The sequence below is a fragment of the Streptomyces sp. CNB091 genome (assembly GCF_000377965.1).
Genome location: NZ_KB898998.1, coordinates 1 through 57671 on the forward strand (window position 1 = coordinate 1; position 57671 = coordinate 57671).

The window sequence follows — 57671 nt, forward strand, 5'->3', positions numbered from 1 at the left end:
TGACTGGTACTAATAGGCCGAGGGCTTGTCCTCAGTTGCTCGCGTCCACTGTGTTAGTTCTGAAATAACGAACGGCCGTGTTTTCATCCGGTGTTGGTTAATTTCATAGTGTTTCGGTGGTCATTGCGTTAGGGAAACGCCCGGTTACATTCCGAACCCGGAAGCTAAGCCTTTCAGCGCCGATGGTACTGCAGGGGGGACCCTGTGGGAGAGTAGGACGCCGCCGAACAATTTTTCCGGGAAAGCCCCGCACCTTTTGGTGCGGGGCTTTTCTGCGTTCCAGAACCGACCGGCACCGGCGCCGAGGAGAATCAGGGGAACGCGGGCTGGAGCAAGCAGTTCCCCGGGTACTCCTCGACCGCAGAGCCGGCAGGGCAGGACGCTGGGCTCTCTGTCAGAGACGCCCTGCGGCCTTCAGGGCCAAGTACGTATCGGCAAGCGTGGGAGCCAGATTCTCCGGAGTGGCGTCCACGACGACAACGCCGTGGCGGCGGAGCCTGTCGGCCGTGCGGCCGCGGTCGGCCTGGGCCTGCGCGGCGGCTGCCGCGTCGTACACGGAGTCCACGGTCCCCCGCGCATGGGCCATTCCTTCAATCCGAGGGTCGGAGACCGCGGCCAGCAGAACGGTGTGGCGCTGGGTGAGTTGAGGCAGCACCGGGAGAAGCCCCTCCTCGATGGGGGCGGCCTCCAACGTCGTGAGAAGAACGATCAGCGAACCGCGAGGGGCGTCGGTGAGGGCGGCGTTGCTCAGGCCTCGGGCGTCCGTCTCGATGAGCTCGGGTTCCAGCGTGGCCAGGGTGTTGATGACGGTGGCCAGCACATTGCCCGTGGCCGTCCGGCCTTGGACCCGGGCTCGGACCTGGCGGTCGTAGGCGAGGAGGCTTACGCGGTCGCCCGCCCGGGTGGCGAGCGCGGTGAGAAGGAGTGTGGCGTCCATCGAGGCGTCCAGGCGGGGGACGTCACCTACCCGGCCCGCTGACGTGCGACCGGTGTCGAGGACGATCAGGATGTGCCGGTCACGCTCGGGACGCCATGTCCGGACCGCTACGGCGGACTGGCGTGCGGTGGCCCGCCAGTCGATGGAGCGGGTGTCGTCCCCGGGCACGTAGGCCCGCAGACTGTCGAACTCCGTGCCTTCACCGCGTGTCAGAACGCTGGTGCGGCCGTCGAGTTCCCGCAGCCGGGCGAGCCGGGAAGGCAGATGTTTGCGGCTGGTGAACGGTGGCAGGACTCGTACGGTCCACGGTGCCCGGTGCTGTCCTTGGCGTGCGGCAAGGCCCAGCGGGCCGTACGAGCGGATGGTGATGCGGTCGGCCTGCCGGTCGCCGCGCCGGCTCGGGCGCAGAACAGTGACCAGACGTCGCCGTTCCCCGGCGGGAATCGCCAATGTGTGGCGGGAAGCGCGACGTTCGGAGCCCGAGGTCCAGCTGCTGGGGGGCCAGGCGTCCCGCAGCTGGGCGCGCAGACGCCGACGCGAGGTGTTGGTCACCGTCAGTTGCACTTCGGCCACGTCACCGAGTCGAGCAGATGTGTCGCCGGATCGAGTGAATCGGAGCGTGCGCACTGGCGCGGCCAGCGCATAGTCGCACAGAATTGCCAGTGAGAGCGGAGCGTTGACCGCAAGCATCCCGGTCCAGCTGGGAGCGAGGATGCCTACGGGGAGTGATCCCAGGGCGGCCAGCAACGCGGTACGTCCGGTGAGGGCCATGGTCACCGCCTCATCGGGGTACGGGGACGTGGGCGAGCACTGAGGCGATGACGGAGTCGGGGGTGACTCCTTCCATTTCCGCCTCGGGCCGCAGGTGGATGCGATGACGGAGCGTGGGGAGCGCCAGGGCCTTCACATCGTCCGGGGTGACATAGTCCCGGCCGGTCAGCCAGGCCCAGGCACGGGCGGTCGACAGCAGTGCGGTGGTGCCTCGGGGGGAGACGCCGAGGGAGAGCGAGGGGGAATCGCGCGTGGCACGGCAGATATCCACGACATAGCCGGCGATCTCGGGGGAGACGGTCGTCTTCGCGACGGCTTCGCGTGCTGCTTCCAGATCGGCGGGCCCGGCGACGGGCCGTATCCCTGCGGCCTGGAGGTCGCGTGGGTTGAAGCCGTCGGCGTGACGGGTGAGGACGTCTATCTCGTCCTGCCGTGAAGGGAGCGGAACCGTCAGTTTGAGCAGGAAGCGGTCGAGTTGGGCTTCGGGGAGGGGATAGGTGCCTTCGTACTCGACGGGGTTCTGGGTCGCGGCGACGAGGAAGGGGTCAGGCAGTGGCCGTGGCGTCCCGTCCACGGTGACCTGCCTTTCCTCCATCGCTTCGAGGAGGGAGGACTGGGTCTTGGGAGGAGTGCGGTTGATCTCGTCGGCGATCAGCAGGTTGGTGAAGACGGGGCCGGGCTGGAACGAGAACTCGGCTGTGCGCGCGTCGTAGACCAGTGAACCCGTGACGTCGCTGGGCATGAGGTCGGGGGTGAACTGGACGCGCTTGGTGTCGAGTTCGAGTGATGCGGCAAGTGCACGGACCAGCAGCGTCTTGGCCACGCCGGGTACGCCTTCGAGGAGTACGTGTCCCCGGCAGAGCAGCGCGACGACGAGTCCGGTGACGGCGGGGTCCTGGCCGACGACGGCCTTGGCGATCTCGGAGCGCAGGGCCTCCAAGGACGCGCGGGCGCTGTCGGACGGCTCCGGTTCCGCGGGCCTCACGGGGGCCGCTGCGGGCACCGTGGGCTCGGCCGGCTCGGGGGTCGGGGCGCTCATGAAGTGCGTACCTCTCTTTCGAGGGCGTCGAGTTGATCAGCGAGGAGGACCAGGGCGGCATCGGTGGAGGGAGCCGTACCGAAGAGGAGGGTGCGGAGGTCGTGGTCCGGGGTGGTGATGCGGGCGGACACGGCGGCGAGAAGGGCATCAGGGGTGTGCGCATCACGGGCGGGCACTCCGGCGAGGGGGGCGATACGTGTGCGGGTGGCGGCTCGGAGTGCGTCGGCGGCACGGTCGCGGGCGTTGGCCTTGCGGTAGAGGAGCGAGCGGCCTTCGGCCGATTCGGATGCGCGGATGGCCACTGGTAGCCGTTCCTTCACCAGGGGACCGAGTCGGCGGGCCCGCCAGACGGCGGCAAGGCCTGCTGCAAGGGCGAGTTGGAGCGTTCCCCACAGCCAGCCGGAGGGGATGAGGTCGAGGAAGCCGCTCTCGTCGGACGCGTCGTCCCTCGCGCCGTCTTCTGAGGGGGCTCCGTTTCCGTCGCCGGGGGAGCCGTCGCGGGTTGTCGCGGATGGATCTGTGAGAGAGGGGAGGTACCAGACGAGATGAGGGCGGGAGCCGAGGAGTTGCAGGGCGAGCGAGGCGTTGCCCTGCTTGCCGAGACGCTCGTTGTGGAGGAGGTCGGGGGAGCCGAGGATGACGGTGTCGCCGCCTTCTCCGGTCGGGAGGACGACCAGACTGGGGAGGCCTGCGGCCGGGTAGCAGGTGACGGCGCCGGCGTCCTGTGTCGTGTACCGGGTGCCGCCCATGTCCGCTGTGCCGGCCAGCTGGGCGGCGGGGAGCTCGCACGACGGGGCGAGAGCACTGACGGCCTGGTGCGGCGCGGCGTGGACGCCGGGGGCGAGTCGAGGCGTGGCTCCCGGTCCCGGGGCGATCAGCAGGGTGCGCCCTGCGGAGGCGGAGGCCGCCGCGTCCAGTCGGAGCTGCTGCGACCGGGTCAGGAGATTGGGGCCGGCGACGAGGAGTGTGGTGTCGGGGCCGGTCGCGGCGGTGACTTCGTCGAGAGTGGTGGCGACGGTGACGGTGACGCCGCGAGCCTTGAGGAGTTCGGCCACGGCGCGGCTTCCCTTGGGGTCCGTCGAGCGGGGGTCGAGCTGTCCGTGGTTCGTTCCGGAACGTACGACGGCGAACGTGATGCCGGCGACGACGAGGATGAGGACGACGGCCAGGACGCCTCGGGCACGGGTCCAGACCTGGCCGGGGGTGGGCGCTGTCGAGGTGGGGGAAGCGGTGCTCGCCGTGGTCATCCGGCGGCTCCTCGGGAGGCCCCGGGCAGCAGCGGCTTTGCCTCGTCGAGTTCGAGGTCGAGGGTGCGCAGGGACAGGTATGTCGGCTGGTCCGCGGTGCGGCCCCCGTACGTCACGTCGTCGAAGGCCCGGGCGGCGGCGCGTAGCCGGGCCCTGTGCTCGGGCAGGGCCCGGCCGGCTTCGGCTGCGGCTTCGTCCGCTGTGCGGCTGGGGCGTGGGTCGAGCAGGGCACGTTCCTCAAGGGACCGGACGATGGCACGCATGCGTTCCTGGAGGGCCTCGGTCCAGCGCAGAGCCGTGGCGTGTGTCTCGGCGGTGGCGCGGTGCTGGGCCGCGCTGCGGGGGCCGTCGTTGTCGAAGAGGGCGTCCGGGCTCCGGGAGGAGCGTTGCGGGGTGCCGAGCCGCCACCAGAGGGCGGCGGCAAGGCCGATGACGAGGACGACCAGGACCACGAGTCCGGCCGGGCCGCCGGGGGCGGCGCCCGCGGCGGCGTCGAACACCCCGGCGACCCAGTCCCAGAACTGGTTCAGGGCGCGCTGGAGGAAGTTCGGGTCGTTCTCGTGGTACATCGGCTTGGACAGCTCGCTCTCCGCCGCCTCCCGTGCGGGGAGACGGGGAGTGTCCACGGGTATGTCGCCCGCTGCCGTGTCCCGCCGTGCTGTGGTGATGCCCCCCGCCCCCGACATCGCATCAGCTCCTGGGGGTGTCGGCGCCGTAGCCGGGCAGACCCGCGGCTCGTGCGAGGTCGAGGTCCAGTGCTTCGCGGCGGATGCGCTGGTCCACGTAGAGGAGGGCCATCACACCGGCGACGAAGGGGTAGATCAGTGTCGAGACGATCACTTCGCCGATGCCGGTGACGATCAGGAACGGCCAGCCGAGGGAAGGGGCGGTGCCGCTGAAGAATTCGTTGACGTCGGTTCCGTCGGCGATCACCGCGATGACGCCGAACGGGATGGAGACGAGGAACGTCAGCAGGAAGGTCAGCAGCCAGGTCAGGGCGAGGATCCCGAAGGTACGCCACCAGGCGCCGCGGACCAGCTTCGCCGACCTGCGCAGCGCGGCGACGACGCTCTGTCGTTCCAGCATCAGGGCGGGGGCGGCGAGTGCGAAGCTGACGTTCAGCCAGAGCAGCACGACGCAGGCGGCGGCGAAGCCGAGGAAGGCGAGTGCCGCTCCCGCCTCGGAGCCCAGCAGCAGGCCGGGGCCGATGCCCACGGTCATGATCGCGGCCATGATCAGGGCCACCAGCAAGGTCAGCCCGAGCAGCGGGAGGACCCGGGGGCGGGCCTCTGCCCAGGTGTCGGAGAGCGTGGTGGGACGGCCCAGGACCGAGCGGCTGATGACCACCGTGATGATCGACGCGGTGAAGAGCGTGGCGATCATCGTGACGAGGGAGGCCGGGGCCAGGGAGATCAGTGTCGACCTGGCGGAGTCGGTGGCCTGGCGGAGGGCCTCGGCGCCGGTGGCGTTCGGGTCGACGGAGGTCGGTTTCGGCAGCAGATAGCGCTGCATGAGGATGACGGCGATCTGGGTGACGACCGAGACCGCGAGGCTGAAACCGAGTGCGGTACGCCAGTGGGCGCGCAGGGCGGAGACGGAGCCGTCGAGGATTTCGCCGAGGCTCAGGGGGCGCAGCGGGATGACGCCGGGCTTCGCGGCCGGCGGCGGTCCTGCCCAGCCCTGGCGCTGCGGGCCACCGCCCCAGCCGGGGGCGGGTGGCCGGGCTCCGGGGCGGCTGTCGGGGTTGCTCGGTGGAGACCACTGCCCGGGGGGCGGCTGCTCGGGGGACCACTGTCCCGTCGGGCCGCTTCCGTCCTGAGGGTCGGAGGGGCGGGGAATCGCCGTCTCCTTGCCGTCGGAGGGGGCAGATCCGGGCGACGCCCAGCCCGGAGAGTCGTTCATTCTCGCTCCTTCACCGTCCTGACCGCTCATCGGGGCGGCAGGTTGGCAGCCATCGTGCCACGCGTGGGTCCGGGGTGGACCAGCCGCTCTGTCTCCATGGTGCCTTCAGATACGGGACGCTCAGCGGGCAGACTGGACGGATGGCTGATCAGGACGCGCAATCGACAGTGGGCTTCGAGCCTCCCGCGCTTTCCGTACTCCGCTGGGACGAGCTCCCGGAGGGTCCCGTGCTGGTGCTTCTCGACCAGACGCGGCTGCCCGCCGAGGAGGTCGAGCTGGTGTGCACGGATGTGCCCGCGCTGGTGCGGGCGATCCAGACTCTGGCGGTGCGAGGGGCCCCGCTGCTCGGGATCGCCGGGGGATATGGGGTGGCGCTCGCGGCGGCGCGGGGCTATGACGTGGCGGAGGCGGCCGGTCTGCTGGAGCGGGCGCGGCCCACCGCGGTGAACCTCGGCTACGGGGTGCGGCGGGTGGCGGCCGCCTACGGGGAAGCCGTGGGCAAGGGGGCGGGCGACGAGGCGGCCGCCGCGGCGGCGCTGGCCGCGGCGCGGGCCCTGCACCGGGAGGACGCCCAGGCCAGCAGGCGTATGGCGGAGTACGGCGAGGCGTTGCTGGAGGAGCTGATCCAGGGCGGCGGGTATCGGCTGCTGACCCACTGCAATACCGGGGCGCTGGTCTCCGGGGGCGAGGGGACGGCGCTGGCCGTGGCGTTGCGGGTGCACCGGAAGGGCCGGTTGCGACGGCTGTGGGTGGACGAGACACGGCCGCTGCTCCAGGGGGCCCGGCTGACCGCGTACGAGGCTGAGCGCAACGGTCTGGCGTACAGCCTGCTCACGGACAATGCGGCGGGCTCCCTGTTCGCGGCCGGGGAGGTCGACGCGGTGCTCATAGGGGCGGACCGCATCGCCGCCGACGGTTCGGTGGCGAACAAGGTGGGGAGCTATCCGCTGGCCGTGCTCGCGAAGTATCACCACGTGCCCTTCATCGTGGTGGCACCGACGACGACCGTGGATCTGGAGACCCCGGACGGCACATCGATCATCGTCGAGCAGCGCCCCGGGCGAGAAGTGACGGAGCTCACATCGTGGCGGGGTGTATCGGCCGACGGTGGAGGAGGGATGGTCGTCGCACCCCTCGGGGCCCCGGCGTACAACCCGGCCTTCGACGTCACACCCCCGGAACTGATCACGGCGATCGTCACCGAGGAGGGCGCTGTTTCGCCGGTCACGGGGGCCGGACTGGCAGAGCTGTGTGCCAGGTCATCGCAGGTAACGATTAGCTAATGGGATGATGTCGATTATGAAGGGACGCGTCCTTGTCGTCGACGACGACACCGCACTGGCCGAGATGCTCGGGATTGTGCTGCGTGGAGAAGGTTTCGAGCCGTCGTTCGTAGCGGACGGCGACAGGGCACTGGCTGCATTTCGTGAGGCCAAGCCGGACCTGGTGCTGCTCGACCTCATGCTGCCCGGAAGGGACGGCATCGAGGTGTGCAGGCTGATCAGGGCCGAGTCCGGTGTGCCGATCGTCATGCTCACTGCCAAGAGCGACACCGTCGATGTGGTGGTGGGCCTGGAATCAGGGGCCGACGACTACATCGTCAAGCCGTTCAAACCTAAGGAGTTGGTTGCCCGGATCAGGGCACGTCTGCGGCGGTCCGAAGAGCCCGCGCCCGAACAGCTGACCATCGGTGACCTGGTCATCGATGTGGCAGGCCACTCCGTGAAGCGGGAGGGGCAGTCCATCGCCCTGACCCCGCTGGAGTTCGACCTGCTGGTCGCGCTCGCCCGCAAGCCGTGGCAGGTCTTCACCCGTGAGGTCCTGCTGGAACAGGTGTGGGGTTACCGCCACGCGGCCGACACCCGCCTGGTGAATGTGCATGTCCAGCGTCTGCGTTCCAAGGTCGAGAAGGACCCGGAACGGCCGGAGATCGTCGTGACGGTCCGAGGCGTCGGCTACAAGGCCGGACCGAGCTGAGGTGCCCCGAGGCAGCGTCGCTCCGGGGCCCGGCGAGCCGGGAGTCCGTACGGAGCGGGCTGCCGGCCCGGGACGGAAGGCGTCACGTATGAGCCGTTTTCTGCAGGGCGGCCGGCTGTTCGAGGACCGGACGCCCGGCGGGCCCGTACCGCGGTTGCTGATGCGGTGGGTACGCCGCCCGTTGCTGCCCGCCGTCCGGTTGTGGCGGCGCAATCTGCAGCTTCGCGTCGTCGCGGGCACCCTGCTGATGTCGATCGGCGTCGTGCTGCTGCTCGGCTTCGTCGTCATCGGCCAGGTGCGCAACGGCCTGCTCGACGCCAAGGGCAAGGCCGCCCAGACCCAGGCCGTCGGCGGCTTCGCCGCGGCCCAGGAAAAGGCCAACGTCCCCCTCGCCCCCGACGGTCAGGGGAGCGAGCGCACCGACGGCATGACCGGCAGCACCTCCTGGCGCACCGAGCTCGTCGACCAACTCGCCAGCGGTGGCAAGAACGCCTTCAACGTGGTGGCGCTCAGCGTCGACTCGGTGGCGGAGGGCGCGAGCAGCCGTGCCGCGCGCGGTTCCGGCAGCGTCGAGGCGTCCAGCGTCCCTGAGCGCCTGCGGCAGAGGGTGAGCGAGGGGCAGGGCGCGTTCCAGACGTACTCCCGGATCCGGTACTCCTACGGCAGTGAGGCGCAGCCCGGCCTCGTCGTCGGCAAGCGGCTCTACGACATCGACCAGCAGCCCTACGAGCTGTACTACCTCTTCCCGCTCACGCAGGAGGAGAAGTCCCTGACACTGGTCAAGACGACCCTGGCGACCGCCGGACTCTTCGTCGTCGTGCTGCTCGGGGCCATCGCCTGGTTCGTGGTGCGGCAGGTCGTCACGCCGGTGCGGATGGCCGCCGGCATCGCCGAGCGACTCTCCGCCGGCAAGCTCCAGGAACGGATGAAGGTCACCGGTGAGGACGACATCGCCCGGCTCGGCGAGGCCTTCAACAAGATGGCCCAGAACCTCCAGCTGAAGATCCAGCAGCTGGAGGAGCTCTCCCGGATGCAGCGGCGCTTCGTCTCCGACGTATCGCACGAGCTGCGGACCCCCCTCACGACCGTCAGGATGGCCGCCGACGTCATCCACGAGGCGCGTGCCGACTTCGACCCCGTCACCGCGCGCTCCGCCGAGCTGCTCGGCGACCAGCTCGACCGGTTCGAGTCGCTGCTCGCCGATCTGCTGGAGATCAGCCGGTTCGACGCGGGCGCCGCGGCCCTGGAGGCCGAGCCCATAGACCTGCGGACCGTGGTGCACCGGGTGATCGGTGGCGCCGAACCGCTCGCCGAGCGCAAGGGCACCCGGATCCTGGTCGTCGGCGACGACCAGCCGGTGATAGCCGAGGCCGACGCACGCCGTGTCGAACGCGTCCTGCGCAACCTCGTGGTCAACGCCGTCGAGCATGGTGAGGGCCGGGACGTCGTGGTGCGGATGGGCGTGGCGCAGGGCGCGGTCGCCGTGGCCGTCCGGGACTACGGGGTCGGGCTCAAGCCCGGCGAGGCGACCCGGGTCTTCAACCGGTTCTGGCGTGCGGACCCGGCGCGGGCCCGGACGACCGGCGGGACGGGTCTCGGTCTGTCGATCGCCGTGGAGGACGCCCGGCTGCACGGCGGCTGGCTGCAGGCCTGGGGTGAGCCGGGCGGCGGCTCCCAGTTCAGGCTGACCCTGCCGCGTACGGCGGACGAGCCCCTGCGCGGTTCGCCGATACCGCTGGAGCCCGAGGACTCGCGGCGCAACCGTGGCAACCGGGAACGCGACGAGGCCGGAGCGGGCGCGTCGGACGACCACCGGCTGATGTCCGTGCCGCCCCAGCCCGGGGCCGGCGAGCGTTCGCCGCTGCCCGTGCCCGGTCGCGACCCCGTCGTCCGCAACGGCGCCCCCTCGTCGGTGCACCCCGCCGCGCTGCCCGGCAACGGGGCACGTGTCGTGGCGCGCCCGGCCCAGGAGCGCCCCGGTGGGCGTTCGGGCAACGGCGTACTCGATTCCGACCAGGAGGACACCACTCGTGGGTACTGACCGCGGTCCGGGCGGCCGAGGGCGGGCGGTGCGGATGGTCGCGCTGCTGGGCTGCGGCGTCGTCGTGCTGGCCGGGTGCGGCTCGATGCCGGTGACCGGGGACGTCAAGGCGGTCGACGCCTCACAGCCCGGGGACTCCCAGGTGCAGGTGTACGCGGTGGCACCCCGGGAAGGCGCGGCGCCCAGCGAGATCGTCGACGGCTTCCTGGAGTCGATGACCAGTGACGATCCCGCGTTCGCGACCACCCGGAAGTACCTGAGCGCCGACGCCCGGCGCACCTGGCAGCCGGGCGGGGGCATCACGGTGCTCGCCCAGGCCCCCAACCGCAGTGGCCCGCTGCTCCACGACGAGGCCGACCGGGCCACCCGGGACAAGGCGACGACCTACACGCTGACCGGCGAGAAGGTGGCGGCGGTCGACGCCCAGAGTTCCTACCGTCCCCTCGCGCCCAGCGACTACGCCCAGACCCTGCACCTGGTGCGGGAGAAGGGGCCGGACGGGAAGCAGGAGTGGCGCATCGACACCGTGCCGGACGGCCTGGTCCTCGGGCAGTCCGACTTCAAGCGCCTCTACCGCTCCGTGAACAAGTACTTCTTCGCCACCGGGCGTACGAGCGGCCGGTCGACACTCGTCGCTGACCCCGTCTACGTACGCAACCGTGCGGATCCGGTCACGCGCATGGACACCGCCACGCAGGCCGTCAGGACGCTGCTCGCCGGTCCGACGAACTGGCTTCGGCCCGTGGTCGACTCCCGGTTCCCGACGGGCACTGCCCTGCGCAAGGGCATCATCGCGCTGCCGTCGGACGATCAGAACGTCCTGAAGGTGCCGCTCAACCACAAGGCCGACAAGGCGAGCCCCAGCGCCTGCCGGATGATGGCCGCGCAGGTGCTGTTCACGCTGGGGGACCTGACCCCGGCACGGGTCGAGCGGGTGGAGCTGGAGGGCGGCGAGGGCGCCCAGCTCTGCGGACTGGACGCCGACGACGCGCCGGATTTCTCCGCCGACAACGGCTCCGACGAGGCCGACAGCCAGTACTTCATCAACGACAAGGGCCAGGTGGAGCGGATCCCCGGCGCCACCGACGGCACCGGAACGCCCGAGCCCGTGACCGGCCCGCTCGGCGCGGGCGTCGTGCCGATGAGCGCCGTCGGGGTGGCCCGGGACGAACGGCGGGCCGCCGCGGTCTCCTCCCACGGGCAGGACCTCTACGTGTCCTCCCTGGAGACGGAGAGCAGTGAACTGACCGACCCCCTCGTCAGCAGCAAGGCGAAGAAGGCCGCCGACCGGCTGTCGTCGCCGAGCTGGGACGGCCGCGGCGACCTGTGGGTCGCCGACCGCGATCCGGCCGGTCCCAGGCTGCTGCGGCTGACCGGGGGCGCGGGCGATCCGCAGGAGGTCCGGGTGCCGGGTCTCGACGGCGCCCGCATCGAGGAGCTGCGGATGTCCGCGGACGGGGTGCGGATCGCGCTGCTGCTGAGGAAGGACGGCCGTACGACGCTGAACATCGGCCGGGTCGAGCGCCGGGGCTCCTCCGTGGCGCCCGAGATCTCGGTCGAGGACCTGCGGCAGGCCGCACCGCAGCTCATGGACGTGACGGCCATCTCCTGGTCCGGGCGCAGTCGGCTGGTGGTCGTCGGCAAGGAGGAGGGCGGTGTCCAGCAGGTGCGTTACGTGCAGGCGGACGGCTCCACGTCGGCCTCGGGGTCGTTGCCCGGGGTGAACCAGGTCCAGTCGGTCGCCGCGGCGGACGACGAACTGCTTCCGCTGATGGCGGAGACCGTCGGCGACGGCATAGTGAAGCTCTCGCCCGGGGACAACTGGCAGACGGTTCTCCAACAGGGCACGTCGTTGGTCTACCCCGGCTGATCCGGCAGCGGGCCGGGATCCGCCGGGCGCCCGGGTTTTCCACAGGGGTGGCCCGGTCCCGGCGGCCCCGGCACAGTGGGGCCATGCGGAACGCGTGGCAGGAACTGTCCGGTCTGCTTCTGCCGGTGGCCTGCGCCGGCTGCGGCAGGCCGCGCACCGAGCTGTGCACCGCCTGCGGGGCGGCGTTGCACGGTGCGCCCGCCCGCCCGGTCCGGCCCTCGCCGCGGCCTCCGGGGCTTCCGCCGGTGTACGCGGCCGCGCCGTACGAGAACGCCGTACGCGCGGTTCTGCTGGCCCACAAGGAGCGGGGTGCGCTGGGGTTGGCCGGGGCGCTCGGCCGGGCCCTGGCGGGTTGTGTACGGGCCTGGGCGGGGCGGCCGGGCGGTGCGGGCCCTCTGCTGCTGGTCCCGGTGCCCTCCGCGCGCTCCTCGACCGCGGCGCGTGGCCATGACCCGGTGCGCAGGATCGCCGCCACGGCCGCGCGGGACCTGCGGCGCGAGGGACTGCCGGCCGAGGTGCTTCCGCTGCTGCGGCAGCGGCGCGTGGTCGCCGACCAGGCCGGTCTCGGGGCGCGGCAGCGGCGGGCGAATCTGGCGGGCGCGCTGGAGCTCACGGCAGGGGGAGCGCGGCTCCTCCGGCACGGACTCCTCGGGCAGGGCCCTCTCCGGCACGGCCGGGTGATCCTGGTCGACGATCTGTTGACGACGGGTTCGACGCTGGCGGAGGCGGCGCGGGCCGTCGGCGAGGCGCGCGGCGCCGGTCGGGAGCCCTCCGTGCACGGAGGGTGCCGGGCGGCGGTCGTCGCAGCCTCTCCCTCCGCCTTCGAAATAAACCGGAACTGACCGAGAACCCGCATCGTTGCAGGTAATGAGAGGGCAATACCCCCTGAACGGAGGTACGTGCCAGTAGCGGGTGCCGAGACCCTGGTGCGCAGGCTATGTTCGGTTGTGAGGAACGGTGAATGCCGGACCTCGATGAATGCACCACCAGGTTTCGGGCAGGTAACTCACCGGTAGGAGAAGCACGCGAGTCGGTGGGGTTGCGACCCTTCCGACGGGGGAGGAGGAGGCGAAAGCCACCGAGTCCGAGGCCCTGGTGATCTCCGGGGCCTGGTGCAAAAGGGAGATGCTCCGCCGCTGAGCGGAGCGATCCGGGAACGGAGTTCTGCGTGGACATCGTCGTCAAGGGCCGCAAGACCGAGGTGCCCGAGCGGTTTCGCAAGCACGTGGCCGAGAAGCTGAAGCTGGACAAGATCCAGAAGTTCGACGGCAAGGTGATCAGCCTCGACGTCGAGGTGTCCAAGGAGCCGAATCCCCGTCAGGCCGACCGTTCCGACCGGGTGGAGATCACGCTCCGCTCCCGGGGGCCGGTCATCCGGGCGGAGGCGGCGGCAGGCGACCCTTACGCAGCGCTCGACCTGGCCACCGGAAAGCTGGAGGCCCGGCTGCGCAAGCAGCACGACAAGCGCTACAGCCGCCGAGGCAACGGCCGTCTGTCGGCTGCCGAGGTCGGGGACGTGGTCCCCGGCGTCGCTTCGTTCGACGAGGACGGTGAACTGGTCGGCGACCAGCCGTCGGAGCCCGTCCCCACCACGAAGATCGGCTCGCTCGAAGTGCAGGGCGAAGGGCCGCTCGTGATGCGCGAGAAGACCCACACCGCCGCACCGATGTCGCTCGACCAGGCGCTCTACGAGATGGAACTGGTCGGCCACGACTTCTACTTGTTCGTCGACTCCGAGACGAAGGAGCCCAGTGTCGTCTACCGACGGCACGCCTACGACTACGGCGTCATCCACCTGAGGACCGACCCGCTCGCCGCGGACGAAGCAGGCGGCGCGGGCGGTGCGCTCGGCGGCTGAGCCACAGCGTCGGGGTGCCCCCGGGGCGTTTTCGCGCCACCGGGGGCACCCTCGCACGGGCGCAGGACCACCGTGCCGGTGGCCGGGCATGGAATCATGGCGGCCCGAGCCAATCGGTGTTCTGTGAAGTGCCGTTGGCGAACGACCGACACTTCAGGCCGTGGCCTTCAGGGGGAGGAACGATGGCGGACACCTTCGGGCCCGTGCGCGATGCGAATGACTCCGGCGACGACACCGGTGCGTACACCGGCAGCGGGGCGGACGGCGCTTCACGCAAGGAGCCCATCAGGGTCCTCGTGGTCGATGACCACGCGCTCTTCCGCAGGGGCCTGGAGATCGTCCTCGCCCAGGAGGAGGACATCCAGGTCGTCGGCGAGGCCGGGGACGGCTCCGAGGCGGTCGACAAGGCCGCCGACCTGCTGCCCGACATCGTTCTGATGGATGTCCGGATGCCCAAGCGCGGCGGCATCGAGGCCTGTACGGCCATCAAGGAAGTGGCCCCCAGCGCGAAGATCATCATGTTGACGATCAGTGACGAGGAGGCCGACCTCTACGAGGCGATCAAGGCGGGCGCGACCGGCTACCTCCTCAAGGAGATCTCCACCGACGAGGTCGCCACGGCCATTCGCGCGGTCGCCGACGGGCAGTCCCAGATCAGCCCCTCCATGGCTTCGAAGCTGCTCACCGAGTTCAAATCGATGATCCAGCGCACCGACGAGCGGCGGCTCGTTCCGGCGCCCCGGCTCACCGAACGCGAGCTGGAAGTGCTGAAACTCGTGGCGACCGGCATGAACAACCGGGATATCGCCAAGGAGTTGTTCATTTCCGAGAACACGGTGAAGAACCACGTCCGCAATATCCTGGAGAAACTGCAGCTGCACTCCCGGATGGAAGCCGTGGTCTACGCCATGCGCGAGAAGATCCTGGAGATCCGGTAGCGGACGGCTCCGGCTCCCGTCCCGGTCTTCGGTCCGCGGGGGCCGGTCAGCGGTAGGCGCGCTGGAGTGCGTGGCCGATCTCCGTCCTGAGCGGCTCGCGCAGCTCCGGGGCGTCCACCCGGTCCACCCGGATGTCCGTGCAGCCCACCCAGGCCGCCGCCTCCACCAGGGCCTCGGCCATCGGGGCCACCGCTTTCGGGCCGGCCAGCGACGCCTGCCGGGCGATCAGCGTGGTGCCCTCGCGCGCCGGGTCGACCCGGCCCTGGAGCTTCCCGCCCGCCAGCAACGGCATGGCGAAGTAGCCGTGGATCCGCTTCTGCTTGGGCACGTAGGCCTCCAGCCGATGCGTGAAGCCGAAGATCCGCTCCGTGCGCGCCCGCTCCCAGATCAGGGAGTCGAACGGCGACAACAGCGTCGTACGGTGGCGTCCGCGGGCCTCCTTGGCCAGCGCCTGCGGGTCCGCCCAGGCCGGCTTCGCCCAGCCCTCCACCACCACCGGGACCAGCCCCGAGCCGGCCACCACGGCGTCGAACTCCTCGCCCCTCAGCCGGTGGTAGTCGGCGATGTCGCCGCGGGTGCCGACGCCCAGGGACTTGCCCGCCAGCGCCACCAGCCGCCGCCGGCACTCGGCGTCGCTCAGGTCGTCGTGGAGCAGCGCGTCCGGAATGGCCCGCTCGGCCAGGTCGTAGACCCGCTTCCAGCCGCGCCGCTCGGTGCACACCACCTCGCCGTACATCAGGGCCCGTTCGACGGCGACCTTGGACGCCGACCAGTCCCACCACTCGCCGCCGTTCTTCGCGCCGCCCAGCTCGGTCGCCGTCAGCGGGCCCTCGTCGCGCAGCTGCTTGATCACGGTGTCGTAGGAGCCGTCCGGCAGATCGTGGCCCCAGTGCGGGCGGGAGCGGTAGGCGCGGCGGCGGAACGCGAAGTGCGGCCACTCCTCGACCGGCAGGATGCACGCCGCGTGCGACCAGTACTCGAAGGTCCGGCCGCCGGACCAGTAGGCGTCCTCCACCGTCCGGCGGCTCACCGGGCCCAGCCGGGCGTAGGGGATCAGTTCGTGCGAGCGGGCCAGCACCGAGATCGTGTCCAGCTGGACCGCGCCGAGGTGCCGCAGCACTCCCGGCACCCCTGCCCGGCGGTCCGGAGCCCCCAGAAAGCCCTGGGCGCGCAGCGCTATGCGGCGGGCCTGGTCGGCGGAGAGTTCGACTGCGGGAGGAGGCACAGGCGTCATACGTCGAACCCTAGACGGCGCCACTGACAGTCCGGTCCGGTTGCCCTCCGCGGATCCCGTGGTCACCGTCCGGGACGCGGGGATCCACCGGGCCGCGGGGCATGCCGTTCGGGGACGTACGGGTGGGAGCCCGCGAGCCCCAGGTCGGACGGGAGCAGGGCCGCCGTCCAGGCGTCGCGCCGCACCCCCTTGTTGAGCAGCCCGGACCGCTGGTCGCCCTCCAGCCGGAATCCCGCCCGCAGGACGACGGCCCGGGAGGCCACGTTGCCGATCTCGGCCCGCCACTCCAGCCGGTCCGCCCCGAGGGAGGAGAAGGCCCAGCGGGCGGAGCCGAGCACGGCCTCGGTGACGTATCCGCGGCGGCGGTGCTCCTTGGTGGACCAGTAGCCGACCTCGTACGTCCCCGGCAGACTGCGGCGGTCGATGCCGAGCGCACCGACGAGCGCCCCGGTCTCCCGCAGGACCAGGGCGAAGCCGTAGGCGGAGTCGTCCTGCCAGCCCGCCGGGCAGAGCTTCGTGGTGAACAGCTCCGCGTCGGTGAGGCGGTACGGGGAAGGGACCACCGTCCAGCGCTGGATGTCCGGGTCCTGGCAGGCGGCGTGCACCGGATGGGTGTCCTGCGGGCCGAAGGGCCGCAGCAGCAGTCGCTCGGTGGTGAGAGTGATCGGCTCCATGGACCGATTCTCGTGAGCCGGCCCCCTCGATGCGAGCACTTTTGGGGCTTCCCGGCACCTTCCGTGCGTTTGGACCGTTGTCCTATAAGGGTGCGGTGAGGTCCACGCGACGGCAGCCCTCCCGACGCGGTGGTGTCCTCGCTTACGATGGCCGTTGCGGTGGGGCCCACCTGCCGTGCCCGCGCCAGAGTCCATTACCCGACCCAGTGCCAGGCCCGACCGGCAAGGAGACCAGCCTCAGTGTCCGTCTTCAACAAGCTCATGCGTGCAGGCGAAGGCAAGATCCTGCGCAAACTGCACCGCATCGCGGACCAGGTCAGCTCCATCGAAGAGGACTTCGTCAACCTCTCCGACGCCGAGCTGCGGGCGCTCACCGACGAGTACAAGGAACGGTACGCGGACGGCGAGAGCCTGGACGACCTGCTTCCCGAAGCGTTCGCCACGGTCCGTGAGGCCGCGAAGCGCGTCCTCGGACAGCGCCACTACGACGTACAGATGATGGGCGGAGCCGCCCTGCACCTCGGTTATGTGGCCGAGATGAAGACCGGTGAGGGCAAGACCCTCGTCGGCACCCTGCCCACGTATCTGAACGCGCTCTCCGGCAAGGGCGTGCACCTGATCACGGTCAACGACTATCTCGCCGAGCGTGACTCCGAGATGATGGGCCGGGTCCACAGGTTCCTCGGCCTGGAAGTCGGCTGCATCGTCGCCAACATGACTCCGGCCCAGCGCCGCGAGCAGTACGCCTGCGACATCACGTACGGCACGAACAACGAGTTCGGCTTCGACTACCTCCGCGACAACATGGCGTGGTCCAAGGACGAGCTCGTCCAGCGCGGCCACAACTTCGCGGTGGTCGACGAGGTCGACTCGATCCTCGTCGACGAGGCCCGTACGCCGTTGATCATCTCCGGCCCGGCCGACCAGGCCACCAAGTGGTACGGCGACTTCGCCAAGCTGGTCACGCGCCTCACCAAGGGTGAGGCGGGCAACCAGCTCAAGGGCATCGAGGAGACCGGCGACTACGAGGTCGACGAGAAGAAGCGGACCGTGGCCATCCACGAGACCGGCGTCGCCAAGGTCGAGGACTGGCTCGGCATCGACAACCTCTACGAGTCGGTGAACACCCCGCTCGTCGGTTACCTGAACAACGCCATCAAGGCCAAGGAACTGTTCAAGAAGGACAAGGACTACGTCGTCATCGACGGCGAAGTCATGATCGTCGACGAGCACACCGGCCGCATCCTCGCCGGCCGCCGCTACAACGAGGGCATGCACCAGGCGATCGAGGCGAAGGAAGGGGTGGACATCAAGGACGAGAACCAGACCCTCGCCACGATCACCCTGCAGAACTTCTTCCGCCTCTACGACAAGCTCTCCGGCATGACCGGTACGGCGATGACCGAGGCCGCCGAGTTCCACCAGATCTACAAGCTCGGCGTGGTGCCGATCCCGACGAACCGGCCGATGGTCCGTGCCGACCAGTCGGACCTGATCTACCGCACCGAGGTCGCCAAGTTCGCCGCGGTCGTCGACGACATCGCCGAGAAGCACGAGAAGGGCCAGCCGATCCTGGTCGGCACCACCTCGGTCGAGAAGTCGGAGTACCTCTCGCAGCAGCTCTCCAAGCGCGGCGTCCAGCACGAGGTCCTCAACGCCAAGCAGCACGACCGGGAGGCGACGATCGTCGCCCAGGCGGGCCGTAAGGGCGCCGTCACCGTCGCGACGAACATGGCCGGCCGAGGCACCGACATCAAGCTCGGCGGCAACCCGGACGACCTCGCCGAGGCGGAGCTGCGCCAGCGCGGCCTCGACCCGGTGGAGAACGTCGAGGAGTGGGCGGCCGCGCTGCCCGCCGCGCTGGAGCAGGCCGAGCAGGCCGTGAAGGCGGAGTTCGAGGAGGTCAAGGAGCTCGGCGGGCTCTACGTGCTCGGCACCGAGCGCCATGAGTCGCGCCGTATCGACAACCAGCTGCGCGGTCGTTCCGGACGACAGGGCGACCCGGGCGAGTCCCGCTTCTACCTGTCGCTGGGCGACGACCTGATGCGCCTGTTCAAGGCCCAGATGGTCGAGCGCGTCATGTCGATGGCGAACGTTCCGGACGACGTCCCGATCGAGAACAAGATGGTCACCCGCGCCATCGCCTCCGCACAGTCGCAGGTCGAGCAGCAGAACTTCGAGACGCGCAAGAACGTCCTGAAGTACGACGAGGTGCTCAACCGGCAGCGTGAGGTCATCTACGGTGAGCGCCGCCGCGTCCTGGAGGGCGAGAACCTCCAGGACCAGATCCGGCACTTCATGGATGACACGATCGACGACTACATCCGGCAGGAGACCGCCGAGGGCTTCGCCGAGGAGTGGGACCTCGACCGGCTGTGGGGCGCCTTCAAGCAGCTCTACCCGGTGAAGGTCACCGTCGAGGAGCTGGAGGAGGCGGCCGGGGACCTGGCGGGCGTCACCGCCGAGTTCATCGCCGAGTCGGTCAAGAACGACATCCACGAGCAGTACGAGGAGCGCGAGAACACCCTCGGCTCCGACATCATGCGTGAGCTGGAGCGACGCGTCGTCCTCTCGGTGCTCGACCGCAAGTGGCGCGAACACCTCTACGAGATGGACTACCTCCAGGAGGGCATCGGCCTGCGGGCCATGGCGCAGAAGGACCCGCTGGTCGAGTACCAGCGCGAGGGCTTCGACATGTTCAACGCCATGATGGAGGGCATCAAGGAGGAGTCCGTCGGCTACCTGTTCAACCTGGAGGTCCAGGTCGAGCAGCAGGTCGAGGAGGTTCCGGTGCAGGACGGCGCCGAGCGCACCTCGCTGGAGAAGGAGAGCGCCGCCGCTGCCCCGCAGATCCGCGCCAAGGGCCTGGAGGCCCCGCAGCGGCCGGACCGGCTCCACTTCTCCGCTCCCACGGTGGACGGCGAGGGCGGTGTCGTCGAGGGTGACTTCGCCAACGACGACGCCACCGGTGACACGCGGTCCGGTTCCGCCGACGGCATGACGCGCGCCGAGCGTCGCAAGGCGCAGAAGAGCGGTGGCGGCGGCGGTCGCCGTCGCAAGAAGTAGCACCAGCGGCAGTACCCCGGCAGGGGCCGGACACCACGAGGTGTCCGGCCCCTGCCGCGTCTCCCGGGTCACCGGGGGCCCGGGGCGCCGACGGTGAGGCGTTCGCCGCCCAGCTCCACGGCGGCGCAGCGCCAGCGCTGGTCGGGGCCCTGTTCCAGGCGGAAGGCCATCGCCCGGACCCGGTCGCCCGCGGCGATGCTGGCGAACGCCTCGACCACGCCGGTGGCGGGCTGCGCCCCGCGGCAGTGGCGGAGGACGGGGCGGCTGCCCCTGGTGTCCCCCAGCGGGCTGGTCGGGGCCAGCTCGGCGAGCTGGTCGTAGGCGGGGCCGATGGTGTGGCCGAGCATCCAGTGCACCGGGCGCTGGCCGCTGAGGACCGCGAGCAGGCGCTCGGCGAACCACTGGTGGGGCCGCTGCGGCCGGTGGGGCTGCAGCCTGCGGGACCGCTGCGGAGGTACTGACCGGGGACCACTCTGGTCGCGTCGGCCTGCGGGCCTCGTCCTGTCCGTGCTCATGATCGTCGCCCCCGTTGACCGGGCCCGGCATCTACCGGGCGGTAACTTGTGTTGGGGATCTTCTACGGGTGGGGTCGTCAGCGACGCAAGGGGCCTTCGGCCGCCGAACGGGTGCGGGCGGTTTCACCTGTCCGTGGCTCGGCCCTTGCGGGACAAGGGCGGCAGTGGGGGTGACGGGGCGTCGGCCGTGGACGGACGACCCCGGTTGCCGAAACCCGAAAGGGGACGTTCCCACGTATCCTGAGGACGTTTCCTTCTACGAAAGCGACCTGCCATGCGCGTGTACGTCCCCCTGACCCTCTCCGGTCTCGCAGCGGCGCACGGTGCGGGCGAGGTCGGCCCGGGGCCCCTGACCGCCTACGCGGTGACCCCCGGGCTGCGTGAGTGGTACGTCTCCGACGACATCGAGGAGCTGGAGTACGCGGCGCTCAATCGGGCCGCCGCCGCCTCGCTCCGGATGATCGCGGGGAAGCCGGACGAGGTGCGCCGCCGGGTCGTCGTGGCCGTCGACGTACCGGACGGGGCCGCCGTGGCCGACCCCGACCACGGGCTGAGCGCGGCATCGCTCGGCGAGGTGCGGATCGCCGCCGCGCTGCCGCTGGGCAAGGCGGCGGCGGTGCACGTGGACGCCGACGACGCGGAGAAGGACGTGGCCGCCGCGGCCGCGGTCCTGGGAGCGGCGGACCTCGGCGACGACGACGCGCAGTTCACGGTGGACGGGGCCGAGGACCACGAGCTGCTCTGGTTCGGCGTTCAGGAGATTCCGCAGCTCATCGGCTGAGGGGCGGCGTTGTCGTACCCGGCGGGTATTTTTTCTGTATGACTTCGGGGACGACACGCACTCATCTGGTCTGGGACTGGAACGGCACGCTGCTGGACGACACGCACGCCGTCATCCAGGCGACGAACGCCGCGTTCGCGGAGGTCGAGCTGGCGCCGATCACGCTGGAGCAGTACCGGGAGATGTACACGATCCCCATACCCCGGTTCTACGAGCGGTTCCTGGGCCGGCTGCCCACCGAGGCCGAGTGGGAGCGGATGGACGGCATCTTCCACCGGTACTACGCGGAGCAGCGGGTGGGCTGTGGGCTCACCGCCGGGGTGGAGGAGCTGCTGCACCAGTGGCAGCGGGCCGGGCGCAGTCAGTCGCTGCTCAGCATGTACGGGCACGAGCAGCTGGTGCCGGTGGTGAGGGGGTACGGAATCGAGCCGAGGTTCGTCCGCGTCGAGGGGCGTACGGGGCCGTCCGGCGGGAGCAAGGCGCTCCACATGGAGCGGCACTTCGAGGCGCTGGCCGGGGTGGGCGGAATCGCGCCGGAGAACGCGGTGGTCATCGGGGACGCGCTGGACGACGCGGTGGCGGCGGCGCATGTGGGGGCCCGGGCGGTGCTGTACACCGGGGGGTCGCACAGCCGGAGCAGCCTGGAGGGGGCGGGGGTGCCGGTGGTGGACAGCCTGGGGGAGGCGGTGGCGTTGGCGGAGACGTTTGCCGCGTAGCGGGGGCGGGTGCCGGGTGCGCGTGGGCGTGGGCGGTGCGGGTTTTTCGGGGCGCTGCCCCGGACCCCGGTCCTCAAGCGCCGGACGGGCTGCAAACAGCGTCCTCAAGCGCCGGACGGGCTGGAAGGGCGCCGGGCGAGCTGGAAGGGCGCCGGGCGGGCTGGAAAAGGCACCGGGCGAGCTGAAAAGGCACCGGGCGAGCTGAAAAGGGCGCGGGGCGAGCTGAAAAGGGCGCCGGGCGGGCTGGAAAGGGCGCCGGACGAGCGGGAAGGGCGCCGGACGGGCTGGAAGGGCGCGGGGCGAGCGGGAAGGGCGCCGGGCGGGCGGGAAAAGGCCGCCTCAAGCGTCGGGCCGTCGGGGTCAGGGTGTGTGCGGGTGGGTTGACCTGAGGACCTTCAGGAACTCTCGCATCCAGGCCGGGTGGTCCGGCCAGGCTCGGGAGGAGACCACGGTGCCGTCCACGACCGCCTCCGTGTCCTGGAAGGTCGCGCCCGCGCTCTGCATGTCCGGCTCCAGGGCGGGGTAGGCCGTGACGTTGCGGCCGCTGAGACTGCCGGTGGCGGCGGTGATCAGGGGGCCGTGGCAGATCTGGGCGACCGGGCGGTCCGCGGAGAAGAACGCGCCGACGATCTTCCGCAGTTCGGCGTTGTTGCGGAGGTACTCGGGGGCGCGACCGCCGGGGATCACCAGGGCGATGTACGCCCCGGGGTCGACCTCGGAGAAGGACAGGTCGGCGGGCCAGGTGTAGCCGGGCTTCTCCGTGTACGTGTCGAAGCCGGGCTCGAAGTCGTGGACCACGAAACGCAGCGTCTTGCGCTCGGGGGCCGCGATGTCGACCTCGTAACCCTCCTCCAGCAGCCGTTGGTACGGGTAGAGGACTTCGAGCGACTCGGCGGCGTCGCCGGTGACGATGAGGATCTTCTGCGGCATGGCGGGCTCCTCGGGGCCGGTGGCCCCGGTGGCGTGCCGAGGGCCTGGATCCGTGCGGTACGGACAGACTGCCCAGGTTTCGGGAGTTCGCCAAGGCGGCGCGGCGCACTGTCCAGAGTGTCAAAGTTCGGGGGGTTCTTTTGTACACAAGCGGCTCATGACGCGACGGGGTGCGAGGGGGATAGCCTGGTGCCGTGATCAGCGCGATACGCCTCGGGGGCAGCGAAGCCCCCGGCCGCCGCCCGGAGTGCCACAGCACCCGGGCGATCCGCGATCTCCCGACTCCGGACCGGCTGCCGAAAATGGCCAATATGGTCCCGGGTATCTCTCGAAGCGGCATAGCGTCGACCCAGACCGGAAACCCCGCGTCGTGGCGGTACGCCGCTTTTCTCACCTACGTCACGCAACGGCGCGCGACAGGAGCCAGAGGACATGCAGACCAAGCTGGACGAAGCCAAGGCCGAGCTGCTCGCAGGGGCCGCCAAGGTAGCTGAGAACGGTCCGGGCGGTGGTGTCGGTGGCCCGGGAGGTGCCCCCCGGGCGCGGATTTCCGCTGCCGGGGCCGACGCCGGGGCCGACGAGAGCGATCGTCCCGGTCAGGACACGGTGCTCGCCTACCTCCAGCGCTACTACCTGCATACGGCTCCGGAGGACCTCAGCGGGCGTGACCCGGTCGACGTCTTCGGCGCCGCCGCCTCGCACTACCGGCTGGCCGAGAACCGTCCGCAGGGCACCGCGAACGTCCGGGTGCACACCCCGACCGTCGAGGAGAACGGCTGGACCTGCAGCCACTCCGTCGTCGAGGTCGTCACCGACGACATGCCCTTCCTGGTGGACTCCGTCACCAACGAGCTGTCCCGGCAGGGACGCGGCATCCACGTCGTGATCCACCCGCAGGTCACGGTCCGCCGCGATGTCACCGGCAAGCTCATCGAGGTCCTCTCCGGCGGCCCCGGCCTCCCGAAGGCCTCCCAGGGCCGGAAGAAGTCCAAGGACGCCGAGGCCGAGCTGCCCCACGACGCGCTCGTCGAGTCCTGGATCCACGTCGAGATGGACCGTGAGACCGACCGCGCCGACCTCCAGCAGATCACCGCGGACCTGCTGCGCGTCCTGTCCGACGTGCGGGAGACCGTCGAGGACTGGGGGAAGATGCGCGACGCCGCCCTCCGGATCGCCGACGACCTGCCCGGCGAACCGCTGGACGACCTCGCCGACGAGGAGGTCGAGGAGGCCCGCGAGCTGCTGCGCTGGCTGGCCGCCGACCACTTCACCTTCCTCGGCTACCGCGAGTACGAGCTGAGGGACAGCGACGCGCTGGCCGCCGTGCCCGGCACCGGGCTCGGCATCCTGCGCTCCGACCCGCACCACAGCGAGGACGAGGCCCACCCGGTCAGCCCGTCCTTCGACCGGCTGCCCGCCGACGCCCGCGCCAAGGCCCGCGAGCACAAGCTCCTCGTCCTGACGAAGGCCAACAGCCGGGCCACCGTGCACCGCCCCAGCTACCTCGACTACGTCGGCGTGAAGAAGTTCGACGCCAAGGGCAACGTCGTCGGCGAGCGCCGCTTCCTCGGGCTCTTCTCCTCCGCCGCCTACACGGAGTCCGTGCGCCGGGTGCCCGTCATCCGCCGCAAGGTCGCCGAGGTCGTCGAGGGCGCGGGCTTCTCGTACAACAGCCACGACGGCCGCGACCTGCTCCAGATCCTGGAGACCTACCCCCGCGACGAGCTGTTCCAGACGCCCGTCGACCAGCTCCGCTCCATCGTGACCTCCGTCCTCTACCTCCAGGAGCGCCGCCGGCTGCGGCTCTACCTGCGTCAGGACGAGTACGGGCGCTACTACAGCGCGATCGTCTACCTGCCGCGTGACCGGTACACCACCGGCGTACGCCTGCGGCTGATCGACATCCTCAAGGAGGAGCTCGGCGGCAACAGCGTCGACTTCACCGCCTGGAACACCGAGTCGATCCTCTCCCGGCTGCACTTCGTCATCCGCGTCCCGGCCGGCACCGAGCTGCCGCACCTGACGGACGCCGACGCCGACCGCATCGAGGCCCGCCTCGTCGAGGCCGCCCGCTCCTGGGCCGACGGCTTCCAGGAGGCCCTCAACGCCGAGCTGGGCGAGGAGCGCGGCGCGGAGCTCCAGCGCCAGTACGGCCACTCGTTCCCCGAGGGCTACAAGGCCGACCACTCGCCGCGCGCCGCCGTCGCCGACCTGGTCCACCTGGAGACCCTCAAGCAGGGCGAGAAGGACTTCGCCCTCAGCCTGTACGAGCCGGTCGGCGCGGGCCCCGGCGAGCGCCGCTTCAAGATCTACCGGACCGGCGAGCAGGTCTCCCTCTCCGCCGTCCTCCCGGCGCTCCAGCAGCTCGGCGTCGAGGTCGTCGACGAGCGGCCGTACGAGCTGCGCTGCGCGGACCGCACCTACGCCTGGATCTACGACTTCGGGCTGCGCATGCCCCTGGCCAAGGGCAACGGCGGCTACCTCGCCGACGACGCCCGCGCCCGCTTCCAGGAAGCCTTCGCCGCCGTCTGGAGGGGCGAGGCGGAGAACGACGGCTTCAACGCGCTCGTCCTCGGCGCCGGGCTGAACTGGCGGCAGGCCATGGTGCTGCGCGCCTACGCGAAGTACCTGCGGCAGGCCGGTTCGACCTTCAGCCAGGACTACATGGAGTCCACCCTCCGCAACAACGTCCACACCACCCGGCTGCTCGTCTCGCTCTTCGAGGCCCGCATGTCGCCCGGCCGCCAGAGCGCCGGCACCGAACTGACCGACGGGCTTCTGGAGGAGCTGGAGGGGGCCCTGGACCAGGTCGCCTCGCTCGACGAGGACCGGATCCTGCGGTCCTTCCTCACCGTCATCAAGGCCACCCTGCGGACGAACTTCTTCCAGAGCGCGAGCGAGGGGAGCGACCAGGGGGGCCGGCGCACGGAGGACGGCGCGCCGCATGCGTACGTCTCGATGAAGTTCGACCCGCAGGCCATCCCGGACCTGCCCGCGCCCCGGCCGGCGTACGAGATCTGGGTCTACTCGCCGCGCGTGGAGGGTGTCCACCTGCGCTTCGGCAAGGTGGCCCGAGGCGGGCTGCGCTGGTCGGACCGGCGCGAGGACTTCCGTACGGAGATCCTCGGACTGGTCAAGGCGCAGATGGTGAAGAACACCGTCATCGTGCCCGTCGGCGCCAAGGGCGGCTTCGTCGCCAAGCAGCTTCCGGACCCGTCGGTGGACCGTGACGCCTGGTTCGCCGAGGGCATCGCCGCGTACCGCACGTTCATCTCCGCGCTGCTCGACATCACCGACAACATGGTGGCCGGCGAGGTCGTGCCGCCCGCCGACGTCGTCCGGCACGACGAGGACGACACCTACCTCGTCGTCGCCGCCGACAAGGGCACCGCGAGCTTCTCCGACATCGCCAACGAGGTCGCCGTCGCGTACGGCTTCTGGCTCGGCGACGCGTTCGCCTCCGGCGGCTCGGCCGGCTACGACCACAAGGGCATGGGCATCACCGCCCGGGGCGCCTGGGAGTCCGTCAAGCGGCACTTCCGCGAGCTGGGCCACGACACCCAGACCGAGGACTTCACCGTCGTCGGCGTCGGCGACATGTCCGGCGACGTGTTCGGCAACGGGATGCTGCTCTCCGAGCACATCCGCCTCGTCGCCGCCTTCGACCACCGGCACATCTTCATCGACCCGAACCCGGACGCCGCCACCTCGTACGCCGAGCGGCGCCGGCTCTTCGACCTGCCCCGCAGCTCCTGGGCCGACTACGACACGGGCCTGCTCTCGGCGGGCGGCGGGATCCACCCGCGCAGCGCCAAGTCGATCCCGCTCAACTCGCACGTCCGCGAGGCGCTCGGCATCGACCCGTCGGTGAGCAAGATGACGCCCGCCGACCTGATGCAGACCATCCTCAAGGCCCCCGTCGACCTGGTGTGGAACGGCGGCATCGGCACGTACATCAAGGCCGTCTCCGAGTCGAACGCGGACGTCGGCGACAAGGCCAACGACGCGATCCGCGTCAACGGCGAGGACCTGCGGGCCAAGGTCGTCGGCGAGGGTGGCAACCTCGGGGCCACCCAGCTCGGCCGGATCGAGTTCGCCCGCAGCGGCGGCCGGATCAACACCGACGCGATCGACAACAGCGCCGGTGTGGACACCTCCGACCACGAGGTGAACATCAAGATCCTGCTCAACGGGCTGGTCAGGGACGGTGACATGACCGTCAAGCAGCGCAACAAGCTGCTCGCCGACATGACCGACGAGATCGGCGGGCTCGTCCTGCGCAACAACTACGCGCAGAACGTCGCGCTCTCCAACGCCTCCGCCCAGGCGCCCTCGCTGCTCCACGCCCAGCAGCGCTTCATGCGCCGCCTGGAGCGCGACGGCGCACTCGACCGGGCGCTGGAGTTCCTGCCCGCCGACCGGCACATCCGGGAGCTGCTCGGCAACGAGAAGGGGCTGAGCCAGCCCGAGCTGGCGGTGCTGATCGCCTACACCAAGATCACGACGGCGGACGAGCTGATCTCCACCGTCCTGCCGGACGACCCGCACCTGCAGAAGCTGGTGCACGCCTACTTCCCGAGCGAGCTGCGCGAGCGGTTCCCCGAGGCGGTCGACGGGCACGCGCTGCGGCGCGAGATCATCACGACGGTCCTGGTCAACGACACGGTCAACACCGCCGGTTCGACCTTCCTGCACCGGCTGCGGGAGGAGACCGGGGCGTCGATCGAGGAGATCGTGCGGGCCCAGTTCGCGGCCCGTGAGATCTTCGGCCTGTCCCGGGTGTGGGACGCGGTCGAGGCGCTCGACAACAAGGTCGCCGCCGACGTCCAGACCCGGATCCGGCTGCACTCGCGGCGGCTGGTCGAGCGCGGTTCGCGCTGGCTGCTGGGCAACCGGCCGCAGCCCGTCGCGATCGCGGAGACGATCGAGAGCTTCCGGGACGGCGTCGCGCGGGTCTGGGACGAGCTGCCCAAGCTGGTCAAGGGCGCGGACCTGGACTGGTACCACTCGATCCTGGACGAGCTGACGGGCGCCGGCGTGCCGGACGAGCTGGCGGTCCGGGTGGCCGGGTTCTCCTCCGCCTTCCCGGCGCTGGACATCGTGGCCATCGCCGACCGTACGGGCCGGGACCCGCTGGAGGTCGCCGAGGTCTACTACGACCTCGCGGACCGGCTGCGGATCACCCAGCTGATGGACCGGATCATCGAGCTGCCGCGGGCCGACCGCTGGCAGTCCATGGCCCGCGCCTCCATCCGCGAGGACCTGTACGCGGCGCACGCGGCGCTCACCTCGGACGTGCTGAGTGTGGGGAACGGGTCGGCCACGCCGGAGGAGCGGTTCCGGGCGTGGGAGTCGAAGAACGCGGCGATCCTTGCCCGGTCGCGGTCGACGCTGGAGGAGATCCAGGGGTCGGACGCGTTCGATCTGGCGAATCTGTCGGTGGCCATGCGGACGATGCGGACGTTGTTGCGTACGCACGCGTAGGGGGTTCTTGTACGTCTGTGGGGGCCGGCGCCAGGTGGTGGTGCCGGTCCCCTCGGCGTGGGGGGCCGTCCTCAAGCGCCGGACGGGCTGAACAGATGTCCTCAAGCGCCGGACGGGCTGAACAGATGTCCTCAAGCGCCGGACGGGCTGGGAAAGATGCCCTCAATCGCCGGGCGGGCTGGGGGTGGCCGGGCGGGCTGGAGAGGATGCCCTTAAGCGCTGGGCGGGCTGGGGGTGGGATGTCTGGAGGCGGTCCGGCGGGCTGGGAAAGGTGCCCTCACGCGCCGGGCCGGCTGGGGGAGGCCCGGTGGGGGCTTGAGTTGGCTACTTCCGCTTGGTGAAGGCCTCGTACGCTGCCACTACTTCCTTCGCCGGACCGTCCATCCTCAGTGTGCCCGCCTCCAGCCACAGGGCCCGGTCGCAGGTATCGGTGATCGATTTGTTGCTGTGGCTGACGAGGAAGACCGTGCCCGCCTCGGCGCGCAGTTCCTTGATGCGGTCCTTGCTGCGGCGCTGGAACTTCGCGTCGCCCGTGGAGAGCGCCTCGTCGATCAGCAGGACGTCGTGGCTCTTGGCCGCCGCGATGGAGAAGCGGAGCCTCGCGCCCATGCCCGAGGAGTACGTGCGCATCGGCAGCGTGATGAAGTCGCCCTTCTCGTTGATGCCGGAGAAGTCGACGATCCCGTCGTAACGTTCGCGGATCTGTTCGCGCGTCATGCCCATCGCGAGTCCGCCCAGCACCACGTTGCGCTCGCCGGTCAGGTCGCCCATCAGTGCCGCGTTCACGCCGAGCAGCGACGGCTGGCCCTGGGTGTGGACCCTGCCCCGGGTCGGCGGGAGCAGACCCGCGACCGCCTTGAGCAGCGTCGACTTGCCCGAGCCGTTGGAGCCGATCAGGCCGATCGCCTCGCCCTTGTACGCGGCGAAGCTGACGCCCTTCACGGCGTGCACCTGGCGTGCGCCGGGGGTACGGCGGCGGGTGGTGAGCCGGCTGAGCGCGGAGGTGGCGCTGCCCTTGCCCGTACGGGCGCCATTGACCGTGTACGTGATGTGGACGTCGTCGACGACCACCGTCGGGACACGGTCGTCCCTGGGGGAATCCCTGAGGTCAGCCACGTCCGTAGGTCTCCTCGGCCTTCCAGAAGTACACGAATCCGGCCACTCCGCACAGCAGCGCCCAGCCCGCCGCTACCGCCCATGCGAACGGCGGCAGCTGCGCCCACGTGTAGCTGTCGATGAGCGCGTACCGCATGAGGTTGATGAAGAGCGCCGCCGGGTTGTACTCCAGCGCCACCATCACCGCGTGCGGCACCCGCTCCCCCTTGAGCAGGTGGTCCAGGCTCCACATCACGCCGGAGGAGTACATCCAGGTCCGCAGCACGAAAGGCGTCAGCTGCGCGATGTCCGGGGTCTTCGCCGTCAGCCGGGCCACCGCCATCGACACCCCGGTGTTGAACACCGCCTGGAGCGCGAGCGCCGGGACGGCCAGCAGCCAGGACGGACGAGGGTACTGGCCGAACACCAGCAGGATCACGGTCAGTGCGCCGAGTGAGAACAGCAGTTGCTGCAACTGCTGGAGGGCGAGGGCCACGGGCAGGGAGGCGCGCGGGAAGTGGAGGGCCCGCACCAGGCCGATGTTGCCGCTGATCGCCCGCGTGCCCGCGGTGATCGAGCTGGCGGTGAACGTCCAGATGAAGACCCCGGTGACCAGGAACGGGACGAAGTCCTCCACCCCGTGCTTGGTGTTCATCAGGACGCCGAAGATGAAGTAGTAGACCGTCGCGTTCAGCAGCGGCGTCATGATCTGCCAGATCTGGCCGAGCTTCGCCTGGCTGTACTGCGCGGTCAGCTTGGCCGTCGCGAACGCGGCGATGAAGTGCCGCCGCCCCCACAGCTGCCGGATGTAGGAGGGCAGCGAGGGCCGGGCGCCGCTGACCGTCAGGCCGTGCCGGGCGGCCAGGGCGGCCAGCTCACCGGGTGCGTAGGTGGGGACGTCCTGGGCGGGGGCGCTCATCGGGGACGGCGGAGCTGCTGTCTGGCTCACCACGAACGATCGCTTTCGATGGAAGCGGGAGGGGGATACCGCCCGGACGCCGGAGCGGTGGCGCGAGCGGTGGGGCGGTGGAGCGGTGGGGTGATACGGCGACGGAACGATACGGTCCCGTGGGGACGCCCTCGTTGGGACGGGACCGTATCGTCGTAACGCTGAGAGTAGGACGCTTCCACGTCGCAACGCAACCGTTTCGTCGCGGCCGACTATCATGCGGGCCATGACCACCGAACGGGGAACCCGCCGCCGCGCCCCCGCAGGCGCCGCCGTCCTGCGTGAGGACGTGACCGACGCCATCCGGGCCGCCGTCTTCGAGGAACTCGCCGCGGTGGGGTTCGCCCGGATGTCCATCGAGGGCATCGCCCGGCGTGCGGGCGTCGGCAAGACCGCCGTCTACCGTCGCTGGAAGTCCAAGCTGGCGCTCGTCCTCGACCTGGTCGCGGCCGTCGCCGCGCAGGGAATGCCCGCCCCGGCCACCGGTTCGCTGTACGGGGACGTGCGTGCCGTCCTGGAACTGGCCGCGTACGCCCTGCGCCACCCGGTCGCCTCGCAGGTCATCCCGGATCTGCTGGTCGAGGCGGCCCGCAATCCGGAGATCTCCGAGGCGATCAAGGCCGCGCTCCTGGACCAGCAGCAGGGTGTCGCCGCCGTGGTCGTGAGGGAGGCGGTGGCCCGGGGAGAACTGCCCGAGGGCAGCGACCCCGACCGGGCGCTCGATCTGATCGTCGGGCCGTTGTACTGGCGGCTCGTCGTGGTCCGCGGGGAACTGCCGAAGGGCTACCTGGACGATCTGGCGGCCTCGGCGGTCGCCGCCCTCAAGCACGGCTGAACCCGCAATCGGGGCTGAACCTCAGGCACGGCTGAACCTCAGGCACGGCTGGCCCTCAGGCACGGCTGAACCCTCAAGCGGCTGACCCTTCAAGCACCTGCCCCTCAGTCACATCTGAACCCGCAGGCAGGCCTGAAGACGCTCAGCCCGCCGGTACCCGCGCCAGCACCTCGCCCGTGGCCGGGCTGAACGCCAGCATCGTCGCGTTCTCGGGCAGGCGCTGGAAGCGGGTCAGCAGCAGCCACCGCACCCCGTAACGGGCGGTGATCCCGTCCCGCCGGGCCTGCGGGGTCGACGCGTCGAGGTAGGCGGCCACCGCCCTGCTCCTCTCCCGCCGCTCCGCGCGTGCGAGACCCGCGTCCGGCAGCGCGTCGGCCAGCACGTACGCCCCGTGCCCGGCCAGCGCGTACATCGCCGGGCGGCTGTCCGTCAGGACCACCTCGCCCGGCGGCACGTACGCGGTCGCCCAGGCGTACGGCTCCCCGGCCGCGCGCACCCCCTCGGCCGTCGGCGGGCCCGTGGTCCGGCCCTCGGCGGGGGTGCGCGGGGCGGTCAGCCCGTTGTAGTACGGCCACAGCGCCGCGACGGCCACCGCGCACACGACGGCGAACGCCCACCGCCACACGGTCGGCCGGATCCTGGTCCGCGTCCGGACCGCGATCAGGGCGACGCACCCGACCGCCGCGCCGATCGCCGTCGGCGGGTGGACCAGCAGGACGAGCCCGAGCAGTACGCCGATCCCGGCCGCCTCCGCCCACCGGGGCGTCCGGCCGGGCCTCGGATCACCGGGGCGGGCGGTCCGGGCGGCCGCGCGGCCGGTCCACGCCCACAGGTGCAGGGTGACCGCGACCGCGAACGTGCTCGGCGCGCTCCAACGGGCGGGATCCGCCCAGTGGATCAGGGCCAGGGGCACCAGCACGAGAACCGGGACCCAGCGGTTCGGGGTCAGCAGCCGGGTGAGCCGGCCGATCCCGGTGAGCAGGAGCAGCAGGTTCACCGACGCGGCCACCGCGACGACGGACGGGCCCGAGAGGCCGGTGGCGCGGGCGGCCAGTGCCTGGAGCAGGGCGTACGGGGAGTAGTGTGCGCTCGCCACGGCGGGCAGGTCGGTCATGGGGAACGCCGGGTGCAGCAGGTTCACCCGCAGCCGTTCGACGACCGCCGCCTGGAGCCCGGCCTCGCAGCAGAGCGGAGCCTGCCAGGCCGCGGCCGACAGCACCGCCCACAGCAGGCCGCCCAGCACGAGGTACGGCGACGGCAGCCACAGGGGCGGCCGGGCCGTTCCGCCGGCCCCGTCGCCTCCGGTCGCGGCAGGCGGGAGGTCGGAGGGCGGGGCGGAGGCGGCGGAGGCAGCGGAGAAGAGGGGCACACTTCATGGGTTCCGTGCGGCGGGCCCGCTCTCCCCGCCGCCACCCGTCCGAGGGATTCCGGCCCCGGCTTCCCGACGGCCTCGGGCCGTGTCCGCCAGCAGCCGGTCCGCTACCCGGGCCGCCGCGCGGCCGTCGTCCAGATCGCAGTAGTCGCGGCGGAAACTCTCGTAGGCGTCGGCGTGCCGGGCCGCCAGCGATCCGGTGTCGCGCAGCGCCTGGGCCACCTCGTCCGTCGTGACCAGCAGTGGACCCGGCGCCCGGGTCTCGAAGTCCAGGCAGAATCCGCGCACGGTGTCGCGGTAGTGCTCCAGGTCGTAGGTGTGGAAGAGCATCGGCCGGCCCGTCAGTGCGAAGTCGAACATCAGCCCCGCGTAGTCCGTGACCAGGATGTCGGCGATCAGGAGCAGCCCGGCCGCGCCCGGGTGGTGTGAGACGTCGAGCACGCCGGGCCCGGCCGGGACGCTGCCGGTGACCCGGGGGTGGCGGCGCACCAGCACCGTGTGGCGGGGGCCGAGAGCCCGGGCCAGGGCGGCCGGGTCGAGTGCCGGGTCCCAGCGGTACGGGCCGGGGGCCGTGCGGTCGGCGGACGCGGCCGGGGGATGGGCCAGGTGGTCGCGGTAGGTCGGGGCGTACAGCACGACGCGGTGGTCCTCCGGGATCCCCAGCCCGCGCCGGACCTCCTCGGCGGCCTTGTCCCGGTCCGGCGGGAACAGCACGTCGTTGGCGGGCGACCCGGCCTCCAGCACCTCCCCCTCGTACCCCAGCGACCGGCGCAGCCACGGGGTCGCGAAGCGGCTCGGGGAGACCAGCACCGACCACTGGGCCGACCGCCGAGGCAGGGTGGCGAGGTGCTGGTGGTCGGCGTAGAGGGTGTCGGCCAGGCAACCGCCGAAGCGGCCGAGCGGCGTGCCGTGCCAGGTCTGGACGACCGTCTGCCCCGGCCGCCGCTCGAACCACTCGGGCAGCTGTTCGTCCGTGACGATCCGGCGGGAGCGGGCCAGCGCCTCGTACCAGGCGACGCTGTGCACGGGGACGGCCCGCGCGCCGGGCGGGACGTGGGTCGTGCGGCCGGGGGTGGTACCGGTGACCCACAGGTGTTCGGTCTCCGTGCCCCGGCGCACGAGTTCGGCGTGGACGGCACGCGGGGAGTCGCCGCCCGCGTAGAGGACGGTGTCGCGGAGCGGGAGGAGGGTGCGCCCGTCGCGGTAGTGCGCGGCGCGCAGGAGGCGCCTGCCGTACGCGCTCCGCCCGGCGGCCGCCGCTTCCGCATCCGGCCCCGCGACGACGGACAGCCGGTCGCCGTGCCGCCGCTCCGGACGCAGGGCGCTCTCGGCTCCGCCGCGGGGGAGTTGCCGGGCGGCGGAGCCGAGGACGCGTACGGGCCGGCCGTCCAGGCGGACCTCCCAGCGGCCTTCCGGGAGCGGCGGGGCGATCAGCGCGGAGAACCGGCCCGCCGGTGTCTCTGTCGCGGTCGTTTCTGTGTCGGTGCCTGCGGTGCCTGCGGTGCCTGCGGTGCCTGCGGTGTTTCCCGTGACGGGGTCCGCATCGGTCGTCCCCGCGACCGGGACCGTCTCGTGCAGCGTCTCGTGGCGCAGGACGAGCCGGCCGACCGGCGCGGTCGCCGTCCCCGGCGCGGGCGGAACGTACGTCTCCGGCGCGGGGCGAACGTACGTCCCCGAGACGCGCAGGCCCCCCTCCGGCGTGTACTCGACCCGGTCCGCGTACGGAGGCGCCGCCAGGTCCAGCACCAGGTCGCCCGCCGGGTCCGCGTACGCGGGCGGCGGCAGGTCCGGGGCGGCGGGCAGCGGGACGCGGGCGCCGTCGGCGAGCAGCAGCCGGACCCGCCAGCGCTGCCCGCCCGCCGCCTCGACCTCGCGGGGGGCCCGGTGCGGGGCGGGCGGGGCGCCGGCGAGGTCGGCGAGCGGCACCCGCACCGTGAACCCGACCCCGTCCGGCCCGACCCCGCCGCCCGCCGCACCCGCCTCGTCCGCTTGGCCCGCCCCCCGCGTCCCGTCCGTCTGCCGGCCCCCGCCCGCCGCACGGGCCTCGTCCGGGTTCCCGTCCCAGCCCGCCCCCCGCACCCCGCCGGGCCCCCGCGCCCCGCCCGCCGCACGGGCCCCGTCCGGCTCACCGTTCCCGGCGCTCTCCTCGTACTCCACCGGGCATGAGTGCTCCGCGCCCCCCTCGGTTCCCTCGGCCCCATCACCCCCCTCGCGCGTCAGCACCAGTGCCGTCGGCCTGCTCCCGCTCGCGCCGAAGTACCGGCCCGTGAGTTCCAGTGGGGCCCCCTCCGTCTCGGCGGTCCGGTGGCCCTCCGCCCGTGCTCGCAGGCGCGACACGGTCAGCCGGAGCCGGCCGCCCCGGTAGTCGAGCACCGCCCGCCGCCCGTCACCCAGGTCGTGGACGAGCGGCTGGTCCGCGCCCGCGTCCGGGGCGCGCACCGCTACCCGGCGTACCGCTCCGGGCCAGGCGAGGACCAGGCCGACCAGCCAGCCGCCGCCGTCCGCCGTCGCGGGCAGCCGGTCCGGGTCGAGGACCATCTCGAAGCCCGCGTGGTCGTAGCCGTGCAGCTCCTGACCGGAGTTCACCGTCGCCTCGGGCGTGCGCACGGCGCGCACCGGCACCGGCCGCACCCGCCGGCCGCGCTCCGCCCGGACCACCCCCACCGTGAGCCGCTGCCGGGCGGAGGCGGCGGGGAGGTTGCGCAGATACGCGTACCCGTGCAGCCGCAGCCTCCCGTCCGCGCCCCAGCGCGCCTCCAGCAGCCGCGCCACGGCGGGGACGTCCGTGCGCGCGAGCCGGGCGCTGGCGCCGCGCACCCCCGGGTACACCGCCCGCCGCCGCCCCGGCGGCCCCTCGACCGCGAACGTACCCGCCCCGTTGGCCCGTTCGAAGGCGAGGACCGCCAGCAGCTCCTCCAGGCGCCGCTCCCGCACCAGCGACCATTTGATGCGCAGCTCCACCGGCAGCCCCTCCAGCGCGCCCGGTCCCGCCCGGTCGACGAAGGCCCCGGCGCCCTCCAGGAACGCCGACCGGTAAACCTCGCCGCCCATCGGCAGGCCGTCCAGGAAGTACCCGAAGTCGTCCCGCAGGCAGGACGTGTCGTACGCCCGCCGCTGTGCCGCGTCCCGGCCGCCCAGGAACGCGCTGACCTGCTCGCACGCGGCGATCCGGTCCCGCACGCCCGTGACGTCCGTACGCCGCCGGGTGATCGAGCCCTCCCGCACCCGCCAGTAGTAGACGTGCTCGTGCAGGACGTCGACGGACCGGGCGAGATGGTGCGCGGGGATCATCACCGGGGTGTCCTCGTACAGCTTGCCCACGGGGAAGGCGAAGTCGTGCGTGTCCCAGAACGAGCGCCGGAACACCTTGTTCCACGCCACCCGGTCGGCCAGCAGGCGAGGGTCCCGGGTGATGTGGGTGCGGGGCCGGGTGGCCGTCAGCCAGCGGTACTGCCACGCCTGCTGTCGACCTTGCGCGGTCAGCCGCCACACATTGCCGGTCACCAGATCGGATCCGGTCGCCTCCAGCGAGGCCGTCATCCGCTCGTACGCGTCGTGCACGACGATGTCGTCGCTGTCGGCGAACGCCAGATAGGGGACGGTGGGGGTGGTGTGCCGGACGCCGGTGTTGCGGGCGGCGCTCAGGCCGGCGTTCCGCTGCCGCACCAGCCGGAAGCGGCTGTCCCGGGCGGCGAACTCCGCCGCGATCCGGGCGCTGCCGTCCGTGGAACCGTCGTCGACCATGACCACTTCGATCGCTTCGAGGGTCTGGTCCGCCACCGACCGCAGGCAGTCCCCGAGGTAGGCCTCGACGTTGTGGACGGGAACGACGACGCTGAGGAGGGGCGGCAGTGGTGGCTTCATGTCCTGGTCAACAGGGGGCGGGTCCCGGGGTCACCGGCGCTGACCCGAACGGGTGAACGCGGCTCCTCGGCCGTGCCGGCCCGCGATTACGCTCGGCTGCCATGCCCACCCGAGCTTCCGTGCCCACCCGAGCTTCCGTGAAGCGGTTCGTGCGTCGCCAGGCCATGCGGGCCGCCTACCGCACCGACCTGCACCGCCCGCTCGACCCGGACCTCGCCGTCTACGGGGCGTACTGGAACCGGGGCGTCGCCTGCAACCCCGCCGCGATCCACGCCAAGGCCCGCGAACTGGCCCCGCACATCCGGGGCGTGTGGGTCGTCTCCTCCCGGCACCGCGACCGGATGCCGGCCGGTGTGCCGTACGTCATCGAGGGCTCGCGCCCCTACTGGCGAGCCATGGCCACCGCCACCTATCTGGTCAACAACTCCAGCTTCCCGGGCGGCTTCACCAAACGGCCCGGTCAGCGCTATCTCCAGACCCACCACGGGACCCCGCTCAAGACCATGGGGCTGGACCAGCGCGCGTACCCCGCCCTCGCCCGGAAGACCGACTTCGCCAAGATCCGCGCCCATGTCGGTCAGTGGGACTTCAGCCTCTCCGCCAACCCGCACAGCACCGAGGTCTGGGACCGGGTCTATCCGGGCGGGTACGAACGGCTCGACGTCGGCTACCCCCGCAACGACGCCTACTTCACCGCCACCGCCGAGGACATCGCGAAGATCCGCGCCGAACTGGGCATCGCCGAGAGGCAGACCGCCCTGCTCTACGCCCCGACTCACCGCGACTACCGCGACGGCTTCGTGCCCGATCTCGACCCCGGGCGGCTGGCGACCGAACTGGGACCGGATTACGTTCTGTTGGTGCGTGCGCACTACTTCTACGGGCGGTCCGCCGGAGTCGGAGCGAGGAGCGCGGCGCGGGTCGTCGACGTCACCGGGCATCCCCGGGTCGAGGAACTGTGCCTGGCCGCCGACGCGTTGATCGCCGACTACTCCTCCCTGGTCTTCGACTACGCCTGCCTGGACCGCCCGATCGTCGTCCACGCCCCCGACTGGGCCGCCTACCGGGCCACGCGCGGGACGTACTTCGACCTGCTCTCCGGGCGGCCCGGCGACACCCCCGGCCGCGTGACCACCACCCCGGCCGAACTGGCCGACGTGTTCCGGACGGGGGAGTGGCGGTCACCGGAGGCGGCCGCGCTGCGCACCGCGTTCCGGGAGCGGTTCTGCCCGTACGACGACGGGCGCGCGGCGGAACGCGTCGTGCGGCGGTTCTTCGCCCCGTCCCTGTGACGCGGGGTCCCGCCCCGGCCGGGCCGGCGCGTCCCCGCAACCCGAATGGCTCAAGGCGGCCCACCCGTGCCGATTCCTCCGCGCCGCGCGGTCGTTGTGCCCAACAGCCCGCTCGCCCGCCCACGTTGGGAGACGCCCATGCACCGGTCCGCCTACGAGCAGATGGAACTCTGCATCAAGGAGTATCTGCCCGTCGAAGGGCCTGCCGGCGGGGCCGCGTCCGGCAACGGCCTCTACCGCGTCGTCGACCTCGGATCGCGCGTCTCCGGCAAGCAGACCCGCACCCACCGGGCGCTGCTCGCCGACCACCCCATCGACTACTTCGGGGTCGACGTGCAGGACGGCCCCAACGTCGACGCGGTGATGAGGAAGCCGTACCGCATCCCCGCCCGGTCCAACAGCGCCGATGTCGTGCTGTCCGGGCAGGCGTTCGAGCACATCCCGTTCTTCTGGGCGTCGATGCTGGAGATCGCCCGGATCCTGAAGCCGGGCGGTCACGCGTTCATCACCGCCCCCTCGCGCGGCCACGTCCACGACGCGCAGGACTGCTGGCGTTACTACCCCGACGGGTTCCGTGCGCTCGCCGCCCACTCCCGGCTCGAACTGCGCGAGGCCTACACGGACTTCCCGCCGCAGAAGGGCATCTGGCACGACTACCGGGCCATCGACAAGAAGGCCGCCTACTGGGGCGACTCCGTCGGCGTCTTCCGCAAGCCGGCCCGCTACCCGCGCCTCACCATGTTCGCCGTACGGGAGCTGGCGGTGTGGTGGGCGAACCGGGTCGGCGGCGTGGACGGCGTCCCGCTGCCCCGGCCGCTGGACGGCCGCGAGGCGTGCGGACGCCCCGGGACCGTACCCGCGCAGAAGCCCTCACTCGAACAGGACCCGCCCCGATCAATGGCAGGTTGACGAAAGATGACATGCGGCGCAAACCGCGCGTACTGTCCCGGGGCATGGCTTGGCGCAACGCCGTCAACGGCGTCCTTCAGCAGCTCACCGGATACCAGCTCAGGCGCGTCACGGTGCCCGCCGCCCGCACCGCCCCCGCACCGGCTCCGGCCGCCGCACCCGCCCCCGTAACGGTCCCGAAGCCCGAGGCGAAGAAGCCCGCGCTCGCTTTCCCGGCGGACTACGACGACGAGGCGAAGGAGATCATCCGCGCGGTCAAGCCGTACTCGATGACCTCGCCGGAGCGGCTCAACGCCTTCATCCTCGCCACCCGCCACATCGCCCGGCACGAGATCCCCGGTGACATCGTCGAGTGCGGCGTCTGGCGCGGCGGTTCCATGCAGGCCTGCGCCCGGACCCTGCTCTCCGTCGGCGAGACCGAGCGCGACCTGTACCTCTTCGACACGTACGAGGGCATGACCCCGCCCACCGCCGAGGATCTGCGGCGCGACGGGCGGCCCGCCCAGGAGCTGCTGGACGCCCAGGGCAAGGACCGGCCGATCTGGGCGGTCGCCTCGCTGGAGGACGTCAAGGCGGGCTTCGACAACGTCCCGTACCCGAAGGAACGCGTCCACTACGTCCAGGGGCGGGTCGAGGACACCGTTCCCGCGCAGGCCCCCGAGCAGATCTCCATCCTGCGCCTGGACACCGACTGGTACGCCTCCACCAAGCACGAACTGGAGCATCTGTACTCCCGGTTGGTGCCCGGCGGGGTGCTCCTCATCGACGACTACGGCTACTGGCAGGGATCGCGGCAGGCGGTCGACGAATTCCTCGACAAGACCGGTGAGCGGCTTCTGCTGCTGCGGATGGACGAGGGCCGGATCGCCGTGAAGCCCTGACGCGAGCCCTTCACGGCAGTGCTGAGAAGCCCTGACGCGAGCCCTTCACGGCAGCGCCGAGCACCGAGCCCCGTGCCCTCCCGGTACGGGGCTCGAACGTGCTCCCGGCACGCCCACGGGGTGCGTGACTCCGCCCTCCGCGTCACCCGAACGGGCCCCCTCGGGTGACCCGCCCCTCCGGCGCGGGTTGTACCCCATGGCCCCCGACGGGCCCTACGCCTCGAAGCCCCACGCCCCGAAGCCTCAAGCCCTCGAAGCCGCAAGCCCCTGAAGCCCCAAGCCCTCCAGCCCTGAAGCCCCAAGCCCCCGACGCTCATTGCCCCTGATGTCGTCCGCCCGGAAGGATCGTGCGCCGCGATGGCACCCCGTCTCACCGTCGTCGTCCCCCTCTACAACGTCGAGGAGTACCTCGGTGCCTGCCTGTCCTCGCTCGCCGAGCAGACCATGCCGGACCTGGAGGTCGTCCTCGTCGACGACGGCTCCACGGACAACGGCCCGGCCCTCGCGCAAGAGTTCGTGGACCGCGACCCGCGCTTCCGGCTGATCCGGCAGGAGAACGCCGGGCTCGGCGCGGCCCGCAACGCCGGGGTCCGCGAGGCCCGTCCCGGCGCGGAGTTCCTGACGTTCGTCGACAGCGACGACGTCGTGCCGCCCGGCGCGTACGCCCGGATGCTCGCCGAACTCGACCGCTCCGGCTCCGACTTCGCCACCGGCAACGTGCTCCGGCTACGGGCCAACGGGGATCTCGAACAGTCCCCGATGTTCCGCAAGCCGATGGAGAAGGCCCGGCGGGCCACCCACGTCACCCGGGACTGGGCCCTGCTGGGCGACCGCATCGCCTGCAACAAGGTCTTCCGGCGCGCCTTCTGGGACGAGCACGCCTTCGCCTTCCCCACCGGGGTGCTGTACGAGGACATCGCCGTCGTCCTGCCCGCCCACTTCCTGGCCCGCTCGGTCGACGTCGTCGAGGAGCCCGTCTACCACTGGCGCGACCGCGACGGCTCGATCACCACCCGGCGGGCCGTGCCCCGGGGCATCCGCGACCGGGTCACCGCCGTCACCACCGTCAGCCGCTTCCTCGCCGCCCGGCCCGGTCTGGCCGGGGCCAAGCGCCGCTACGACGCCCACGCGCTCTCCGGGGACCTGTGGCTGTTCATCGAGGCGCTCGGGGGCGGCGACGCGGAGTTCCACGAAGCCTTCCTGGAGCACGCGGGCGCGTTCGCCGCCACCGTCGACTCCGATGTCCTCGCCTCGCTGCCCCTGGACCTGCGGGTCAAGTGGCAGCTCATCCGCGAACGCCGGCTGCCCGAACTCCTCGCCCTCCTCGCCGACGAGAAGAAGGACCGGGACACCTTCCACGTCACGGGGCTGCTCCGCCCCCGCGCCCACCACCCCGCCGTCCGCGACCCCCTGCCGCCCGCCACGACCGCGCTGACCTCCGCCGACCTGCCCGTCCACGCCCACCTCACCGAGGCCGTCTGGCGGGACGGGCTGCTGCACCTGACCGGTCACGCGTACGTACGGAACGCCCCGGGCGGCCCGGTCCGGCTCGGCTGGCTGCGCTCCGGGAAGCGGCTGATCCCCCTGCGGACCCGCCCCGTCCCGGGCGACGAGGCCACCGCCCGCTCCGGCCGCTCCCTCCACCGCTACGACCGCGCCGGGTTCACGGCCGTCGTCGACCCGCGCAAACTCGCAGGGAAGGTGAGCGGCGGGCGCACGACATGGAAGCTGGAGGTTGTCGTCGTCGGCGCCGGCCGGCCGCGCCGGGGCCCCATGCGGCTCGTCTCCACCCCGGCCCCGCCCGCCGTGACGTACACCGACGAGCGGACCCGTATCGTCCCCGTCCTCTCCGGCAACAAGCTGGAGCTGCGCGCCGAACGCGTCGCGGCCGTCCTGACCGGGCAGTCGGCGGTCGAGGACGCCGTGCGCCTGGAGGTGAAGATCCTCGGCGACGCCGGGCCGGCCGCCCTCCGGCTCACCGAGTGGCGCACCAAGGAGACGCGGGAGTTCGCCCTGCGCGGCTCGCTCGGCTCCCGGGCGGCGGACATCCCGCTCAGCGCCTTCCGGGGACAGGACGACATCTGGGGCGTCCAACTCGTCGGCGAGGGTGCATCGTTGACGGTGGCCGCCCGGACCGACGGTCAGGACGGACGTTACGCACTGCCCGGCGGCCGTGAGCTGTACGCGGCCCCCAACCCCTCGGGCGACCTCGTGCTCACCGACCGGCCCGTCCAGCCCGTCGTCACCTCCGTCGCCCCGGAGGAGTCGGGCGCCCTCATCCTCGACGGGGTCTTCCCCGAGCCCACGGGCGCCTTCCGGGAACTCGTCCTGCGCCACAGCGGCCACCGGGAAGAGGTGGTCCTCGGCCTGGAGCGGGGGGGCGGCGACGGCTTCCGGGCCGTGATCGCTCCCGCCGCCGTCGAGGGGCCCGGCGGGACGCTGCCGCTCGCCGAGGGGCGCTGGTACCTCTTCCTGCGCGAGCCGGGGGAGCGGGACCCGGAAGCGTACCGGCCGCTCCGCCTGAGCACCCCCCTGCACCCCACCCTGCCGACGCGACAGCACATCAGTGGCCGGGGCTTCACCCTCCAGCGTCGCCACCACGACCGGCTCGTCCTGGAGTCGGCCTCCGCCCTCCCCGTCGGTGAGCGGGGCCCGTACGCGCAGCGGCTCCAGCGCGAGCGGTACGCCGGACTGCGCGCCGCCGCCACGGCCGGCGAACTGCGCCCCGCCGTCCTCTACTCCAGCTTCGACGGCCGCCAGTACTCCGACTCCCCCCGTGCCGTCCACCGCGAACTCGCCGCCCGGGGGCGGGACATCGAGCACCTGTGGGTGGTGCGCGACCAGCAGGCGGTCGTGCCCGAAGGCGTCCACCCCATCGCCCTGCACAGCGCCGACTGGTACGAGGCGCTGGCCCGCAGCCGGTGGATCGTCACCAACACCCACCTGCCCGAGTGGTTCGAGCGGGCCGAGGGCCAGACCGTCGTCCAGACCTGGCACGGCACCCCGCTCAAACGCATCGGCCGCGACCTCGCGGGCACCCCGCACGCGGACGCCGCGTACATGGCGTCCATGGAGCACCGGTCCGCCCAGTGGAGCGTGCTCGTCTCCCCGAACAGCTTCTCCACCCCCGTGATGCGCCGCGCCTTCGGCTACTCGGGCGAGGTCCTGGAGTGCGGCTACCCGCGCAACGACCTGCTGTACGCCCCAGACCGGGACAAGGTCGCCGCCACCGTACGCGAACGGCTCGCGCTCCCCGAGGGGCGGCGCGTGATCCTGTACGCCCCCACCTGGCGCGAGGACCGCCCACGGCAGGGCGGGCGTCACGGGTTCGACCTCCAACTCGACCTGGACCTGGCCCGGGAGAGCCTCGGCGAGGACCATGTCCTGCTGGTCCGCCGCCACTACCTCGTCGGCGGCAGCGTCCCCGGCACCGACTTCGTCCGGGACGTCTCCCGCCACCCGGACGTCGCCGAACTGCTGCTGATCAGCGACGTCCTGGTCACCGACTACTCCTCGGTCATGTTCGACTTCGCGCAGACCGGCCGCCCGATGCTCTTCCACACCCACGACCTGGCCCACTACCGCGACACCCTGCGCGGCTTCTGCTTCGACTTCGAGCAGCGTGCCCCCGGCCCCCTGATCCCCGACTCCGCCGGGATCGTGGCCGCCCTGCGCGACCCGGAAGCCGCGACCGCCGGGCACCGGGGGGCGTACGAGCGGTTCCGGGAGGCGTTCTGCGACCTCGACGACGGGACCGCCGCCGCCGGGGTCGTCGACCGGATGCTCAAGGGGGAGCTGGTATGAGCGACTTCAGCTGTGTGATCACCGGCGGCGGGGACAACGAGGGCCCCGGAGGCGCCGACGCCCTGCGCGCCTCCGTGGACTCCGTGCTCGGCCAGTCGCTGCGCGGAGCCGAGGCCGTCGTGGTCCTCGCCTCCACCGCCGCCCCGGCCGTCCGGACCGCCGCCCGGGCCCTCGCCGACCGGGCCCCCGGGCGGGTCCGCCTCCTCCACGCCGACCCGGCCGTCCGCACCACCGGAGCCCTGCGCAACGCGGGCCTGGACGCGGCGGGCGGCCGGTACGTCCTGGTCCTCGCCGCCGGCGAACGCCTCCAGCTCCACGCCTGCCGCAACCTCTGGCAGGCCGGCGAGAGAAGCCGCGCCGACCTGATCGCCGGCCGCTGGAGCCAGGTCGCGGACGAGAGCGGCAAGGAACGGGAGCCGTCCTGGCAGGGTGGGCTGTACGCCCGCTCCCGCACCCTCGCCCGCTTCACCGACGCCCCCGAACTCGTCGTCAGGGACGCTCTGGTGACCGGGTTCTGCCTGCGCCGCGAGGCCGCCAGGCGGCACGGGCTGCGGTACGAGGAGGACCTGACGCACGGCGAGATCCTCTTCGGCCCGCTCGCCGCCGCGGCGGTCGGCCGGATCGCCCTCGTCCGCCGGCTGATCGTGACCGGCCGGGCCGTCCCCGACCGGGCCCGCGACCTCGCCGCCCTGGTCGAGGCGCACCGCCGCGTCGCCAACACCCTCCTCGCGCGCGGCCTGTCCGAGCTGCGCGAGGAACGGGAGAAGGCGTTCGCCCGCGACCACCTGGTGCCGCTCGCCCGGTCCTTCCCCCACCTGCCCGCCGCCCGCCGCGACCGGGTCGCCGCGGCCGCCGCCCGTGCGCTGACCGGCTCCTTCCGGGACGGCCCGCCGGGCCTGCCGCCGCTGGAGCGGGTCGCCGTGCGCCTGCTGGCCCGGGGCGACGCCGAAGGGGTCCTCACCGCGGCGTACGCGCTGAGCAGGCCCGCCACCGTGTGCGCGCCGCTGACGACGGGCGCGGACGGCCGGGTGACCTGGGGCGGCGAAGAGCCGGAGGGGGCCGGCGTCGACGTCACCGAACTCGGCCACCAGTACCGCACGTTCGGCGGGGCCCGGCTGATGAACCGGCTCACCCGCGCCACCGCAGACCGGGGCCGCCTGCTGCTGGAAGGCCGCCTCGTGCTGCCCGGCCACGGCGGCCCGGCCCCCGACGCCCCTCTCACCGCGACCCTGGAGTTCCGGGCCCGGGGCGGGGCGCGCGCCGTCGCGTTCCCGGTCGAGGAGATCCGGCACGACGGCAACGGGATCAGCTGGCGCGCGCGGGCCGACGTCGCGCGCCGCCTGCGCCCCGTCGGCATCCGGGACACGGCGTGGGACGCGCGGCTGACCGTGACCGCGGGGGGCCCCGACGGGCCCCGGTCCGTCAGCGATCTGTTCGCCCCGCAGGACCAGGTGGAAGGGGCCGCCCGGTTCCCCGCCAGGCCCCGGCTCGGACGGCTCGCCGGGGACACCTGGGAGCCCTACATCACGCTCAAGGACCACTTCGCGCTCCGGCTGACCGCCCGCCGCCGCCCGGCCCGCACCACCCACCGCCTGGTCCGCTACGCCACCCGCTTCCGGCCCGCCCGCAAGGCGAAGCTCCTCGCCCGGTCCCTGCGCAGGCGCCTGGACCGCTACCGCTCCCGGGCCTTCAAGGTCCCCGTCTACAACACCTGGCTCACCCGGCTCCCCGTGCGCCGGGGCTCCGTCGTCCTCGAAAGCCACATGGGCACCTGCTACGGCGACAGCCCGCGCGCCCTCTACGAGGAGATCCGCCGCCAGGGCCTGAGACTCCGGGCCACCTGGTCCTACGACCCCTCCCCGGCCGGCTTCCCGGACGACGCCCGCCTCGTACGCCGCTGGTCCTGGCGCTACCTGTGGGTGCTGGCCCGCGCCGAGTACTGGGTCGACAACCAGGGCTTCCCGCAGCAGCTGCGCAAGCCCCGGCACACCACGTACCTCCAGACCTGGCACGGCTCCGCCTACAAGCGGATGGGCTTCGACGAGACCCGCGTACGGCTCCAGAACGCCCCCCAGCGTGCACGGCTCCAGCAGGCCGTGGACCGCTTCGACCACTTCCTCGTCCGCTCCGAGCACGACGTGAACACCCTCGCCCGCGCCTACCGGCTGCCCGAGGAGCGGCTCCTGCGCACCGGCTACCCGCGCAACGACGCCCTCGTCGCGGAGCGCGACCGGGCCGAGACGGAGGGAAGGCTGCCGCGCCCGCCGCTGGCCGGGGCGCTCGGGCTGGACGACCACAAGAAGACCGTGCTGTACGCCCCCACGTTCCGGGGCGGGCCGGGCAGGCAGCGCAGAGCCCGACTCCTGCTGGACGTGAGGGAGTTCGCGGAGCGGTTCGGGGACACCCACACCCTGCTCGTACGGGCCCACTACCTGGAGTCCGCCCGGCTGCCGCTCTGTCCGCCCGGGACCGTTGTCGATGTCTCGCGCCACCACGACGTCCAAGAACTCCTGGCCCTCACCGATGTGTTGATCACCGACTACTCCTCCATCATGTTCGACTTCGCCCTCCTCGACCGGCCCGTCGTGCTGTACGCCCCCGACCTGGAGGCGTACGCGGCCGAGCGCGGTAGCTACTTCGATCTGCGGGAGAGGGCCCCCGGGCCGGTGACCGAGACGCAGGAGGAGCTGTTCGCGACCCTCGCGGAACTGAAGAAGTCCGACACCCACTACGCCGACCGACGCCGCGCTTTCGTGCGGCAGTTCGGGACCTACGACCGGGGCGACGCCGCCCGCAGGACCGTCGCCGCCGTCTTCGCCCCCGGATCCTCCCGGAGTGCCCGTCACACCATCGACCTCGACCACGACCGGGGGGCCGGCCGATGAGCCGCGACGTCTTCATCGTCTCCAACAGCACCGACGAACTCGGCGGCGTCACCGGCTGGATGCACCAGACCGCCCGCCTCCTCGCCGACCAGGGGCACCGGGTCCACACCATCGGCATCCACGCCTCCGACCTCAAGATGGCGCTGCCCGCCGAGCCCGGCCACCCCGTCACCGCCCTCTACCCCGCCCACCCGCCGACCCCCTGGACGCCCCACGGCATCCGCGACCGCTTCCGCCTCCCCACCCGGCGCAGGGAGGCGGCCCGGGTCGCCGCCAAGAAGCGGGCGGTGGCCCGGCTCTCGGAGATCTTCGCGACGGCCCGCCCCGGCGCGGTCGTCATCGTCACCCAGGTCTGGGCGATGGAATGGGTCGGCGAGGCCTATACCACCGGGGTGCGGGTCATCGGGATGAGCCACGAGTCCTACGGCTACTCCCGCGCGAGCCACCGCTACCGCTGGATCAAGAACCACTACAAGGACCTCGACCACTGGCTCGTCCTCACCGAGGAGGACGCCGACCAGTGGGCCGGGGACGGCATGAACAACGTCGGCTTCCTGCCCAACGCCCTCTCCCGCCTCCCCGCCGTGCCCTCCCCGCGCACCGCGCCGACCGTCGCCAGCATCGGCCGGCTCAGCGACCAGAAGGGCATCGACCTGCTCCTGGACACCTGGGCCCTGGTCGCCCCCGCCCGCCCCGACTGGCGGCTGCGCGTGTACGGGGCCGGCGAGGACGAGGCCGCGCTGAAGGAGCAGTGCACGAGCCTCGGCCTCGACGGCTGTGTGGAGTGGATGGGCCGCACCGACGACGTGGAGCGGGCCCTCGCCGAGGCCTCCGTCTTCGTCCAGTCCTCCCGGGGCGAGGGCTTCCCGCTGGCCCTGCTGGAGGCGATGGCGAGCGGTGTGCCCTGCGCCGCGTTCGACTGCGCGCCCGGCGTGCGGGAGATCGTCCGCGACGGCGAGGACGGACTCCTGGCCCCCGCCGGAGACGTCGCCGCCCTCGCCGACCGGCTGCTGCGGCTCACCGGCAACCCCCGGCTGCGCGACGCGATGGGCGCGCGGGCCCGGTCCGGCGTCCAGCGGTTCTCCGAGCCGGAGACCCTGCGCCGCTGGGAGGAGCTGTTCGCGTTCCTGGAACGCTGAGCACGCGCGGGGCGCGCGCGGAAGCACGCGTCCGGGTGTGGCGGGGCCGGGTCAGCCCTTGACGCCCGCCCCGGCCCCGTCCCGCGCCGGAAGGGCCTCAGGCGTCCGGCGCGCGGCGGACGGCACCGGCAGCGGCAGCCCGCCGGTCTCCCCGAGGAAGACCCGCCGCACCACCCGCTCGGCGGCGTACCCGTCGTCGTACGGACAGAACCGGGCCCGGAACGCGGCCCGCAGCTGCGCCGAGCGGGAACCCCGCCAGTGGTCCGTCGCGAAGATGTCGAACAGCTCGTCCTGGCCCCGGGCCACGATGCCGGGCGGGAACGCCGTGATGTCGAAGTACGTGCCCCGGGCCGCCTCGAACGCCTCGACGTCGGGCAGGTGCAGCACCACCGGGCGGTCCAGGTTGACGTAGTCGAACATCAGCGACGCGTAGTCCGTGATCAGCGCGTCCGACGCGAGCGCCAGCGTCTCCACGGACCGGTGCCCCTGGACGTCGATGATCCGGGGATGCGGCGCCCGGTGGCCGCCGGGGCCCGCGGGGTGCGGCGCCCGGGCCAGCACCACGAACCGCGGGCCCAGGACCCGGACCAGCCGCTCCAGGTCCAGGGCGGGCCGCTGGACCCGGCGGTAGTCGCGGTGCGTCGGCGCGTACAGCAGCGCCGTGCTGCCCGCCGGGATCCCCAGCGTCTCGCGCAGCCGCGCCACGTCGGCCGGACCGGTGCGGTGGTACACGTCGTTGCGCGGCGAGCCGTACTCCAGCGTCGTGTACGCGGACGGATAGGCCCTCTCCCGTACGAGGGTGGAGTGCGGGTTCGCCGAGAGGGAGAAGTCCCAGGTGTCCACGGAGCGCAGCAGCTGCTCGAAGTCGGTGCCCCGGGCGGCGGCGGGCCGGTCCAGCAGATCGGTGCCCACGGTCCGCAGCGGCGTGCCCTCGTGCGTCTGGAGCAGGACCTGGCCCCGGCGCTTGACCAGCCCCCGGTCGAAGAGGGAGTCGTTCACCAGGTACGCGGAGCGGGCCAGCGCCGTCCAGTGGGCGAAGGTGCCGGGCGCGAGATGCCGGGTGCCGGTCGGCACGGTGTGGGCGTCCACGGGCCGGCAGATCCAGGCCGTCCGCGCCCCCGGGACCAGCTCGCGGACCTTCGCCTCGATCGCCGCCGGGCTGCCCGTGTACCCGCCGCCCCGGGTGGTGAACACCGCGTCCCGGGGGCGCAGCGGCAGCCGCGACTGGATCCGGTAGTGCGCCCGCAGCGCCGCGCCCCGCACCGCCCGGCGTCCGGCCGCCACCCCCCGGCGCAGCCGGCCGCCCAGGCGCTGGGCCCCCGACAGCGCTTGATAGGTGCGCCGCGCGCCGAGCCGCAACAGGCCGTGCCGCAGCAGCGCGCGACGGGGCACCGGGGCGCCGGGGGTGCGGTAACGGCGGCAGGACGCGGCCGCCCGGCGGAAGAACGCGGCGCGGCGGTGGAGCGGCAGCCGGTCCCGGGAGGCGAACAGCGCCGAGAAGTGGTCCAGCATCCGGCGGAACATCACCGGCCGCCACAGGGCGAGTTCGGGGCGCGCGTCGATGAACGCGAACACCCGGTCGTACTGGTCGAAGACGTCGAAGTGCTTCTCGCTGGTGGTGGAGAGGATGTTGCCGCGCCGCCGTTGCCGGTAGGAGACGCAGACCGCGTCCAGCACCGCGATCGACCCGGCCGACATCAGCACCGGGTAGGTCCAGGGGGTGTCCTCGTAGTAGCCGGGCGGGAAGGCGAACCCCTCGGCCTCGATGAACGCGCGGCGGTACGCCTTGTTCCAGACGACCATGAGGAGCTGGAGCAGCTCGGGGCGGTCGGTGAGCCGGAAGCGGTCGGGCCCGCCCTCGTCGAGGTGGGCGGCCAGGACGTTGCGCACGCTGCGGCCCGTCCAGTACGTGCGGGCGTAGTCGTACATCAGGACGTCGGGCTCGCCGGTCGCGTCGATCCGGTCGGCGATGGTCTGGAGCGCGTCCGGCACCAGGGTGTCGTCCCCGTCGAGGAAGACCAGGTAGTCGCCGCCCGCCCGGCCCATCCCGGCGTTGCGGGCCGGTCCCAGGCCGGTGTTGCGGGGGAGGTGCAGTGCGGTGACCCGGGGGTCCCGGCGGGCGTACTCGTCGGCGATCGGCCCACAGGCGTCGGGGGAGCAGTCGTCGACCACGATGACCTCGTAGTCCTTGAAGGACTGGGCCAGCACCGAATCCAGACACGCGTGCAGATACGCCTGGACCCGGAACGCGGGCACGATGACGGAGAACCGGGGCACTACACATCCATGGGTCGATCGTTCGCGGAAACCAGGCAGACCGCAAACGTCGGATGGAATGACAGGGTTACGCCGGACGCGGCAATCGGGGGACGGGGACGGCGAAGCGGCCCGGTTCCGGGGAACCGGGCCGCTTCGGGTTGACGTACAGCCGTACGCCTGCGAAGACGTACGCCCTTGTGCTTACGGCTACTTGACGGCGCCCGCCATCACGCCCGACACGAACTGCCGCTGGAAGGCGAAGAACACCGCCAGCGGGATCACCATCGACACGAACGCACCGGGAGCCAGCACGTCGATGTTGTTGCCGAACTGGCGTACCTGCTGCTGGAGCGCCACGGTGATCGGCGGTGACTCGGAGTCCGCGAAGATCAGCGCGACCAGCATGTCGTTCCACACCCACAGGAACTGGAAGATCCCGAGCGAGGCGATCGCCGGACCGCCCAGCGGCATCACGACCCGGGTGAACAGCCGGATCTCGCCCGCCCCGTCGAGCCGGGCGGCCTCCAGCAGCTCGCGGGGGATCTCCGCGAAGAAGTTCCGCAGCAGGAAGATCGCGAACGGCAGGCCGAACGCCGTGTGGAACAGCACCACCCCGAGCGTCGTCTCGAAGATCCCGATGGTGCCGAACAGCTCGGAGACCGGGATCAGCGCGACCTGCACCGGCACCACCAGCAACCCGACGACCAGCAGGAACCACCAGTCGCGGCCGGGGAACTCCATCCACGCGAAGGCGTATCCGGCCAGCGAGCCGATCACCACCACCAGCACCGTGGAGGGCACGGTGATCATGATGGTGCTGACGAGCGAGCCGGTGATCGTCGAATTGTCCAGCAGCCGCTGGTAGTTGTCGAAGGTCATCTCCGACGGGGCCGTGAGGACCTTCCACCAGCCGGTCGCCGCGATGTCCTGCGGCCCGCGCAGCGAGGACAGCAGCAGACCGATCGTGGGCATCAGCCAGAACAGGGCGACCAGGATCAGGAAGACCCGCATCACCCCGCCGCCGGCGCGGGCGGCGATCCGGGCGCCGAGGGACTGCTTGGCCCTGGGCGCTTCGGGGGTGCCCGCCTGCCGGGAAACCGCCTTCTGGCGGCCGATGCGCGCAGTGTTCACTTCCGGAGCGCTGCTCATCGCCGTCCCTCCTTCCGGATCCGGCGGATATTGAAGAGCATCACCGGGATCACCAGCAGCAGCAGGAGCACCGCGATCGCGCTCCCGATCCCCAGGTCCGCGTCCGTGCCGAACGAGGACCTGTACAGCTGGAGCGCCAGCACGTTGGCGTCGTCCTGCGAGGAGCCCGGCGCGATGATGAACACCAGGTCGAAGACCTTCAGCACGTTGATCATCAGCGTCACCAGGACCACCGCGAGCACCGGCGCCAGCATCGGCACCGTGATCCGGCGGAACACCTGCCACTCGTTGGCGCCGTCCACCCGGGCCGCCTCCAGGAGCTCACGCGGCAGACCGGCCAGGCCCGCCGCGATCAGCACCATCGCGAACCCGGCCCACATCCATACGTAGCTGCCGATGATCCCGGGCGTCACGAGGGACGGTCCGAGCCAGTCGACGCCGTTGTACGGCTCGCGGAAGTTGTCGGCGGGCAGGCGCAGTTGGGCCCCGTCCGCCGAGGCGGGCAGGGTGAACACGCCGTCCGCTCCGGCCGTGGCGGTGGCGACGACCTTCCCGTCCTTCACCGCCTCGACCTTCAGGCCCTTCAGGCCCAGCTCCTTCGGGTCGACGACGTTCGGCTTCCCGCCGCCGCCCCGGGTGAAGTCCAGCCACGCGGTCCCGGAGATCTTGTCCCCGGAGGCCGCGGGGGCGCCCTCCGCCGGCCGTGCGTCGCCCGGCATCCTCGCCGGAGCCACGCCGATCAGCGGCACGCGCAGCGGCTGGCCCGCCCGGATGGGCTCCTTGGACAGATACGCCCCGCCGGCACCCTTCTCCAGCGGGTGCACGGGCAGCGGGCGCGCCTTCGGGAAGACGGAGGACTGGTTGAACGTGTCGTGCACGCCCACCGCCACCGCGTTGGCCACACCCCGCTCGGGAGCCTGGTCGTACACCAGCCGGAAGATGATGCCCGCCGCCAGCATCGAGATCGCCATCGGCATGAAGACGATCAGCTTGAACGCGGTGCCCCAGCGGATCCGCTCGGTCAGCACCGCGAAGATCAGCCCGAGCGCGGTGGCGACCGTCGGGGCGAGGACCACCCAGATCGCGTTGTTCTTCACCGCCGTGACGATGGTGGCGTCGGTGAACAGCGCCTTGTAGTTGTCGAACCCGGCGAAGCCCGTACCGGCCTGGTCGAAGAACGACCGGTAGACCGAGTACCCGATCGGATAGAGCACCAGCGCTCCGAGCAGCACCAGCGCGGGCAGCAGGAACGCCGCCGCGATGACCCTGCGGGTGCCGGTCACACTCCGGCGGGACCTCTTCGGATCCGGGGGCGGGGACGGACGGGGATGCGTGTCGTCGTCGGCGGGGGGCGCCGCTCCGGCGCCCCCCGCGGTCGCTGTCGTCACGGCGTCAGCTCTTGTACGCCTTGACCGCTTCGGACTCCAGCTGTTTCTGGGTCCCCGCGATGTCCTTCGGGTTCTTCAGGAAGTCCTGGAGGATCTTCCACTCGCCCTTCCCGGGCGTCCCGCCGAACGACTGCGGGGCCTGGTCGGACATGTCGAACCGGACGTCGTCACCGGCGTCGATCAGCGCCTGGGCCATCGTGCGCTGCACGTCGTTCGGGTACGCCTTCAGGTCCAGGCTCTTGTTCGGTGAGATGAACCCGCCCGCCTCGGCCCAGATCTTCGCCGCGTCGGAGGACGCCAGCCAGGTCAGCAGCGCCTGCGCGCCCTTGGTGTCCTTCAGCGCCACCGCCGCGTCGCCGCCGGTCACCACGGGGGAGTCCGCGCCGACCGCCGGGAACGGGAACACCTTGGCGTCCGTGCCGATCTTCGCCTCGGTCTGCGCGATGTTGATGGAGACGAAGTCGCCCTCGAAGACCATCGCGCCCTTGGGCTGGTCGCCCCCGGTGAACGTCTGGGTGACCGAGGCCGGGAACTCCGTCTGGAGCGCCCCGTCCGCGCCGCCCGCGATCAGCTCCGGCTTCCCCCACAGCCCGGCCAGCGTGGTCAGCGCGTCCTTGACGGACGGGTCGGTCCACGGGATCTCGTGCTTCGCCAGCTGGTCGTACTTCTCCGGCCCCGCCTGGGAGAGGTAGACGTTCTCGAACCAGTCCGTCAGGGTCCAGCCGTCCGCACCGCCCACCGAGACCGGCGTGACGCCGGAGGCGGAAATGGTCTCCGCGGTCGTCAGGAAGTCCTTCCAGGTCTTCGGCTCGCTCGCCCCCGCGTTGTCGAACGCGGCGGCGTTGTACCAGATCAGGGACTTGTTGGCGGCCTTGAAGTACACGCCGTACTGGGTGCCGTCCACCGCGCCGAGGTCCTGCCAGACCTTCGCGTAGTTCTTGTCGAGCTGAGCCTTCGCCTCGGGGCCGACCGGCTTGGCCCACTTCTTGGCGGCCGCCTGCTGGATGGCGCCGACCTGCGGGATCATCGCCACGTCCGGCGGCTGCTGGCCCGCGATCTTGGTGCCCAGGAAGTTGATGATGGGGTCCTGCGCCGGGACGAAGGTCACGCTCGCGCCCGTACGCTTCTCGAACTCGTCCAGCACCTTGGTGAAGTTCGCCTGCTCCGGTCCGGTCCAGACCGCGGCGACGGAGATGTCCTCCCCGTCCAGCTTCGGCAGCTTCACCGTGGACGAGCTGTCCGTGCCCGTGCCGGAGCCGTCGTCCGTCTTCTTCTTGCCGTCACCGTCGCCTCCGCAGCCGGTGAGCGCCAGAGCGCCCGCCGCCGCTAACACGACCGCGGCCCTGCCTATCGAGAAGGTTGTGCGCATTCCTGCCCCGTCTCTTCTGTACGCGTCCGGCCATGTCCGCATGCCCGGACCACGTCGTCCGTGCGCACAGTCCTACGCCGGGCGACCGGGCCCCGCAATACCACCCGAGGCACCAACAGGCCGATCGTGATCGCCTCGTGACGTCATGTCAGTGCATGTCGGAAGCTAGCCGGGGCAGGGGGTGCCGTCGAAACGCCGGCCGGGGCAGCGGAGGGGAGAAGGCTGGCTGGGGGGGGGGTCGTGCCGGTGGTCGCGTCAGGCCGGGAACGGCACCAGCGCCGGCAGCCGTTCCGCGTTCACCGAACGGGCCGCGCGCTCCAACGCGCTGGCGAGCAGGGCCAGGTCGGTCGGCCCGTTGCCCAGCTCCCGGACCGGGCGCCGGGTCGGCGGATCGCCCATCCGCTCCCACTCCAGCGGGACGACGGTGGGCCGCAGCGTCGCCGTACGCGGGATGCGACCGGTCACCCGGCCCCCCTGGAACGGCGTCACCCGGCCGTCCGGATGCCCCAGCCTGCCCCGGCCGGGGGCCGGCTCGTCCGGGGACGGCGGCAGCACCGGGGCGTCCAGCACGATGCGCAGCCGGGCGCCACGGGCCAGCTCGGTGTCCTCGGTGCGGTCCGGACGCGCGGAGGTGGCGACCAGGTGCACCCCGAGCCGCCCACCGTCCCGGGCCACGGCCTCCAGCGCCCGCACCACCGAACCGGCGGCCGGCCTGCCGGGGCTGCCGAGCGACGGGGCGACCAGCGCGTCGAAGTCGTCGGCGAGGACGACGAGTCGGGGCAGCGGCGACGGTCCGGGGTCCCCGGACCGGGCGGTGGGGCGCAACCGCAGGGTGCCGCTGGCCGGGGAGTCCAGATCGCCCCGCCGCTCGGCGCCGCTCGGCGGACGCTGGCCCACGACGCGCGGCGGGCCTTCCTGCTGGGCGTGCCGCTCGTGCCAGGCGGCGAAGTCCAGGTCGCCGAGCAGCTCCGCGCGCCGCTTCAGCTCGCCGCCGAGGGCCTGCGCGAACTCCCGCATCCGGACCGGGTCGCACGCCACGAGGTGGGTGAACACATGCGGCAGCTCTGTACAGGGGAGCAGCCCTTCGCAGCGCTCCCCCCGCTCGCCGCCGGAGCCGTCGACGAGCAGGATGCCGAGCCGGTCGGGCCGGGCGGCGGAGGCCAGCGAGGCGGCGACTGCCCGGAGCAGCTCGGTGCGGCCGCTGCCCGGTGGCCCCTCGATCAGCAGATGCGGCCCCTCGTCGGCGAGATCGACGCTGAGGGGCCCCCGTGGGCCCGCCCCGAGCACGAGGACCGGCCGGCCCATGTGGGCGGCGGGATGGGGCGCGCCCCCGTCGCCCCGTTCCCCGGAGCCCGGCCCCGGCCCGGAGCGTCGGCCGCCGAGGTGGGGCGTGCGCTCCGAGTCCCGTGAATCCAGCGGTGGGTACGGGGTGCGGCTGGAGTCGCGGGCGTCGAGCGGTGGGTACGGGGTGCGGTCAGGGTCGGGGGCGCCCGCGGCCGGGTACGGCGCCCGGCCGGAGTCGCGGTCGGGGGCGGAGGTGGCGGTGCGCTGCGGGCCGACGCGCGGGCCCGCGCTGAGGGTCCGCCCCGAGTTGGGGCTGTCCACCTCCTGGCGGGGCGCCCGGGCCGCCGCGCCCCGGGGCGCCGAGGCGCCGGGCTGGGCCTCCGCCGTGGACGCCCAGCGGGCCATCAGCGAGGCCGGTGTCGCCCGGGCCAGGCCCAGCTCGTCCAGCAGCCGGGCGGACGGTGGCAGCGCCGCGGTCGTCGGCCGGCCGGCCAGCGCGGCCGAGCCCTCCTCACGCAGGGGGGCGAGCGCCCGCCCGAACCGCTCGGCCCAGGCCGCCGACACCGCGTCCACCGCGGCCACCGTCCCGTGCCCCGCGGCCTGCCCGCCCGCCGTGCGCAACAGGCGCAACGCCGTGGCGACGTCCCCGCTGAGCATCGCGACGGCCCCGCACTCCCGGAAGGCGATGGACGCCCGGCACGCGGTCTCGTACGTCGCGGACACCGGGGAGGTGGGGGAGGCGGCCGGGGTCTCGGCCAGGCAGATCAGATGGATCCCGGCCGCCGCGCCCGCCCCGGCCAGCCGTGCCGTGGTCTCGCGCAGCATCGCCGTACCGGGGTCGCCGTCCAGGACGACCACCGTGTGCGGACCCGTGTGGGCGCGGGCGGCCTCGGCCACCGAGGCCCGGTCCAGATGCGGCCAGCCGGGACCGAGGGGGCCCTCGTCGAGGCGGCGCACCAGCTCGGCCGTACGGGCGGCCGCCTGCTCACGGTCGTACGCGAGGAGCAGCCGGCAGTCCTGCCCGTGCGTCGGGCGCAGATGCGGCAGCCACCCCAGCCAGGACCACTCGCGCCGCCGCTCCTCCAGCGAGCGGGAGCGGTCCGTGCTGATGAGGACGATCTCCAGGTCGAACGGGGAGTGCAGCGCGGCGAGCTGCGCCACCGTGGCGCGGGCCAGACCCGCCAGCCGGGCGCGCGGACCGGCGAGCCCCAGCGAACCGGCCTCCCGCAGCCCCACGGTCACCGGCACGGCGGGCACCTCGGCCCGGTCGGTCGTGCCGAGCCGCACCACCAGCGCCTCCGGGTGCTCCGGATGGCGCTCCCAGAGCCGGGGCCCGGGGCCGAGCGCGGTCATCAGCACGGCCGCCGGATCCGGCCAGGTGCCCTCGGGGGCGGTGGGCAGCGCGGAGAAGGGGGAGCCGGGGGAGACCGGGGAGGCGAGGTGCCCGGCCCCCGACGGACCGCCGGACGGATCGTGGGAGCCGCCCGGGAAGTCGTGGGGCCCGGCCGCGGAGCCGTACGCGCCCGCTCCGGGCGCCGATGAGCCGTACGCCGTCGGGCCGCCCGAGCCGTCGGGGGCGCGGGAGGCGCCGTACGTGTCGCGTCGGACGCCCGCCCCGGTCTCCGGGCCCGCCATCTGCTCGACCCTCGCGCCGCCCTTGAGCCGCCTCGCCCACGCTCCTATGCCGCGCCGGGGAGCCGGGGTATCGGCGAACTCCTCGCCACGGGCATGGGTGGCCTGCCCCGGGTAGGCGCCCGGCCCGGCCTCGGCGTGCTCGGGCCAGGAGCCCTCTCCGAGGGAGGAGCCAGGGGCTCCGGAGCCGCCGTGGGGCCCTTCGGGCGCCGGTGAACCGGCGGGAGCGGGGGAGCCGGGGGAACCTAGGGAACCGGGGAAAGGGGAGGCCGGTGCGCCGTAACCGTAACCGTGGCCGTCGCCCGGGCCGCCGTGGTCGGGGGTGTGCGCGGAGAGCGGCGCGCCGGTGCCGTGGTCCGGGGCGGGAGAGCCCGTCTCGGCGCGGGCCACCCGCAGATGTCCCTCGCCGTCCGGGGCGGTCGGCAGCGTCGCCGGACGGGAGCCCGCCGTGAGGCGGAGGGCGGACTCGCCGAGCCGCAGCAGCGCGCCGGGGGCGAGGCGGACCGGCCGCTCCCGCACCTCGACGCCGTCCAGGGAGGTGCCGTTCGTCGAACCGAGGTCGGCGACCGAGACCCGGCCGTCGTCGGAGACCGTCACCGCGCAGTGCAGCCGGGAGACGTCCGGGTCGTCGAGCGGGACGTCCGCGTCGGCGGAGCGGCCGATCCGGATCTGCCCGCCGTGCAGCAGGTGGACGCCGCCCGCGTCAGGGCCCGCCACCACATGGAGCTGGGCCGGAACGGGATCGTCCGTCGCCTCGTCGTCACCGGGAGCCTGGAGCGAGAGGACCGCGCCGTCCACCAGAGGCGGTTCGCCCAGCGCGACGCGGTGCCCGTCGAGCCGCTCCCGTCCGGCGAAGAACACGATCGCTCCGCCGCCCTGGGAGCTCTCGGGCCCCGCCACGGCGGAGGCCAGCTGGGAGGCGACGGCGGCCAGCGCCGTCCCGGCGGGTGCGGTGACGAGCACGTCGCAGGTGCGCGCCGGGGTCTGGCCGCTGCGCGGCGCGAGGACGGTCAGCCGGATCTGCATCGCCGTCAGCGGTCCCTTCTGCGCGGGGGTGCCCGGCAGGGGAAACGCCCTGTGATTCCCCCCACCCGGCACGGACACGTCGTCCGTACAGGTCGTCACGCACCGCGAGACTCCGACCTCGCAGATCCGTGCTGGAGGCATCCTCGCACCTGCCACTGACAACACGCCCGGCGGTCACCTTTAAATGATCTTGAATGGTCGGCTGTGGGCGCAAAAGTGCCTGCTTGCGTCCGGATCCCGCCGCTCGGACGGGTTTCCCGGTGGCCGCCCGTCGGGTGCCGGACGGAAATCCGCTCCTGTGACCGAACGTCTGACCGGCCTGTGATCAGCCGTGCGGCAACCTTCCGCCCGGTCCGCGCGTCTTCCCCCGAAACGTGAGCCCCCGGTGCCCCGTTCGGCGGCACTACAGTGGGCCGGAACATTCGGGCGGGCCCGGGGAGCGAACAAGACCCCCGGGGGACCGCAAGCACCACGATCAGCAGGGAGCGCATGACGTGCGGCCGGTAGGCAGCAAGTACCTGCTCGAGGAGCCGCTCGGACGCGGCGCCACGGGCACCGT

37 protein-coding genes and 1 rRNA gene (1 of these 38 running past the window's edge) are annotated in these 57671 nt (G+C 72.3%); 20 read left to right on the top strand and 18 right to left on the bottom strand.

Going from position 1 to position 57671, the window contains the following annotated elements:
* Nucleotides 1-112: 112 nt before the first annotated feature.
* A 5S ribosomal RNA gene (gene rrf / locus D581_RS0116805) occupies nt 113-229 on the top strand.
* Nucleotides 230-394: 165 nt separating this feature from the next.
* Here the strand turns inward: rrf and D581_RS0116810 are convergent.
* Genes D581_RS0116810 through D581_RS0116830 form a run of 5 tightly spaced genes read right to left on the bottom strand, consistent with a single transcriptional unit; the run spans nt 395 to nt 5896 of the window.
* On the bottom strand, nt 395-1708 hold the full coding sequence (locus D581_RS0116810; RefSeq protein WP_026290585.1) for a DUF58 domain-containing protein: 1314 nt from the start codon (nt 1706-1708) through the stop codon (nt 395-397).
* Nucleotides 1709-1718: 10 nt separating this feature from the next.
* The gene (locus D581_RS0116815; RefSeq protein WP_018958385.1) at nt 1719-2747 is read right to left on the bottom strand and encodes an AAA family ATPase; all 1029 of its coding nucleotides are present in this window, start codon (nt 2745-2747) and stop codon (nt 1719-1721) included.
* Nucleotides 2744-3994 carry a DUF4350 domain-containing protein gene (locus D581_RS0116820; protein ID WP_018958386.1) on the bottom strand — a complete coding sequence of 417 codons (1251 nt, stop codon included), beginning with the start codon at nt 3992-3994 and terminating at the stop codon, nt 2744-2746. The genes D581_RS0116815 and D581_RS0116820 overlap by 4 nt, the downstream gene beginning before the upstream one ends.
* The gene (locus tag D581_RS0116825; RefSeq protein WP_018958387.1) at nt 3991-4680 is read right to left on the bottom strand and encodes a DUF4129 domain-containing protein; all 690 of its coding nucleotides are present in this window, start codon (nt 4678-4680) and stop codon (nt 3991-3993) included. Before D581_RS0116825 ends, D581_RS0116820 begins: the two co-directional genes overlap by 4 nt.
* A gap of 4 nt (nt 4681-4684) precedes the next feature.
* The gene (locus D581_RS0116830) at nt 4685-5896 is read right to left on the bottom strand and encodes a DUF7847 domain-containing protein (RefSeq protein ID WP_018958388.1); all 1212 of its coding nucleotides are present in this window, start codon (nt 5894-5896) and stop codon (nt 4685-4687) included.
* 140 nt (nt 5897-6036) lie between these two features.
* On the opposite strand from D581_RS0116830, the gene mtnA reads away from it, so the two are divergent.
* From mtnA to D581_RS0116865, 7 genes are all read left to right on the top strand, one after another.
* On the top strand, nt 6037-7179 hold the full coding sequence (mtnA, locus tag D581_RS0116835) for an S-methyl-5-thioribose-1-phosphate isomerase (protein WP_032752781.1): 1143 nt from the start codon (nt 6037-6039) through the stop codon (nt 7177-7179).
* Between the two features lie 4 nt (nt 7180-7183).
* Nucleotides 7184-7873: a two-component system response regulator MtrA gene (gene mtrA, locus D581_RS0116840; RefSeq protein ID WP_199787808.1), complete on the top strand. Its 690-nt coding sequence runs from the start codon at nt 7184-7186 to the stop codon at nt 7871-7873.
* Between the two features lie 88 nt (nt 7874-7961).
* The gene (gene mtrB, locus D581_RS0116845; protein ID WP_018958391.1) at nt 7962-9914 is read left to right on the top strand and encodes an MtrAB system histidine kinase MtrB; all 1953 of its coding nucleotides are present in this window, start codon (nt 7962-7964) and stop codon (nt 9912-9914) included.
* 28 nt (nt 9915-9942) lie between these two features.
* A complete protein-coding gene (locus D581_RS0116850) occupies nt 9943-11784 on the top strand; it encodes an LpqB family beta-propeller domain-containing protein (RefSeq protein WP_018958392.1) in 1842 nt (613 codons plus the stop codon).
* Nucleotides 11785-11867: 83 nt separating this feature from the next.
* Complete coding sequence (locus D581_RS0116855) at nt 11868-12626, top strand: ComF family protein (RefSeq protein ID WP_018958393.1); 759 nt, start codon at nt 11868-11870, stop codon at nt 12624-12626.
* Between the two features lie 326 nt (nt 12627-12952).
* Entirely contained in the window at nt 12953-13642 is a 690-nt protein-coding gene (gene hpf, locus D581_RS0116860) for a ribosome hibernation-promoting factor, HPF/YfiA family (RefSeq protein ID WP_003968752.1), read from the top strand.
* A gap of 182 nt (nt 13643-13824) precedes the next feature.
* Nucleotides 13825-14580, top strand: a complete 756-nt coding sequence (locus D581_RS0116865; RefSeq protein WP_018958394.1) for a response regulator — start codon at nt 13825-13827, stop codon at nt 14578-14580.
* A 46-nt stretch (nt 14581-14626) separates the two neighbouring features.
* On the opposite strand, the gene D581_RS0116870 is transcribed toward D581_RS0116865, so the two are convergent.
* Both D581_RS0116870 and D581_RS0116875 read right to left on the bottom strand, forming a co-directional pair.
* Nucleotides 14627-15814, bottom strand: a complete 1188-nt coding sequence (locus D581_RS0116870) for a winged helix-turn-helix domain-containing protein (RefSeq protein ID WP_032752783.1) — start codon at nt 15812-15814, stop codon at nt 14627-14629.
* Nucleotides 15815-15876: 62 nt separating this feature from the next.
* Nucleotides 15877-16488 carry a GNAT family N-acetyltransferase gene (locus tag D581_RS0116875; protein WP_018958396.1) on the bottom strand — a complete coding sequence of 204 codons (612 nt, stop codon included), beginning with the start codon at nt 16486-16488 and terminating at the stop codon, nt 15877-15879.
* Between the two features lie 240 nt (nt 16489-16728).
* Here D581_RS0116875 and secA point away from each other — a divergent pair, with 240 nt between their 5' ends.
* The gene (secA, locus tag D581_RS0116880; protein WP_018958397.1) at nt 16729-19554 is read left to right on the top strand and encodes a preprotein translocase subunit SecA; all 2826 of its coding nucleotides are present in this window, start codon (nt 16729-16731) and stop codon (nt 19552-19554) included.
* A 68-nt stretch (nt 19555-19622) separates the two neighbouring features.
* On the opposite strand, the gene D581_RS0116885 is transcribed toward secA, so the two are convergent.
* Nucleotides 19623-20069, bottom strand: a complete 447-nt coding sequence (locus D581_RS0116885) for an Rv3235 family protein (RefSeq protein WP_026290587.1) — start codon at nt 20067-20069, stop codon at nt 19623-19625.
* A 274-nt stretch (nt 20070-20343) separates the two neighbouring features.
* On the opposite strand from D581_RS0116885, the gene D581_RS0116890 reads away from it, so the two are divergent.
* Nucleotides 20344-20850: a DUF6912 family protein gene (locus D581_RS0116890; protein WP_018958399.1), complete on the top strand. Its 507-nt coding sequence runs from the start codon at nt 20344-20346 to the stop codon at nt 20848-20850.
* 38 nt (nt 20851-20888) lie between these two features.
* Nucleotides 20889-21566 (top strand): HAD family hydrolase, encoded by a 678-nt coding sequence (locus tag D581_RS0116895; protein ID WP_018958400.1) that lies wholly within the window; start codon nt 20889-20891, stop codon nt 21564-21566.
* Between the two features lie 360 nt (nt 21567-21926).
* On the opposite strand, the gene D581_RS0116900 is transcribed toward D581_RS0116895, so the two are convergent.
* Nucleotides 21927-22496, bottom strand: a complete 570-nt coding sequence (locus D581_RS0116900; protein WP_018958401.1) for a DJ-1/PfpI family protein — start codon at nt 22494-22496, stop codon at nt 21927-21929.
* Nucleotides 22497-22928: 432 nt separating this feature from the next.
* Here D581_RS0116900 and D581_RS0116905 point away from each other — a divergent pair, with 432 nt between their 5' ends.
* Nucleotides 22929-27980: an NAD-glutamate dehydrogenase gene (locus D581_RS0116905; protein ID WP_018958402.1), complete on the top strand. Its 5052-nt coding sequence runs from the start codon at nt 22929-22931 to the stop codon at nt 27978-27980.
* A gap of 324 nt (nt 27981-28304) precedes the next feature.
* Here D581_RS0116905 and D581_RS0116910 read toward each other — a convergent pair whose 3' ends face one another.
* Together D581_RS0116910 and D581_RS0116915 are read right to left on the bottom strand one after the other, a co-directional pair.
* Nucleotides 28305-29096: an ABC transporter ATP-binding protein gene (locus D581_RS0116910; protein ID WP_018958403.1), complete on the bottom strand. Its 792-nt coding sequence runs from the start codon at nt 29094-29096 to the stop codon at nt 28305-28307.
* Nucleotides 29089-29994, bottom strand: a complete 906-nt coding sequence (locus tag D581_RS0116915) for an ABC transporter permease (protein ID WP_018958404.1) — start codon at nt 29992-29994, stop codon at nt 29089-29091. Before D581_RS0116915 ends, D581_RS0116910 begins: the two co-directional genes overlap by 8 nt.
* Nucleotides 29995-30250: 256 nt before the next feature.
* Here D581_RS0116915 and D581_RS0116920 point away from each other — a divergent pair, with 256 nt between their 5' ends.
* Nucleotides 30251-30859 (top strand): TetR/AcrR family transcriptional regulator, encoded by a 609-nt coding sequence (locus D581_RS0116920; RefSeq protein ID WP_018958405.1) that lies wholly within the window; start codon nt 30251-30253, stop codon nt 30857-30859.
* Between the two features lie 142 nt (nt 30860-31001).
* Here the strand turns inward: D581_RS0116920 and D581_RS0116925 are convergent, their stop codons facing one another.
* A complete protein-coding gene (locus D581_RS0116925; RefSeq protein WP_018958406.1) occupies nt 31002-32228 on the bottom strand; it encodes a hypothetical protein in 1227 nt (408 codons plus the stop codon).
* 3 nt (nt 32229-32231) lie between these two features.
* Entirely contained in the window at nt 32232-36095 is a 3864-nt protein-coding gene (locus tag D581_RS1000000138990) for a CDP-glycerol glycerophosphotransferase family protein (RefSeq protein ID WP_018958407.1), read from the bottom strand.
* Between the two features lie 101 nt (nt 36096-36196).
* On the opposite strand from D581_RS1000000138990, the gene D581_RS01000000137360 reads away from it, so the two are divergent.
* From D581_RS01000000137360 to D581_RS0116960, 6 genes are all read left to right on the top strand, one after another.
* Nucleotides 36197-37387 (top strand): CDP-glycerol glycerophosphotransferase family protein, encoded by a 1191-nt coding sequence (locus D581_RS01000000137360; protein WP_106434405.1) that lies wholly within the window; start codon nt 36197-36199, stop codon nt 37385-37387.
* A 138-nt stretch (nt 37388-37525) separates the two neighbouring features.
* Nucleotides 37526-38296, top strand: coding sequence for a methyltransferase domain-containing protein (locus D581_RS0116940; protein WP_018958409.1), 771 nt, complete (start codon nt 37526-37528; stop codon nt 38294-38296).
* Between the two features lie 11 nt (nt 38297-38307).
* Complete coding sequence (locus tag D581_RS0116945) at nt 38308-39177, top strand: TylF/MycF/NovP-related O-methyltransferase (RefSeq protein WP_018958410.1); 870 nt, start codon at nt 38308-38310, stop codon at nt 39175-39177.
* Nucleotides 39178-39534: 357 nt separating this feature from the next.
* Nucleotides 39535-42981: a bifunctional glycosyltransferase/CDP-glycerol:glycerophosphate glycerophosphotransferase gene (locus tag D581_RS0116950; protein ID WP_018958411.1), complete on the top strand. Its 3447-nt coding sequence runs from the start codon at nt 39535-39537 to the stop codon at nt 42979-42981.
* Complete coding sequence (locus D581_RS0116955) at nt 42978-45866, top strand: CDP-glycerol:glycerophosphate glycerophosphotransferase (RefSeq protein ID WP_018958412.1); 2889 nt, start codon at nt 42978-42980, stop codon at nt 45864-45866. The genes D581_RS0116950 and D581_RS0116955 overlap by 4 nt, the downstream gene beginning before the upstream one ends.
* Nucleotides 45863-47005, top strand: a complete 1143-nt coding sequence (locus D581_RS0116960) for a glycosyltransferase (RefSeq protein ID WP_018958413.1) — start codon at nt 45863-45865, stop codon at nt 47003-47005. Before D581_RS0116955 ends, D581_RS0116960 begins: the two co-directional genes overlap by 4 nt.
* A gap of 51 nt (nt 47006-47056) precedes the next feature.
* Here D581_RS0116960 and D581_RS0116965 read toward each other — a convergent pair whose 3' ends face one another.
* The 5 genes from D581_RS0116965 to D581_RS0116985 all read right to left on the bottom strand — a co-directional run bounded on the left by D581_RS0116965 (nt 47057) and on the right by D581_RS0116985 (nt 57112).
* Nucleotides 47057-49282 (bottom strand): bifunctional glycosyltransferase/CDP-glycerol:glycerophosphate glycerophosphotransferase, encoded by a 2226-nt coding sequence (locus tag D581_RS0116965; protein ID WP_018958414.1) that lies wholly within the window; start codon nt 49280-49282, stop codon nt 47057-47059.
* 189 nt (nt 49283-49471) lie between these two features.
* Nucleotides 49472-50413, bottom strand: coding sequence for a carbohydrate ABC transporter permease (locus D581_RS0116970; protein ID WP_018958415.1), 942 nt, complete (start codon nt 50411-50413; stop codon nt 49472-49474).
* Nucleotides 50410-51696: a carbohydrate ABC transporter permease gene (locus D581_RS0116975; protein WP_018958416.1), complete on the bottom strand. Its 1287-nt coding sequence runs from the start codon at nt 51694-51696 to the stop codon at nt 50410-50412. The genes D581_RS0116970 and D581_RS0116975 overlap by 4 nt, the downstream gene beginning before the upstream one ends.
* Nucleotides 51697-51805: 109 nt before the next feature.
* A complete protein-coding gene (locus D581_RS0116980) occupies nt 51806-53170 on the bottom strand; it encodes an ABC transporter substrate-binding protein (protein ID WP_018958417.1) in 1365 nt (454 codons plus the stop codon).
* 255 nt (nt 53171-53425) lie between these two features.
* The gene (locus D581_RS0116985; RefSeq protein ID WP_018958418.1) at nt 53426-57112 is read right to left on the bottom strand and encodes an FHA domain-containing protein; all 3687 of its coding nucleotides are present in this window, start codon (nt 57110-57112) and stop codon (nt 53426-53428) included.
* Between the two features lie 494 nt (nt 57113-57606).
* Between D581_RS0116985 and D581_RS0116990 the strand changes: the two genes are divergently transcribed.
* Nucleotides 57607-57671 carry the start of a serine/threonine-protein kinase gene (locus D581_RS0116990; RefSeq protein WP_018958419.1) on the top strand. It continues 1636 nt past the right edge of the window, so 65 of the gene's 1701 nt are visible here — the first part of the coding sequence; it begins with the start codon at nt 57607-57609; the stop codon falls past the right edge of the window.

What these genes read in the sequence shown, in the direction of transcription:
- D581_RS01000000137360 (WP_106434405.1), top strand. Translation starts at nt 36,197, where the DNA reads ATGCCCACCCGAGCTTCCGTGCCCACCCGAGCTTCCGTGAAGCGGTTC.
- D581_RS0116875 (WP_018958396.1), bottom strand. Translation starts at nt 16,488, where the DNA reads ATGGAGCCGATCACTCTCACCACCGAGCGACTGCTGCTGCGGCCCTTC.
- D581_RS0116855 (WP_018958393.1), top strand. Translation starts at nt 11,868, where the DNA reads ATGCGGAACGCGTGGCAGGAACTGTCCGGTCTGCTTCTGCCGGTGGCC.
- D581_RS0116970 (WP_018958415.1), bottom strand. Translation starts at nt 50,413, where the DNA reads ATGAGCAGCGCTCCGGAAGTGAACACTGCGCGCATCGGCCGCCAGAAG.
- D581_RS1000000138990 (WP_018958407.1), bottom strand. Translation starts at nt 36,095, where the DNA reads ATGAAGCCACCACTGCCGCCCCTCCTCAGCGTCGTCGTTCCCGTCCAC.
- D581_RS0116815 (WP_018958385.1), bottom strand. Translation starts at nt 2,747, where the DNA reads ATGAGCGCCCCGACCCCCGAGCCGGCCGAGCCCACGGTGCCCGCAGCG.
- D581_RS0116905 (WP_018958402.1), top strand. Translation starts at nt 22,929, where the DNA reads ATGCAGACCAAGCTGGACGAAGCCAAGGCCGAGCTGCTCGCAGGGGCC.
- D581_RS0116985 (WP_018958418.1), bottom strand. Translation starts at nt 57,112, where the DNA reads ATGCAGATCCGGCTGACCGTCCTCGCGCCGCGCAGCGGCCAGACCCCG.
- D581_RS0116825 (WP_018958387.1), bottom strand. Translation starts at nt 4,680, where the DNA reads ATGTCGGGGGCGGGGGGCATCACCACAGCACGGCGGGACACGGCAGCG.
- D581_RS0116980 (WP_018958417.1), bottom strand. Translation starts at nt 53,170, where the DNA reads ATGCGCACAACCTTCTCGATAGGCAGGGCCGCGGTCGTGTTAGCGGCG.
- D581_RS0116900 (WP_018958401.1), bottom strand. Translation starts at nt 22,496, where the DNA reads ATGCCGCAGAAGATCCTCATCGTCACCGGCGACGCCGCCGAGTCGCTC.
- D581_RS0116940 (WP_018958409.1), top strand. Translation starts at nt 37,526, where the DNA reads ATGCACCGGTCCGCCTACGAGCAGATGGAACTCTGCATCAAGGAGTAT.
- D581_RS0116885 (WP_026290587.1), bottom strand. Translation starts at nt 20,069, where the DNA reads ATGAGCACGGACAGGACGAGGCCCGCAGGCCGACGCGACCAGAGTGGT.
- mtrB (WP_018958391.1), top strand. Translation starts at nt 7,962, where the DNA reads ATGAGCCGTTTTCTGCAGGGCGGCCGGCTGTTCGAGGACCGGACGCCC.
- D581_RS0116890 (WP_018958399.1), top strand. Translation starts at nt 20,344, where the DNA reads ATGCGCGTGTACGTCCCCCTGACCCTCTCCGGTCTCGCAGCGGCGCAC.
- D581_RS0116870 (WP_032752783.1), bottom strand. Translation starts at nt 15,814, where the DNA reads ATGACGCCTGTGCCTCCTCCCGCAGTCGAACTCTCCGCCGACCAGGCC.
- D581_RS0116830 (WP_018958388.1), bottom strand. Translation starts at nt 5,896, where the DNA reads ATGAACGACTCTCCGGGCTGGGCGTCGCCCGGATCTGCCCCCTCCGAC.
- D581_RS0116895 (WP_018958400.1), top strand. Translation starts at nt 20,889, where the DNA reads ATGACTTCGGGGACGACACGCACTCATCTGGTCTGGGACTGGAACGGC.
- mtnA (WP_032752781.1), top strand. Translation starts at nt 6,037, where the DNA reads ATGGCTGATCAGGACGCGCAATCGACAGTGGGCTTCGAGCCTCCCGCG.
- D581_RS0116955 (WP_018958412.1), top strand. Translation starts at nt 42,978, where the DNA reads ATGAGCGACTTCAGCTGTGTGATCACCGGCGGCGGGGACAACGAGGGC.
- D581_RS0116820 (WP_018958386.1), bottom strand. Translation starts at nt 3,994, where the DNA reads ATGACCACGGCGAGCACCGCTTCCCCCACCTCGACAGCGCCCACCCCC.
- D581_RS0116810 (WP_026290585.1), bottom strand. Translation starts at nt 1,708, where the DNA reads ATGGCCCTCACCGGACGTACCGCGTTGCTGGCCGCCCTGGGATCACTC.
- mtrA (WP_199787808.1), top strand. Translation starts at nt 7,184, where the DNA reads ATGATGTCGATTATGAAGGGACGCGTCCTTGTCGTCGACGACGACACC.
- D581_RS0116915 (WP_018958404.1), bottom strand. Translation starts at nt 29,994, where the DNA reads ATGAGCGCCCCCGCCCAGGACGTCCCCACCTACGCACCCGGTGAGCTG.
- D581_RS0116865 (WP_018958394.1), top strand. Translation starts at nt 13,825, where the DNA reads ATGGCGGACACCTTCGGGCCCGTGCGCGATGCGAATGACTCCGGCGAC.
- D581_RS0116945 (WP_018958410.1), top strand. Translation starts at nt 38,308, where the DNA reads ATGCGGCGCAAACCGCGCGTACTGTCCCGGGGCATGGCTTGGCGCAAC.
- D581_RS0116960 (WP_018958413.1), top strand. Translation starts at nt 45,863, where the DNA reads ATGAGCCGCGACGTCTTCATCGTCTCCAACAGCACCGACGAACTCGGC.
- D581_RS0116950 (WP_018958411.1), top strand. Translation starts at nt 39,535, where the DNA reads ATGGCACCCCGTCTCACCGTCGTCGTCCCCCTCTACAACGTCGAGGAG.
- D581_RS0116920 (WP_018958405.1), top strand. Translation starts at nt 30,251, where the DNA reads ATGACCACCGAACGGGGAACCCGCCGCCGCGCCCCCGCAGGCGCCGCC.